45 protein-coding genes (2 of these 45 running past the window's edge) are annotated in these 57,671 nt (G+C 49.9%); 23 read left to right on the top strand and 22 right to left on the bottom strand.

The features are described 5' to 3' along the window. The 5 genes from AAC022_RS06825 to AAC022_RS06805 all read right to left on the bottom strand — a co-directional run. Nucleotides 1-1,135: the 5' portion of a PmoA family protein gene (locus tag AAC022_RS06825; RefSeq protein WP_339729356.1), read on the bottom strand. The gene continues 134 nt to the left of window position 1, outside the view; the window shows 1,135 of its 1,269 coding nt (coding positions 1-1,135); its start codon is at nucleotides 1,133-1,135; its stop codon lies beyond the left edge, outside the window. A 1-nt stretch (nucleotide 1,136) separates the two neighbouring features. Beyond that, the gene (locus AAC022_RS06820) at nucleotides 1,137-2,459 is read right to left on the bottom strand and encodes a Gfo/Idh/MocA family oxidoreductase (RefSeq protein WP_339729354.1); all 1,323 of its coding nucleotides are present in this window, start codon (nucleotides 2,457-2,459) and stop codon (nucleotides 1,137-1,139) included. Between the two features lie 204 nt (nucleotides 2,460-2,663). Continuing rightward, nucleotides 2,664-3,152 carry a hypothetical protein gene (locus AAC022_RS06815; RefSeq protein WP_339729352.1) on the bottom strand — a complete coding sequence of 163 codons (489 nt, stop codon included), beginning with the start codon at nucleotides 3,150-3,152 and terminating at the stop codon, nucleotides 2,664-2,666. Between the two features lie 502 nt (nucleotides 3,153-3,654). Further along, nucleotides 3,655-4,914 carry a sulfate adenylyltransferase gene (locus AAC022_RS06810; protein WP_339729350.1) on the bottom strand — a complete coding sequence of 420 codons (1,260 nt, stop codon included), beginning with the start codon at nucleotides 4,912-4,914 and terminating at the stop codon, nucleotides 3,655-3,657. A gap of 162 nt (nucleotides 4,915-5,076) precedes the next feature. After that, the gene (locus AAC022_RS06805; protein ID WP_339729349.1) at nucleotides 5,077-5,898 is read right to left on the bottom strand and encodes a sugar phosphate isomerase/epimerase; all 822 of its coding nucleotides are present in this window, start codon (nucleotides 5,896-5,898) and stop codon (nucleotides 5,077-5,079) included. Nucleotides 5,899-6,044: 146 nt separating this feature from the next. Between AAC022_RS06805 and AAC022_RS06800 the strand changes: the two genes are divergently transcribed. Then, a complete protein-coding gene (locus tag AAC022_RS06800) occupies nucleotides 6,045-6,854 on the top strand; it encodes an SDR family oxidoreductase (RefSeq protein WP_339729346.1) in 810 nt (269 codons plus the stop codon). Between the two features lie 97 nt (nucleotides 6,855-6,951). On the opposite strand, the gene rpsT is transcribed toward AAC022_RS06800, so the two are convergent. Next, the gene (rpsT, locus tag AAC022_RS06795; RefSeq protein ID WP_339729344.1) at nucleotides 6,952-7,221 is read right to left on the bottom strand and encodes a 30S ribosomal protein S20; all 270 of its coding nucleotides are present in this window, start codon (nucleotides 7,219-7,221) and stop codon (nucleotides 6,952-6,954) included. 199 nt (nucleotides 7,222-7,420) lie between these two features. After that, on the bottom strand, nucleotides 7,421-8,818 hold the full coding sequence (locus AAC022_RS06790) for a tetratricopeptide repeat protein (RefSeq protein WP_339729342.1): 1,398 nt from the start codon (nucleotides 8,816-8,818) through the stop codon (nucleotides 7,421-7,423). A 350-nt stretch (nucleotides 8,819-9,168) separates the two neighbouring features. On the opposite strand from AAC022_RS06790, the gene AAC022_RS06785 reads away from it, so the two are divergent. The 5 genes from AAC022_RS06785 (at nucleotide 9,169) to AAC022_RS06765 (ending at nucleotide 12,978) form a co-directional block, all read left to right on the top strand. Then, the gene (locus tag AAC022_RS06785) at nucleotides 9,169-10,179 is read left to right on the top strand and encodes a DUF1080 domain-containing protein (protein ID WP_339729338.1); all 1,011 of its coding nucleotides are present in this window, start codon (nucleotides 9,169-9,171) and stop codon (nucleotides 10,177-10,179) included. 55 nt (nucleotides 10,180-10,234) lie between these two features. Further along, on the top strand, nucleotides 10,235-11,629 hold the full coding sequence (locus AAC022_RS06780) for an MFS transporter (RefSeq protein WP_339729335.1): 1,395 nt from the start codon (nucleotides 10,235-10,237) through the stop codon (nucleotides 11,627-11,629). Further along, nucleotides 11,630-11,863, top strand: coding sequence for a hypothetical protein (locus AAC022_RS06775; protein ID WP_339729332.1), 234 nt, complete (start codon nucleotides 11,630-11,632; stop codon nucleotides 11,861-11,863). A 265-nt stretch (nucleotides 11,864-12,128) separates the two neighbouring features. After that, nucleotides 12,129-12,584, top strand: coding sequence for an Hsp20/alpha crystallin family protein (locus tag AAC022_RS06770; RefSeq protein WP_339729329.1), 456 nt, complete (start codon nucleotides 12,129-12,131; stop codon nucleotides 12,582-12,584). 10 nt (nucleotides 12,585-12,594) lie between these two features. Then, nucleotides 12,595-12,978: an Hsp20/alpha crystallin family protein gene (locus AAC022_RS06765; RefSeq protein ID WP_339729328.1), complete on the top strand. Its 384-nt coding sequence runs from the start codon at nucleotides 12,595-12,597 to the stop codon at nucleotides 12,976-12,978. 21 nt (nucleotides 12,979-12,999) lie between these two features. On the opposite strand, the gene AAC022_RS06760 is transcribed toward AAC022_RS06765, so the two are convergent. Genes AAC022_RS06760 through AAC022_RS06750 form a run of 3 tightly spaced genes read right to left on the bottom strand, consistent with a single transcriptional unit; the run spans nucleotide 13,000 to nucleotide 16,665 of the window. Beyond that, nucleotides 13,000-14,133 (bottom strand): tetratricopeptide repeat protein, encoded by a 1,134-nt coding sequence (locus tag AAC022_RS06760; RefSeq protein ID WP_339729325.1) that lies wholly within the window; start codon nucleotides 14,131-14,133, stop codon nucleotides 13,000-13,002. 2 nt (nucleotides 14,134-14,135) lie between these two features. Then, nucleotides 14,136-15,854, bottom strand: a complete 1,719-nt coding sequence (locus AAC022_RS06755; RefSeq protein ID WP_339729323.1) for a CRTAC1 family protein — start codon at nucleotides 15,852-15,854, stop codon at nucleotides 14,136-14,138. 7 nt (nucleotides 15,855-15,861) lie between these two features. Further along, complete coding sequence (locus AAC022_RS06750; RefSeq protein ID WP_339729320.1) at nucleotides 15,862-16,665, bottom strand: creatininase family protein; 804 nt, start codon at nucleotides 16,663-16,665, stop codon at nucleotides 15,862-15,864. A gap of 203 nt (nucleotides 16,666-16,868) precedes the next feature. Here AAC022_RS06750 and AAC022_RS06745 point away from each other — a divergent pair, with 203 nt between their 5' ends. The 4 genes from AAC022_RS06745 to AAC022_RS06730 all read left to right on the top strand — a co-directional run bounded on the left by AAC022_RS06745 (nucleotide 16,869) and on the right by AAC022_RS06730 (nucleotide 20,602). Beyond that, nucleotides 16,869-17,819: a DUF1559 domain-containing protein gene (locus tag AAC022_RS06745; RefSeq protein ID WP_339729318.1), complete on the top strand. Its 951-nt coding sequence runs from the start codon at nucleotides 16,869-16,871 to the stop codon at nucleotides 17,817-17,819. Nucleotides 17,820-17,887: 68 nt separating this feature from the next. After that, complete coding sequence (locus AAC022_RS06740; RefSeq protein WP_339729317.1) at nucleotides 17,888-18,838, top strand: DUF1559 domain-containing protein; 951 nt, start codon at nucleotides 17,888-17,890, stop codon at nucleotides 18,836-18,838. Between the two features lie 37 nt (nucleotides 18,839-18,875). After that, nucleotides 18,876-19,811, top strand: a complete 936-nt coding sequence (locus AAC022_RS06735) for a DUF1559 domain-containing protein (RefSeq protein ID WP_339729314.1) — start codon at nucleotides 18,876-18,878, stop codon at nucleotides 19,809-19,811. Between the two features lie 59 nt (nucleotides 19,812-19,870). After that, nucleotides 19,871-20,602 carry a DUF1559 domain-containing protein gene (locus AAC022_RS06730; protein ID WP_339729312.1) on the top strand — a complete coding sequence of 244 codons (732 nt, stop codon included), beginning with the start codon at nucleotides 19,871-19,873 and terminating at the stop codon, nucleotides 20,600-20,602. Between the two features lie 90 nt (nucleotides 20,603-20,692). On the opposite strand, the gene AAC022_RS06725 is transcribed toward AAC022_RS06730, so the two are convergent. After that, nucleotides 20,693-21,451 carry a 5'-methylthioadenosine nucleosidase gene (locus tag AAC022_RS06725; protein ID WP_339729310.1) on the bottom strand — a complete coding sequence of 253 codons (759 nt, stop codon included), beginning with the start codon at nucleotides 21,449-21,451 and terminating at the stop codon, nucleotides 20,693-20,695. Beyond that, the gene (gene serC, locus AAC022_RS06720) at nucleotides 21,448-22,533 is read right to left on the bottom strand and encodes a 3-phosphoserine/phosphohydroxythreonine transaminase (protein ID WP_339729308.1); all 1,086 of its coding nucleotides are present in this window, start codon (nucleotides 22,531-22,533) and stop codon (nucleotides 21,448-21,450) included. Before serC ends, AAC022_RS06725 begins: the two co-directional genes overlap by 4 nt. Nucleotides 22,534-22,797: 264 nt before the next feature. Here serC and AAC022_RS06715 point away from each other — a divergent pair, with 264 nt between their 5' ends. The 4 genes from AAC022_RS06715 to AAC022_RS06700 all read left to right on the top strand — a co-directional run bounded on the left by AAC022_RS06715 (nucleotide 22,798) and on the right by AAC022_RS06700 (nucleotide 29,170). Next, entirely contained in the window at nucleotides 22,798-23,814 is a 1,017-nt protein-coding gene (locus tag AAC022_RS06715; protein WP_339729306.1) for a ribose-phosphate pyrophosphokinase, read from the top strand. Between the two features lie 73 nt (nucleotides 23,815-23,887). Continuing rightward, nucleotides 23,888-26,488 carry a DNA mismatch repair protein MutS gene (mutS, locus tag AAC022_RS06710; RefSeq protein ID WP_339729304.1) on the top strand — a complete coding sequence of 867 codons (2,601 nt, stop codon included), beginning with the start codon at nucleotides 23,888-23,890 and terminating at the stop codon, nucleotides 26,486-26,488. A gap of 130 nt (nucleotides 26,489-26,618) precedes the next feature. Continuing rightward, the gene (locus AAC022_RS06705) at nucleotides 26,619-27,017 is read left to right on the top strand and encodes a hypothetical protein (RefSeq protein WP_339729302.1); all 399 of its coding nucleotides are present in this window, start codon (nucleotides 26,619-26,621) and stop codon (nucleotides 27,015-27,017) included. 176 nt (nucleotides 27,018-27,193) lie between these two features. Then, entirely contained in the window at nucleotides 27,194-29,170 is a 1,977-nt protein-coding gene (locus AAC022_RS06700; RefSeq protein ID WP_339729301.1) for a glycosyltransferase family 39 protein, read from the top strand. 5 nt (nucleotides 29,171-29,175) lie between these two features. On the opposite strand, the gene AAC022_RS06695 is transcribed toward AAC022_RS06700, so the two are convergent. After that, on the bottom strand, nucleotides 29,176-35,391 hold the full coding sequence (locus AAC022_RS06695) for an alpha-2-macroglobulin family protein (protein WP_339729299.1): 6,216 nt from the start codon (nucleotides 35,389-35,391) through the stop codon (nucleotides 29,176-29,178). Nucleotides 35,392-35,618: 227 nt separating this feature from the next. Between AAC022_RS06695 and cls the strand changes: the two genes are divergently transcribed. Beyond that, entirely contained in the window at nucleotides 35,619-37,049 is a 1,431-nt protein-coding gene (gene cls / locus AAC022_RS06690) for a cardiolipin synthase (RefSeq protein WP_339729298.1), read from the top strand. A 26-nt stretch (nucleotides 37,050-37,075) separates the two neighbouring features. Here cls and AAC022_RS06685 read toward each other — a convergent pair whose 3' ends face one another. Further along, nucleotides 37,076-38,314, bottom strand: coding sequence for a hypothetical protein (locus AAC022_RS06685; RefSeq protein ID WP_339729297.1), 1,239 nt, complete (start codon nucleotides 38,312-38,314; stop codon nucleotides 37,076-37,078). 318 nt (nucleotides 38,315-38,632) lie between these two features. Here AAC022_RS06685 and AAC022_RS06680 point away from each other — a divergent pair, with 318 nt between their 5' ends. The 3 genes from AAC022_RS06680 to AAC022_RS06670 all read left to right on the top strand — a co-directional run bounded on the left by AAC022_RS06680 (nucleotide 38,633) and on the right by AAC022_RS06670 (nucleotide 41,209). Beyond that, the gene (locus AAC022_RS06680; protein WP_339729295.1) at nucleotides 38,633-39,271 is read left to right on the top strand and encodes a redoxin family protein; all 639 of its coding nucleotides are present in this window, start codon (nucleotides 38,633-38,635) and stop codon (nucleotides 39,269-39,271) included. Nucleotides 39,272-39,298: 27 nt separating this feature from the next. Next, nucleotides 39,299-40,339 carry a hypothetical protein gene (locus AAC022_RS06675; protein WP_339729293.1) on the top strand — a complete coding sequence of 347 codons (1,041 nt, stop codon included), beginning with the start codon at nucleotides 39,299-39,301 and terminating at the stop codon, nucleotides 40,337-40,339. Between the two features lie 339 nt (nucleotides 40,340-40,678). Beyond that, nucleotides 40,679-41,209: a CBS domain-containing protein gene (locus AAC022_RS06670; RefSeq protein WP_339729291.1), complete on the top strand. Its 531-nt coding sequence runs from the start codon at nucleotides 40,679-40,681 to the stop codon at nucleotides 41,207-41,209. A gap of 17 nt (nucleotides 41,210-41,226) precedes the next feature. Here AAC022_RS06670 and AAC022_RS06665 read toward each other — a convergent pair whose 3' ends face one another. Next, nucleotides 41,227-42,135, bottom strand: coding sequence for a uracil-DNA glycosylase (locus AAC022_RS06665; RefSeq protein ID WP_339729289.1), 909 nt, complete (start codon nucleotides 42,133-42,135; stop codon nucleotides 41,227-41,229). Between the two features lie 17 nt (nucleotides 42,136-42,152). After that, nucleotides 42,153-43,481 (bottom strand): hypothetical protein, encoded by a 1,329-nt coding sequence (locus tag AAC022_RS06660; RefSeq protein ID WP_339729287.1) that lies wholly within the window; start codon nucleotides 43,479-43,481, stop codon nucleotides 42,153-42,155. A gap of 342 nt (nucleotides 43,482-43,823) precedes the next feature. On the opposite strand from AAC022_RS06660, the gene AAC022_RS06655 reads away from it, so the two are divergent. The 4 genes from AAC022_RS06655 (at nucleotide 43,824) to AAC022_RS06640 (ending at nucleotide 50,146) form a co-directional block, all read left to right on the top strand. Next, nucleotides 43,824-47,786 (top strand): PQQ-binding-like beta-propeller repeat protein, encoded by a 3,963-nt coding sequence (locus AAC022_RS06655; protein ID WP_339729284.1) that lies wholly within the window; start codon nucleotides 43,824-43,826, stop codon nucleotides 47,784-47,786. A gap of 53 nt (nucleotides 47,787-47,839) precedes the next feature. Next, nucleotides 47,840-48,637 carry a TPM domain-containing protein gene (locus AAC022_RS06650; RefSeq protein ID WP_339729281.1) on the top strand — a complete coding sequence of 266 codons (798 nt, stop codon included), beginning with the start codon at nucleotides 47,840-47,842 and terminating at the stop codon, nucleotides 48,635-48,637. A 39-nt stretch (nucleotides 48,638-48,676) separates the two neighbouring features. Continuing rightward, nucleotides 48,677-49,354: a hypothetical protein gene (locus tag AAC022_RS06645; RefSeq protein ID WP_339729278.1), complete on the top strand. Its 678-nt coding sequence runs from the start codon at nucleotides 48,677-48,679 to the stop codon at nucleotides 49,352-49,354. Nucleotides 49,355-49,885: 531 nt separating this feature from the next. Continuing rightward, nucleotides 49,886-50,146, top strand: a complete 261-nt coding sequence (locus AAC022_RS06640) for a hypothetical protein (RefSeq protein ID WP_339729275.1) — start codon at nucleotides 49,886-49,888, stop codon at nucleotides 50,144-50,146. Between the two features lie 17 nt (nucleotides 50,147-50,163). On the opposite strand, the gene AAC022_RS06635 is transcribed toward AAC022_RS06640, so the two are convergent. From AAC022_RS06635 to AAC022_RS06610, 6 genes are all read right to left on the bottom strand, one after another. Next, nucleotides 50,164-51,963 (bottom strand): sulfatase-like hydrolase/transferase, encoded by a 1,800-nt coding sequence (locus AAC022_RS06635; protein ID WP_339729273.1) that lies wholly within the window; start codon nucleotides 51,961-51,963, stop codon nucleotides 50,164-50,166. A 49-nt stretch (nucleotides 51,964-52,012) separates the two neighbouring features. Continuing rightward, a complete protein-coding gene (locus AAC022_RS06630; protein ID WP_339729270.1) occupies nucleotides 52,013-52,954 on the bottom strand; it encodes a sugar phosphate isomerase/epimerase in 942 nt (313 codons plus the stop codon). A gap of 39 nt (nucleotides 52,955-52,993) precedes the next feature. Then, nucleotides 52,994-53,752: a phytanoyl-CoA dioxygenase family protein gene (locus AAC022_RS06625; RefSeq protein ID WP_339729267.1), complete on the bottom strand. Its 759-nt coding sequence runs from the start codon at nucleotides 53,750-53,752 to the stop codon at nucleotides 52,994-52,996. Nucleotides 53,753-53,816: 64 nt separating this feature from the next. Then, nucleotides 53,817-55,145 carry a Gfo/Idh/MocA family oxidoreductase gene (locus AAC022_RS06620; protein ID WP_339729265.1) on the bottom strand — a complete coding sequence of 443 codons (1,329 nt, stop codon included), beginning with the start codon at nucleotides 55,143-55,145 and terminating at the stop codon, nucleotides 53,817-53,819. A gap of 42 nt (nucleotides 55,146-55,187) precedes the next feature. Next, the gene (locus AAC022_RS06615) at nucleotides 55,188-55,751 is read right to left on the bottom strand and encodes a DJ-1/PfpI family protein (RefSeq protein ID WP_339729262.1); all 564 of its coding nucleotides are present in this window, start codon (nucleotides 55,749-55,751) and stop codon (nucleotides 55,188-55,190) included. Between the two features lie 169 nt (nucleotides 55,752-55,920). Further along, nucleotides 55,921-57,144 carry a DNA-binding transcriptional regulator gene (locus tag AAC022_RS06610; RefSeq protein WP_339729259.1) on the bottom strand — a complete coding sequence of 408 codons (1,224 nt, stop codon included), beginning with the start codon at nucleotides 57,142-57,144 and terminating at the stop codon, nucleotides 55,921-55,923. A 127-nt stretch (nucleotides 57,145-57,271) separates the two neighbouring features. Between AAC022_RS06610 and AAC022_RS06605 the strand changes: the two genes are divergently transcribed. Then, nucleotides 57,272-57,671, top strand: partial view of an N-acetyltransferase gene (locus tag AAC022_RS06605; RefSeq protein ID WP_339729257.1) — the 5' portion only. The gene runs 62 nt beyond the window's last position; the window shows 400 of its 462 coding nt (coding positions 1-400); it begins with the start codon at nucleotides 57,272-57,274; the stop codon falls past the right edge of the window.

Below are 57,671 nucleotides of genomic sequence, written 5' to 3'. Positions count from 1 at the left end.
TCTGAAATGCATCTACGGCAGCGACTGCAAAACAGAAATAAGGCATTTTAGGATGCAGTCTGACCGGTTGGGGAAACCGATAATTCCCCGGATGACTCAAAATTGTGACGCCAGCTGTTTCACCTGCTAACGGACCATACAGTTCCACCCACTGGGGACGTGACTGGTTCCCGTTTTCTTTGTTTTTCCCTTCACTGGTGAGATAATCATAAGCATGATCGTCGTGCCAGTCGGCATGGCCACGAATGGTCATCCCGCCATAATGAATTTTATCAATTGTGACCGGCTCTTTCGTGGCGCAGTTTTGTGTCGATTTGATATCAAAAAGAAATTGATCATCCAATGCGTACACTCGTACCTGCCAGAGTTCTTTCAGCATCGTAACCGGACCGGATTTATTGGTCAGATCAACATGATCAATGGTTGTCGTAAATGAACCAAAAACAGGGCCACTGGTAAATGAATCGACCTTATTATGCGCGACCTTACCGAGTTGTGACTTCTGGTCCCAGCCATTATTCGCTCTGCCTTCGAAGATCACCTTTCGCCAGGAAAGCATGATTCCATGCTGATGTGCATGATTCGGATTGAAGTCGTCCGTAATCACCTTACCGGATGGAGTATACAACGGGTGAATGTATCCGCTTTTATCATAATACGCTTCATCTCGTCGGGGCGCTTTGACTACGGCATGATTATAAGTCAGCACTGGTTTGCCATCGACTTTGATATTCAAATGCGTTCCATCATCTGCCACAGTGACATGATCAGGTTGTTCCTCAATACTCTTCCTGGCAAAGAGACGGTATTGTCGTGTCCCACCTTCCGGTAAGGGTTTGTGAAGAATCCAGACGACCTTCTGTTGACCTTCTGATAGATCAATTTGAATCGGAATTTCGGCCCCGTCCTCAATCCGAACCAGACTTAAACCCTGCCGTTCCAGCTGTTGGGGTACAGGTAGGGAAACAACACAATTCTGCCGTGTCTGCTTCCCCGCTGAGACTTCAAGTAACACGGCGGAGCCCGCAAGTGAGACTGAGAGCATGCTTGTCAGCATCGCACTCAGAACAACACAACAGGAAATCATCCCTTGTCGGATATGCGGAAATGTTTTTTGCTTGGTTTGTCTTCTCATTTTAGAGTGTCCACCCCTTACGGTATTCGCGTTGAATGTATTGTGCTGCTGCGGTTGTGTTTGACGCTTTCATTTTTTCTGCGTTCCACTCGATCTTTTCCCCGACACGAAACGCCAGATTTCCCAATAGAATTGTTTCCGTCAAAGGAGCGGCATAATCAAAGTGGCATTGTGATTCCCCGTTCCCCTTACAGGCTTCAACCCATTCCATTCGATGGTTGCCAATCGCATCCGGGATCGTTCTCTCCGGTGGTTTGAATCCGTTGAATTTCTCTTCTGGTAACAGGACCCGTTTATTGTAATCGGCGGCCAGCATCCCCTGCTCGCCTACAAATAATATCCCGGCTGCCCACTTGGGTCCTCCCAGATCCAGCACCCGTTGCGGTGTATCCCGTCCGTGATACCAGACGACTTCTACCGGTGGTTGAGATTCCCGCGCGGGAAACTGCCAATGACAGTCGAGCCAGAACGGCGTTGAATCTGGATGCAATTCTGGCCCTTTTGTTTCTACCATCTCTGGATATTTCAATTTCAAGGACCAGAAAATCAGATCCATATAATGACAGCCCATATTTCCGAGCGTGCCATTTCCAAAATCCCACCAGTAATGCCAGTCATGTGGGTGATAGCAGGGATGAAAATTCTGCATCGGCGCGGGACCTACCCATAAATCCCAATTGAGTGTCTTCGGAATCGGCTGTGGTTGCTTCGGACGATCCACTACACGCTGAAAACGTCGCCAGCCTCCAGGACGTCCAAACCAGACGTGAACCTGCTTGACGCCACCGATGGCCCCTGATTGAATCAGTTCCACTGTCCGACGATAATTATCGCCAGCATGATTCTGGGTCCCCATTTGAGTGACCACATTTTGTTCCCGGGCAACCCGCTGCATCTCGCGGACTTCATGAATCGAATGTGCGAGCGGCTTTTCACAGTAGCAATGCTTCCCGCGTTTCATCGCATCAATGGCAATCGTCGCATGCGTATGATTGGGAGTCGTAATCACCACGGCATCGATGTCCTGATCCATCTGATCCAACATCACACGAAAATCAGCAAACGTTTTCGCTTGGGGATAAAGGGCCTGATATTTGTCAGTCCGGGCGCTGTCAACATCACACAGTGCCACGATATTCTGACTGGAAACCAATCCCAGATTCGCATTCCCCTGATTGCCCAGTCCGATACAGGCAATATTCAGTTTTTCGTTCGGCGAACGACTCTCTGCCAACGCAGAACGCCCGCCTAACCAAAGTCCTGCACCACGTAACACCGAATTTTTGAGCATGCCTCTGCGTGTCATGTTGAATGACGAACTCATCGTTTCAAATCCTCTCACTTGTTGAAACAGCTTAATATGGCAACTCTCATCTCTGGAAACCGCCTTAAATGATCTTACAATAAAACACGATCGGGTTGATCAGCCCTGTGTCAAATTTCTGATTCTAAGCCCCAGCTGTCTGCAAGTATGGTCGAACCTGACACGCTGCTCTGACTCCTCAAGTTCACCTGACCAGATTGAGTGTTAACTGAAAATAACCCCCTTGACGCCAACCCGACGTTCGCCATGATTCCCCCCGTTGTGTGTCGCGCGCGTGAGCACTACAGGTTCAGCTGAAGAACCGGAACCGCTGAAAAAACCAGCACTACAAAAACCGCTTGTTTTAGCCACATTTGACATAAACAAGCCTCGAAAAGTGATGCGGGTCGACACACACTGCCACACAACCGCCCCCCTTCCAACCAGGCCCAGCACAACACCAACACACATCTGCACTCCCTCGCCAACCAAATCGTTTTGCTTTCCCTTGACCGCCCCACGCACATCCCGAAAATAGTCCATCATTTCATACCAGAAAATAGTAGGGTGCGGACCTATGTGTCCGCCCGCCTGACGATGTCCCCTCCAAAATAAGAATCGGAAGGGAACAATATCAAACAAAACATGCACCCCAATCATGACTGGCCGAGCATAGTAAGCAGGAAGTCTCAGTGAAAACAAATAAACCAGCATCACATCATCCCTGACAAAAAATTTTGGTGTAGCACTGTTGGCTGGCCAACAGTGAGCGAGTTATCGAAAGCCCACCCACCATGAGCGGATCGGCCCTAGCCGCCGTTTTCACCCACCAGGAATAAACAGACTCCCACGCGAAAGAAATCCTACCAGATACCACCGCCCCCACGCAGATAAACATCCCGCACTGAAATCCACAATCTTAAGTGATGAAGATGGACCATTTAGAGGTTTGATTGCTTTTATGATCCAAACGCTGCCCCTGCGGGCTGACACATGGGTCAGCCCCTACCGCAACGCGCGCCCCGCGTTCATTGATCTCATACATTCACCGTTGGCCAGCCAACGGTGCCACCCGATAGTATGAAGAGTCACGTCCCGACTCGCGTTCACAGACCAGATGACAACGTCAGATTCAGTTCTTGACGCACCACGAAAAAAGGCAGACAAGAATGAACTTGTCTGCCTTTTGTTTTTCTTCAGTCTTCCTGAATCGGAATCAGGAAACTTTCATTGCTTCCGCAAGAATCTTGGAAGTACTTTCCCGCATGATACGCGGATCGACCAATTCGCCTTCCTGCAGTGTGGCGCGAACCTGTTTTCCAGAGATGAAAACTGGTTTTTCTTCTGAGTGGTTTTCCATCAGATCAACACGGCCCAGTGATTCATAATAGGCGGCGAAGCCTACATTAACCGGCTCGATCAACAGTTCGCCGGCCAGGTTATTGAAAATTTCCTGAGCATCGAAGTCACCCCAGATGGCAGTTCCATCAGCGTAAGGAGCATCAGCGTGTTTACGACCGATAACGATGTTGGTGTAACCCATATTCTGACGGTAGATCCCGTGCATGACTGCTTCTTTGGGTCCGCCGTAGAACATTTTGATATCCAGACCGAGCAATGCGACACGATCAGGAGGCGTGTCGTCCCGTGGTCCCCACAGTTCGGGATCACTGTCACCATCGCCGAGTTCGCGGTTCTCGATCAATTTTTCATATGTCTGCATTCGGATTTCCGCACTGACGTCATCGCTCTTGGTTTCGCCGATCAGCGGATTCAAGACAGCACCTGCGTTTTTGCCTGCTCGCAGTAATGTTTCGAGTCCGTAGACCAGAGCGTATTCGTGAGCACGGTGCAGCGGGTTACGAGTCTGAAATGCAACAACAGCATCCCAGCCTTTATCCGCGATCAGAGCACGTACTTCGCGCGGTGTGAGCACATACTTGCCGAACTCGCTATTTTTTGGTTGAGGTAAAACACGGATTTCTCCACCCAGCAGGTGAGAGTTGTCGGCATCACCTTCCAGAACCATCGCGGCTCCTGGATGATCAGTGCGTTCGGTCTGATAGACACTCTTGATATACTTGGGTTTATCCCATTCGAAGACATCTTTAATATCCAGAGTTGCAACGATGTCGCCAGCAGGATTGGTGAGCGCAACTTTTTGACCGCTGGACAATGTGGCTGCCAATTCTGAAGTCACAGGCAGAGACAGAGGAATGGTCCAGGCATACTGCTTGCCATCCACTTCAATGCAGGCTTCATCCAGGACACGATTGAAAACGTCTCCCGTCATTGGCCCTGTCAGTGGGCTGAGTGTGCCATCTCCCAGACGGTATACGGTTGATAAATCTGCTGCAGAAACAGGAACTTGGGGAAGTGTTGCTGCTTCGGCTTTGAAGCTTTCAATTTCCGCCGCAGGAACTGTACAACAGACAGGTTCGCTCAAACCTCCATGAGGGGCAATTAGGTCAGCCATCGTTTGAATTCTCAATATTGACAAAAGGGTGTTAGATCTAACGCCAACCTTATGGCGTCTCTATTAGCGAAATTAGGGAAACCCATGGAAAACTTCAAGCAACAGACGGGGGGATTCGCCGAATTCAAAAAACTCTCCCATTTCAGATCGATTTCAGCCGTGTCAACCTCTCAAACCCGCCTTTTGCATCAGAGAATTCGTCGATTCGTAAGCATCCCGGACCCATTCCTCTATTTTGTCTGGCTCGGGTGAATATTCCAATTCCAGGGAAATCGCTCCCGGGATGTTCAATTTTTTGATCTCGTGCAAATACGGTTCAAAATCAACGACTCCCCTGCCCGGAGGCAAATCGCCGTGCACTTTGCCATCACAGTCAGAAATGTGCACGTGAATCGCTTTGCCTGCCAATTTGCTGAGTTCTTCTGCCTTCACATCCGCTAACAGTAAATGAGACACATCGATATTCGCTTTCAAGGCAGGATGATTCACTTCATCCACAAACCGAACCATTGAATCGACACTATTTAACAACGAAAGCGGAAACGGTTCGAGCTCCAGGGCAATTTCCAGCCCCAGTGACTCTGCATAGCTGGCGAGGACCTGACATTGCTTGACTCCCAGTTCCCATTGTTCTTCCGGCGGGATCACTTCCCGGTTCCAGATATATTCGCCGAGTACCAGCAACAGATTTTGAGCCTCGTATTCATAACACAGATCCAAATATTCCTTCACCCGTTGCAGATGAAAACGTTGCACACTCGGATTGAAATCAATCAAGCCCACTGCAACACAGCAGACAGAGACAATCGGAAGATCCAGACGATCGCAGGTATCCTTCACCAGTTTTCGTTCGCGAATATCTGCATCGAGCGGATCAATAAAAATATCGACGCAATCAAAGCCGATCTCTTTTGTCTTCTCTAAACCCCAGGCAGTATCTCGGCCCGATTGCGACCAGGCTGAGTTAATCATTCCGAGTTTCATTGTATACCTCTCCCGTCTGCGACTGATCTGCTTCTTTTTCCTTTTATATAAAGATACCAACCCGCTTGCAGAGGGAAAAGCCATTGATCAGAATGAAAGCTCTCTGAATTCAAGCGATCCCATTTTAAAGCAGGATAAATCAAGTCATGGACCTCAATTTAGCAGGCGCTTCTGTTGTGATTACAGGCGGAGCGAGTGGCATTGGCCTCGTGACAGCGAGAACATTTGCAGAAGAAGGCGCCCAGCCCATCCTCTGGGACCAGACCGATCAGGTACAGCAAATTGCCGCGCAGTTGACCAAAGAAACCGGACAGACGGCCCTCGGGTTTCAGGTTGATATTACCGATTTCTCAGCGGTTCAAGAAACGACACAACAAACTCTCAATCAGGTTTCTGGTATCGATCACTTGGTCCATGCAGCTGCAATTGGTTCGGGAAAGTTTGGCTTTCCGTTTACGAACCTCACTCCTGCCGACTGGCCTCGGGTGTTTGCTGTGAACATGCAGGGCATGGTCCATGTCGCCCATGCTGTGGCACCGGTGATGCAACAGGCAGAAGCGGGCAGCATGACATTCATCAGTTCGATTGCCGGACAAATCGGCTCACAGACCGACCCGCCTTACAGTGCATCTAAAGCAGCGAACATCAACTTCGCGCAATGTATGGCGAAGGATTTAGCGGCTCAAGGAATTCGCGTCAATTCGGTCTGCCCGGGAATGGTTCAGACCCCTTTGAATCAATCGGTCTGGCAGGCGTGGAATGAGCGCCAGCCAAAAGAAAACCAGAAAACCTATGAGCAATGGGCGGGAGAAAAGATCAAACAACTGGTCCCGCTACAACGCTGGCAGACTCCCGAAGACATCGCCAATATGATTGTATTTCTCAGCTCAGACCGCGCTGCGCAAGTGACGGGACAAACCATCAATGTGGATGGCGGGTTCGTGATGCATTGGTAAAAGCTGGCTGCTATAAAAAAATCAAGCCCCGTGTAAATCACTCTGTGAAAACAGAATCCATTACGAGGGGCTGTTATTTTTGCCTGAGAGTTATCGACTACTCAGCAGTTGCTTTATTCGCAGATTTTGCCAGTCGAGACTTGGTCCGAGCGGCGGCTTTCTTATGAATGATGCCTTTCGAAGCGGCCTGATCGATTTTCTTCGCAGCGGCCTGCAGTGCTTTGGCAGCAGCCTGAGCATCCTCGCCGGTGATGGCAACACGCGCAGTTTTAATGGTATTTCTTAATTCCGAACGGGTGGAACGATTACGAAGACGGCGAACCTCACTTTTTCGTAACGCTGTTTTGGCACTTTTTGAATTTGGCATTTTTCGACTTAAGTATTTTCTGAGTAACTGTTTACAATATAACACGACATCTGCCTACTAAGACAGTCGCCACTATAAAATCTCAGGCAGAAAGGAAGCTTAACAACCTCGAACCCGTTATTCCAGCCATTCTGAGTTGCTAAAAGCAGCTTTTTTCCGGAATTATTGGAAACTGCCGCATAATTAGCTATTGTCTGATTTAAAGTGCTTCTAAGCGTTCACGCGCATCCCGATAATCATAATCGACCGCTAGAATTTCGCTGTAATGATCTTCAGCTTTCTCCTTCTCCTTCGATTCCTCATATAATCGGGCAAGCAGATAGTGGGCTTCTTTATAAATTTCCGGTTTGTCATCGGGCGAAAGACTCGGAAGCGCTTTCTCAAATTGCCGTTTCGCGAGCTCTTTCTTGCTTTCGGCATAGAAGCACTTGCCTAAAGCGACTAACGCATCCGAACTGATACGCGTATCTTTCACTGATTGCTGCAATAATGAGATCGCTGATCCCCATTTTTTCAATCGAATAAATCGTTGTGCCAACTCATACTTGATCCGCATGTCAGCGGGATAGCGTTCCACTCGCCTGGTGAAAATATCAATTTCACGTTTAATCAAAGCTTTGCTGATTAAGGTAACCCGCTTCTTTGCTTCTTCGTTTTGGCGATCACGGTTAAACTCCTCTTTGGCGACGGTCAGTTTTTCTTTTAACTGTTCCAGCTCGATATCTTCAACCTGCTCTCCGATGTTGAAATCTTTCCCGGAGAGTTCGTAGGCTTTCTCGTAGTGTTCCCTGGCTTCAACCAGCTTCCCTTCGCGACGATAAAAGTCACCCAGTTTCAGATAATGATCCTTATTTTCAGGTTCTTTTCGAATAGAACGCTGGAGGTCGGCTTCCACCGATTGTCCGGGACCATCGGGGGCATTTCCCTTTTGAGCTTGGTGCCGTTGTTCGCGTGTCGCGCGACCTTCATCATAGGCAGATTGCTTCTTGACGCCACTCGAGTTCTCGGCTCCTTCATAGCCACCTCGAACACGGGTCTCAGTTGCCATCAATGCGGTTACTTTGGAACGCGCTTCGCCATCCATGGAATCGAGTTTGAATACCATCTCCCAGCATTCTCTCGCATGTTTGAACTCCCCTTTTTCTTCCAGTAACAGCCCCAAATTCCTGTAATAGCCTTTATTGACCTTGTCATTTTCAATGGCCATTTTGAAACCAAAAATAGCCGGATCATCATAACCCAGATTTTGACAGGCTTCCGCCATATCTGCATTCAAACCGGAGTCCCAGGGATTGATCGTTAACCCCTCTTCAGCATACTGATCCACGGAGGCCCAATCCTTTTTGCGGCGGGAATTTTTGATTTTCGTTTTCACCCCCGCTAATTTGAGTACTCCCATTTTCGAGCCGGAATTGTTATCGCCATATTTTTTTCGCTCAGCCCCCCGTTTTGTCTGGCGGTAGAGCAGCGCTTCAGGATCTAGCTTGACAGCAGTGGTAAACATCTCAATGGAATAATCCCAGTTCTCTTTGGACAAGGCTTCGTTTCCTCGTCGCCAGCAATCTGCCGCAATCTTTTTGTTTCTGTCAGATGTCATAAAGCTCTTCCGATGTTATCCAATGCTCAAAATCAATTGTTGAATGGGCCTACTACTTGAGAGTCCGCCAATAGAGCAGGCTCATATCCCTTGCCTGCACCTGCGATCTTCATTCTTTCATACGCTCCAGTTTTATATCTTACAAAATTTATTAACACCCTACCATCACAAGTTTTAGTTAATTCCAATATACACAAGTACCGCAACATTCAGAAACCTTTGCTGCTGTGCTTGCATCTCTGATCGACGATTCCCACAATGAGAATAAAGTTCGGACGTCCTATGAGCTTCGAACAACGTCAATTACTGATCTACAATTTTACACTCAAACATCTCTTGGGAGAACCAAAATGAAGCAGTTCCTGATGTGCGCTCTGTTAAGCTGCTATGCACTTTTCGCTCTTACCCCATGCAGTTATGCAGACTCGAAATCACCCAAATGGGCTGCAACAAGTGTCGAGGAAGCGGGCCCCGATTTCCAGATCCAGGGAGAATATTCCGGAATTTTAGGTGAGGGTAGTAACGATCCGCTTAAGTACGGAGCGCAAGTCATCGCATTAGGAGACGAGACGTTTCGAGCGGTCGGTTACCCCGGAGGTTTGCCCGGCGATGGTTGGAATCAGGAAAAGAAAACCACAACGGAAGGAAAAAAATCTGGAAATGTCATCAGCTTTGAATCTGAAGACGGCCGTGGTGATCTCGAAGACGGAAAAATCACAATCTTTGATGCTGAAGGCAACAAAGTCGGCGTCCTCAAAAAAGTGACACGAAAAAGCCCGACGCTCGGCAAAAAAGCCCCCAAAGGTGCCACCGTCCTGTTCGACTCAAATCAGGCCAAGCAGACCGTCAAGAACTTCAAAAACGGTCGCATCACCGAAGACGGACTCTTAAAAGAAGGAGTCACCAGCAATAAAACATTCAAAGACGGACACTTACACCTGGAATTCCAACTCCCCTTCATGCCACAGGCACGCGGACAGGGAAGAAGCAATAGTGGCTGCTATGTACTGGGACGCTATGAAGTACAGATCCTGGACTCCTTCGGACTGGAAGGCAAAGACAACGAATGCGGCGGCATCTACAAACTAGGCGCCCCTGACGTGAATATGTGCTTGCCCCCCCTGGCATGGCAGACCTACGACATCGACTTCCAATCTGCCAAGTACGACAAATCCGGAAACAAAACCGCCAAGGCGCGAATCACTGTCAAACATAACGGTGTCACCGTTCATAATAATCGTGAAATTAACGAGCCAACTCCGGGCGGAACAAATAAAGACGAAGCGATCGCAGGTCCTCTGTTCCTGCAGGACCACTCAAATCCTGTTCGCTTTAGAAATATCTGGGTACTTGAAAAATAATCAACCAGTGAAACTCTAATCAGTCCCGATATTCCATGCTGAAGGCCCGACTCTGATGACGGATGCAGACAGTCTGAGTGCAGACAGTACAGAGAAGTCTCTCAAATTGAGACTCTACCTGATGATGTTTCTCCAGTACTTTGTGCAGGGGTGTTATTTACCCATCATCACTCTGTATCTATTTGATGCACTCGGCTTCTCTGCGTTGCAGGTCGGCGTGTTTGGTGCGGCACTGGCCGTAGGACCTTTACTGGCCCCTTTTGTATTTGGACAGATTGTCGACCGTCACTATGCGACAGAACGCGTACTCTCGTTCTGTCATTTTTCAGGCGGCGTGATCATGCTGGCCCTCTTTTTTCAAAACAGTTTCTGGCCAGTGGTCATCCTGGGCGTGCTCTATTCCGTTCTGTATGTCCCCACCATGATGCTCACCAACTCCTTAACCTTTCAACATTTGAAAGACAGTGACAAAGAGTTTCCCTTGATTCGTTTATGGGGAACGATTGGCTTTGTGGTTCCCGCCTGGGTGGCAGAAGGCCTGTTTCTCGCGCATCTGAAAGGGGATGAGTTAAATACCGGACGTGGTATTGTCCTGGCAATGGCAGGCGTCGCAGGATTACTCATGGCCGCCTATTGTTTAACACTACCCCACACCCCTCCGGTGAAGAGTGACAAAAAAGACCTGGCTCCCGGCAAAGTATTGAAGATGCTCAAATACCGGCACTTTTTGATTCTGGTTTTGGTCGCCTTTATCATCTCGATTGTCCACAAATTTTACTTTCAGTGGAACAGTCCTTTTATCAGTGCGATTCTCAAACAGGGAAATGTGACCGGCGCCTGGGAACAGCGTATCAGTTCGATCGGACAGGTTTTCGAAGTCATCGTAATGGCGGTCCTCGGATTCGGCATCAAAAAATACGGTTTTAAAACAGTCATGCTGGTCGGCTTATTATCATATTTCGTCCGCAGCCTGGTCTTTGCCTACGCATCGACCATTGGTGACGTATTCTCCGTGTCTTTGCTGCTGACCTGTTTCGGGCAGGCGATGCATGGGCTCTGCTTTGGTTGCTTTCTGGCGGCCGCTTATATCTATGTCGATAAGGTCGCGCCCCTTGATGTGCGTGGGACAATGCAAACATTTTTCGGGACCTTCGTATTCGGCCTGGGAATGTTTGCCGGAGGATTCATTAGTGGCAGTATCGGCGACTTTTTCACCTCGAAAGGAACAGACGCCTTGCAGCGTGCGCAATGGAACGTTCAATCACAGATAGGCGTTCTGGAATTCACCCAGAAAAACCTTGATGGGGAAACGCTGACTTTATTGCGCGACTGGCCTGGTATCTGGTTAAGCAGCGCCGCGATTGCGCTGTTTGCGACGTTTTTATTCTGGTCACTATTCCCAAAATTCGATACCTCACAGCGTCTCCCTCACTCTGAAGAAACAACATAAATGCCCTTTCATCTCTCAGAAAATGAACTCATCGGCGGTTCCGTTCTGATCCTCTCTCTTTTGGGATTGTGGAAAGATCAATGGTTTCTGGCGAATACGAAAAAAGGACAACGCCTGACGAAGTGGTTCGGGCCCGTCCGCGCAATCTGGGTTCTCCGCATCATTTTTCTCGTTGGTATGATTTTTGGTGCACTCCTGGCATCCGACATCATTCAGCCAATCCAATGGGAATAAACGTTCTTGCCTCAGTGTTGTCCCAACATTCAGGCTGCCAGAATGGCACGATCACCCCCTCATATTTAGGCCCGATTCTCATGCCAGATTGACATCCCCATCGATCTCCTTACTGACTCTACCTCAGCCAAGCCAATATAAGGTCTATAATCTCAGACACTTACAGCACACTTCATTGATTTTATCGAAGTCACTCTCAATGGTATGGCCTTTGCATATTCAATCATTCACAATCTTTGGTTTTAAAGTGTGAGGTAAATGGAAAATGCCGATTTTTCGCTGGGAACAATCATGGAATCCGCTCAGGGATTTGGAACGTGAAGTCGACCGTCTAATTCAAGGCGTCGAATTCTCGGTACAGGGCATTCGTATGCCCCGCCAGTACCCAGCCGTCAATATCTTTGAACTGGAGCATGAGTTTCTGATTACGGCAGAACTTCCAGGGATGCAGGTTCAGGATCTGGAATTGACCATCGCCAATAGTGTGCTCACCCTGAAAGGCCACCGAAATCCTCCCGTGATTGAGGATGGCGAAATCCCCGAAGAACGCTTCCGCCGCCAGGAAAGGCCGTTCGGAGAATGGCAGCGATCGATTAGTATTCCAGATCGTATTTCTGAAGAATATCTTTCAGCGGAGTTCAACGAAGGTGTGTTAAAGATACACCTTCCCAAGTTGGAAGAAGAACTTCCCCGTCAGATCCCAGTCAGTTCGGGGGAATAGGATACCAGATATGAATAGACCGCATAATGACGAAGAACCGCGTGAAATTGCTCATCCCGAGCAATATGTGTTTACGCCACCAATTGATATCTACGAGACCGAGCAGGGTCTGGTACTCTATGCAGATCTTCCAGGTGTTTCCGTCAATTTACTTGAATTGCAGGTACAGGATAACAAACTGACGTTGCTAGGCCGGGTCGAACCCCAAATTCCCGAAGGAGCTAGTCCGCTGCACAAAGAATATGAAGTGGGCAATTTTCTGCGTTCCTTCATCTTAAGCGGTGAGATCATACATAGCGAAATTGAAGCCAAGTTGGCCAACGGCGTGCTGCGAATCTTTCTTCCCAAAGCCCCCAAAGCGGAACCTCGCAGAATCCAGGTCAACACTGGCTGAGCCCGGCCTGTCTCGATTCGGTTAACGTTCCAGTTTGGATTGCGTTTTTTCAACAGACTCGCTCTGTAATGAGGATGGCTTTAAGTCTTCTTCTTTGATCAGCGACTGATTTTCTCTTTGTAACTGTAGTGCTTCCTCTCGCTTCCCGATCAAACCGGCGGCACGCGCTAATGCGGAAATGTAGCGGCGGTCAGTTTGATGTTCTGCATAAAGTGGTTTCAGCAAATCATACGCCTGTTGACCTGCGCGCTGATAGATGAGCAGGTCTGACTTTAGCAGCAGGCTTTCGAAATCCTGTGGATCAACCTGCAATGCATGTTCGACATGCGAACCTGCTTCTTCTATATTCCCTTGATTGCGATCGATTAATGCCAAATAACGCAACGCAATACTTGAAACCGGCCGCTGTTCCAGACACCAGTTCGCTTCCCGTTCCGCAGTTTTCAAATCCCCCGAATAAAGCGCAGCAAATGCCAGGTTCAAATGTGCCTCATACAATCCTGGCTCTAAATAGAGTGTCTGCTTGAGCGGCCCCACCATTTCACTCGTTCTTCCTGCTTGCCGCAGAATGTCAGCAACCAACAGATAATCCGCAGCCTGATTCGCTCCCAGCTCAATGCTGCGTTTGGCATATTTGAGTGCACGGTCATATTTACCAGCACTGAAAAACAGTCGCGCTAACTGCTTTTGAAAGCGACTCTCTTCAGGATACTCCCGAATCAGAAGCATTAATGCCGGCTTTGCTTTGTCAGGCAAGTCTTGCTCTAGCGCAATATCGGCGACGGCTTCAATCGCTTCATAATATCTCGGGTGGCGGTCGGTCACATGCGAATAATTTTCCAGCGCCTGAAACGGAGCACGATTCCGGATCAGTTGCCCCAATTGAAAATGCGCAAATTCATCGTCCGGATGCTGCTGCAGATAGGCAATTAACTCTTTCCGTCTCGCTTTCTCCGCCTGCTCTTCCGATCTTTGATTCTCCTTCGCCTGTTCCGATATCTTCTCTGTCGATTCGTCACGACCACTCGAGAAATAATAGAGCAGCAATGCCAGCAGCCCCACTCCTGCCACGATCAGACTGCTCGAAAATGAAATGCCGTTTTCCGGTTTGGGAAACGGCTTGGTCAGATTGTCAGGTTCCGGCTGGCTATTCATATTCATCGCTTGTTGGGAAACAGTTTTTGGGAAGCACTTGTTCCTTCTATCAATGTATAATGACTCCCCGGTCGTAATCCAGACCAGATTTCGGTTTTCCCTGCTGGCCATCTGACTTTGACTGCTACCGGTGTCGACATGTTTCCTAAACCTACTAAAACCTGACCTTCGTCCGTCGAAAGATAGCTGCTGCTTCCCCGTCGATATCGTGTCAACTTTTGGGAATCGGTAATAATCTCAACCAAGGCACCGATGGCACTGCGATTGGAACTCGTGCCAATTAACTCCAGAGAAAGACTCTGGTTAGGCGTCACGCTCCGATTCTCCAACAGCACCAGTTTCGCATTCAGATGGGAAACGGCGAGATCAGCCAATCCATCCCGATTAAAATCGGCAACAGCAGAACCTCGTCCTACTTTTTTCGTCTGAAAGAATGAGCCAGCCCGCGCTGAAATATCGCGAAACCGAGTACCATCCTGATTTAAGAACACCTGCGGTTCCTGCTCGTAAGGCTCATTTTTCCCCAACTGTGACAACCGATCATGCACATGACCATTGGTCACAAACAGGTCTTCCCAGCCATCATTGTCACCATCCAGAAAAGAAGCTCCAAAACCGAGTCGCACCCGACTGGCTGTCGCGAGACCTGTCTCATCTGTGACATCCAGAAAAAAAAGAGAACCCTCATTGCGATATAACGTATTTGTTTCACCAAAGTAGTTCGTCACAAACAAATCCAGCAGGCCATCGCCGTTATAGTCTGCTCCCGCCAGCCCCATCCCTGCCTCGCGGTCTCCGGAACGATTGAAAGCGACACCAGCAATCAATGCTTGATCTGTGAAAACACCCTGACCATTATTCACCCATAACTGGTTGGCCACAGAATCGTTGGCGACATAAATATCCATGTCCCCGTCATGGTCATAATCAGCAGCAAATACGCCTAACCCCTGCCTGGCGGGCTCGCTGTGAAGCCCCGCTTTTTGTGACATATTCAGAAAGTTACCATTTCCCAAATTCCGATACACCACGTCATATCCCCCGTTCACATAGCGGGGATGACAGATAAAATAAACGCGCGCCCCATCGACCTTGCGGCTGCAAATCGGATAGTCTTTCCGGTCAATTGCCAGATAGTTCACCACATACAGATCAAGCAATCCATCACCATTCAGGTCAGCCCAGGTACAACTGGCCCCATAGCCCGGATCATCCACGTGTGCTGATTGTGACTTATTTGAAAACGTGCCATCTCCATTATTACAGTACAACTGATTCCGGCCGAATTCGCTGACATACAGGTCATCAAATCCATCGTGATTATAATCTCCGACGGCAATTCCCATCGAGTAACCAAAGTCAACTAATCCCGCCTGCCTTGTCACATCCTCAAATTGACTGCGCCCCCGGTTCTGAAACAAACGGTTCGATAATGCCACATCGGTAACGTCCGCTTGCTTTCTCTTTGCGCTGCGCCACTCTTCCCCCTGTGCACAATACAAATCGGGAAAGCCGTCGTGGTCATAATCAATCCAGCCGACCCCCGATCCCATCATCAAATGCAAGTGATGCTTGACCGTCAAAGGAGACCGATGCTCAAACTGAAGTTGTGAGGCGGTCGTGATATCCTGAAACAATATCGCAGGCTGCTGTGCCTCGGCATCATAGACGGAGTCACAAAAGCATATTGCCAGTATGGTGATGCAGAATCTGTACTTCATGATTCTATTAGAAAGGAAATTGATCATCCAATTTCGCCTCAGAGAGTTCAACCAGAAATTGTGACAACCGCTCGACGAGAATCTGCATCAGCTTCTCCCCCTTCTCGGCAGTTGCCTGATGCGGATTTCCCGATCCCGAATTGGTCGTCAACAAATGCCATGGACGAGTAATACTGACCCAACCTTCATTTACCCCGGAGAACCGCGTTGAGTTCGTCGCGCCCTCGTCGGCGTTCAAGGCGCCTGTTTCTGGATTTCGGTTCACCAGATGGGGAAAATATGCCAGTGCGAGTGATGTTTCCATCTCGCCTGCATGGTCATCCGGGTTTTCAAAGATCTCTGCTTTGACATCAGCCGAGGTACCTCGAAACCAGTCCGCTAGAAAGATTTGCACCGGTGTCGAGCCATGCAATTCCCGCAACAACGGTTTAAAATCGTTGCCGCCATGGCTGTTCAGAATCAGCAGTTTATGCACCCCATGATTGGCCAGAGAATCAACAAGGTCCGCGATAATCTGGCCCAGTGTGGAAGGATTCACATTCATGGACAGGGGAAAGGCACTCTGGTTGGTTTCCGTCCCATACGGAATCGGCGGGAGCATGACCACTTTCGCCCCCCGCTGATGAGCGGCTTCACAAACGCGTGAACTGATCGCGTCTGCCTCATAGGTGTCTGTTCCGTAAGGCAGATGTAAATTATGTGGCTCCGTGGCCCCCATCGGCAACACGGCCACTTGATACGGATTCTCTTTCACATAGGCATAATTCGTTTCGGATAAAATCCAGGGACGCATCGCAGGTTCAGACGTCACTCACTCATCTCCTTACCCAGTAGATTGTATTAAACAAATTTGCAGAACTCGGCTTTCATTCTAACAGGTTCGTGTCCATAGCTCATTCGATGATTAACGGATATTTAAATTATATACATTCTTATCCTGTGTTACTCTGTATTCCAGTAAATCCGCGCGGTATGCTGATTGGTGGAATCCCTGGTCCAAACAAGGAGCGCCTCATGGCAAACTGGTATGTAAAACGCGGTAGTCAAACGGCAGGCCCCTTGACGCAGGAACGTTTAAAAGAGCTTGCCATTCAAGGCAATGTTCAGGAGTCCGACCTTGTCAAAAAAGGTGAAAATGGAAATTTTATACCAGCAGGCCAGATCCCCGGCCTACTCCCTGATTCCGACGACGGGGACGAATTCGAAACGAACACGCAATCACAATCTGAATCAGCAGCTCCGAAAAAAAACAATACGGTTCTGATTGTTGTGCTCGCGATAGTGGGAGGGGGAGGAGGTCTCCTGCTAATCCTGCTCCTGGTGGCATTACTCTTGCCTGCCATCCAAGGGGCGCGTAACGCAGCACGTTACTCTCAATCAAAAAACAACATGAAACTGATTGGCCTTGCACTATATAACTATCATGACTCATATAGCATGTTTCCTCCCGGCGGAACCACCACGACCGAGGGGAAACCTTACCATAGCTGGCAGGCATCGATTCTTCCTTTTATCGATCAGGCTCCGCTTTACAATGAGATTGATTTTGATAAACCCTGGGATGATCCCGTCAATCAATTCGTGTTTCAGCAGATAATCCCCCCCTATCTAAACCCGGCAATTGAAGACAAAGTTTCCCCTGACGGATACGGCCTCTCGCATTATGTCGGCAATCAACGGGTGATGAAAAAGAATATCGGAATTCGTTTTCGGGATATCACGGATGGCACGTCAAACACAATCCTGGCAGTTGAAACCGGTCAAAACTTCAAACCCTGGGGAGATCCGACCAGCATCGCAGATCCAAGCACGATCATGGGCCGTGACAAGAAAACGGCCTACAGAGGTGGAAACCATGTCTTGCTGGGTGACGGCAGCGTGCGGTTCATTTCTAAAAACGTTGACCCAAAAACATTAAAACAATTGAGTATCCCCGATGACGGGCAGATCGTTGGAGAGTTTTAAACAACACGAGATCCAGATCAATTTTGAATCAGCTCTCAAAGTAAGTACAAACAGGAAAAGAGAATCACATGGCCCATTGGTATGTAAAACGCGGCGATCAGACAGCAGGCCCCTTGACACAGGAACGATTAAAAGAACTGGCGACTCAAGGCAAAGTCCAAAAGTCCGATCTTGTCAGAAAAGGTGAGGATGGCAATTTTGTACCAGCAGGTCGGATTCCCGGCCTGATTCCCGATACGGATTCAGATGTCTGGGAAGAAGACTTTCAAGAGACAGCCTCTTCGCAATCGAAACCTGCCAAGAAAAGCAATTCCACTCTGATTATTGTACTTGCCGTTTTGGGAGGCGGGGGAGTTTTTGTGGTTGTGATCCTGCTGGCATTACTCTTGCCCGCCATTCAGCAGGCCCGCGAAGCAGCGCGCCGCTCTCAATCAAAAAATAATTTGAAGCAGATCGGCCTGGCGCTGCATAACTATCATGAGACACATCGCGTCTTTCCTCCAGGGGGAACTGAGACAACTGATGGCGAACCCTATCATAGTTGGCAGACTTACATCCTGCCCTTTATGGATCATGCCAGCCTCTATAATCAGATCGATTTTCAACAACCATGGTCTGTCCCGGAGAATCAACCGTTGTTCACTCAAGAAATCCCCGCCTACTTACACCCCTCGATTGAAGAAAAGGTTTCCCCTGAGGGACTCGGCCTGTCTCACTATGTTGGAAATAAACTCTTTATGAAGACCAATGGTAACATCAGAATGCGCAACATCACGGATGGCACATCAAATACCATCATGGCAATTGAAACTGGTGAGAACTTCAAACCCTGGGGCGACCCAACCAATATCGCAGACCCCGTCAACATCATGGGAGCCGGCAAAAAATCGTCTATGCTCGGCGGGAATCACGTTCTGATGGGAGATGGCGCCATACGCTTCGTCTCAGAAAATATTGATCCCGCGGTATTAAAAGCATTAAGTACTCCTAACGGTGGAGAAGTCATTGGTGAATTCTAAATCTGCCCTCTTCGTTTAGAGATGCAAGGAATGTTGCATGCGAAACTGGTATCTCAAACAGGAAAATGAAATCACAGGCCCCTTTACCGATCAACAACTCAAAAAATTAGTCGCCCGAAAGAAAATCGCTGTAACGGACCTGGTAAGAGAAGGCGAAGCCGGAAAATGGAGTCCCTTACAGGATGTTCCCAACCTGCTGACTGAACCATCACGATCTATGCATCCCCTCCTCTTCTGGACGATTTTCTTTGTCGGTTTTTCAATCGTCTTCGCTCTCTTAATACCATTTCAGATATTATCACTATTTATGCCAGTCGCCAGTCGGGAAGCAGCAAGACGCTCCACATCCAAAAACAACCTGCTACAGATCGCCCTGGCCCTCCACAGCTACCATGAGACGAATGACTTCTTCCCTCCAGGCGGCACCACAACCACCGAGGGAAAACCTGACCATAATTGGCAGACATCGATTCTGCCTTATCTGGATCAGAGACCACTATTCAATCAGGTCAATTTTGAGCAGCCTTGGAATGCAACGGAGAATCAACCGGCTTTTCACACCGTAATCCCTACGTATCTGAACCCGGTCATCGGCGTTCTCCACCCGGAGCAGGATAAAACCACGTCGTCTGAAGGCTATGGACTGTCCCATTATGCAGGCAATGAACTCGTGCTGAAACAGAATCAGGGATCTCAAATTCGTGACATCAAAGATGGCATGTCCCTGACCATCTTTGCCATGGAAATCGGCGAGGACTTCAAACCCTGGGGCGATCCGTCCTCATCTGTCAAACCGTTCCAGGTTTTGGGCTCCGGCAAAAAGACTTCACAAAAGGGAGGTAACTATATTCTCATGGGAGATGGTGCAGTTCGATTTATTGCAAAAGATGTCGATCCTGCGATTTTGAAAGCGCTTAGTACCCCCAGCAGTGGTGAAGAAGTAAGAGAATTTTTAAAACATTCCAGCAGGTAAGACTGAAAGCACTCAGCATCAAAAGACGATCCAGGACGCGAGCTAAGGAGAATTCTGAATTGGAAAGTAAGCGACCTGAAACGAGATCCCGTAGATCTCTCGGCCTATTGCTGTCAGTTCTCGGTTCTTTAATACTGGTGGGCGTTGGATTACCAATCTATCACGAAGCCCGCTTTCGCTTTCAAGACCGAAGTCGCTCTCTCACCAAAAATAACATGAAACAGATCGGTCTGGCACTGCATAATTACCACGAGACGTATCAGACACTCCCTCGGGGCAAAATTCTCAGCGAGAGTGGGCGCCCCGAGCATTGTTGGCAGACATTGATTCTTCCCTTTCTAGATCAGCAATTTCTCTTCAGACAGATTGATTTCACAACCCCCTGGGATGCCTCTGCCAATCAGGAAGCGTTCCAGCAGGAAGTCCCCGTCTATCTCAACCCAAAATCGAAATCGAAAACTTCTCCTGATGGTTATGCACTCTCCCATTTTGTCGGGAACAAGCTGGTTCTGAAATCAGGTACCGACATCAGTTTCAAAGAAATGCACGACGGCACATCCAATACCATCATGGCCATGGAAATCGGCGAGCACTTCAAACCGTGGGGCGATCCGACATCATTGACTGAACCAGTCAACGTCATCGGCCCTGATAAGAAAACGCTCTCTGAAGGCAGAAGCTTCATCTTAATGGGAGATGGGAGAGTTCGATTTATCAATAAAAATATTGCCCCAGCGATCTTAAAAGCACTCAGCACACCTGCGGGAGGCGAAGAAGTCGGCGAGTATTAGGTCACATCCCATTTAATCATAGCAGCTCTCATTAGATGAGATTCGGTCCAATTGGTGCTGGAGAGACGCTACAGTAAACCTGGATACAGGTTAGTGCCGGGCTTCGTAAAGCTGGACAACCACCCCGTCCAGAAAACTGCCCAGTCTCGTAGCCGCCCGTGAGGCATCGCCGCGCATCTTCCACATTTCCTTGATGCTTTCGGGGCGTTTGAAAACAGCTCCCAGAGCGGCCCCTGCCCGGACGGCACCGGTTTCACCCAAAATGGACATCACCTCTGAGGGTAGATCCGCCGAGCAATCATCGCTGATCACTCGAATCGCCATGAAACCTTTGTTAGCAGCCTGGCAGACTTGCGCCACCGCCAGACTTTCCAGATCCACGGCCAGCGCATCATACTTTTCAGCCAGTTGCAACTTTTCCTCTACCGTGCGGACAATTTCATCCGTGTTCAGAATCCGCCCTACATGCAGCCCGTTTTCTGGATCTTCGGGAAAATGCACATCGTTCTTCAACTCCTGACCATGCAGGTCACACACCGAAGTCGCGACGACAATATCGCCCACTTTCATCTTGGGTTTTAACGCACCCGAAAACCCAACCGAAAGCACCCACGGCGGGGAATGAGCATCGACCAACGCCTGTGTTGCTGCACGGGCGCGGGCAAAACCCACTCCCGTTTGCACAACCGCGACTTTGATCTGCCCCAGAAATCCCCCCCGAAACACATACGAACCGCCGGTATATTTCTTGACGTGCTCACAGCGATCCAAAAATGGCTGGATCTCCATCGGCAGAGCACAAACCAGCCCTATATCCGCATGCGCTTTATCGGGTTCGGGTGGATTCAAGAGGCATGGTCCTTTTCGAACTGAGTCATCATTTCAATTAACTTATCAACGCCCGCTTCCGGAAACGCATTATAAATGCTGGCACGCATGCCACCAACACTGCGGTGACCTTTCAGGCCATCCAGTCCGGCAGCAGTCGCCTGTGCGATAAACTTCGCATCCAGATCGGCATCGCCAGTCACAAAAGTGACATTCATCTGCGAACGGTCCTGCTTCGCAGCCGTCGGCTTGAACAGCGAACTCTGATCCAGATAATCATACAGCTTACCCGCTTTGGCCTGATTTTTCTGCTGAATGCCTTCAAGTCCGCCTTGACCTTTCAACCATTGCAAAACTTGTCCCAGCACATAGATCCCGAACGTAGGCGGCGTATTAAACATCGACCCCGCTTCAGAATGCGTCCGGTACTGCAGCATCGTGGGAACGTCGGTCGGTCCCTGCTCGATCAGATCATCGCGGATAATCACCAGAGTGACACCGCTCGGTCCCAGATTCTTCTGGGCACCGGCATAGACAATGCCATATTTGGAAATGTCGATGGGTCGGGAGAAAATATCGCTACTGGCGTCACAAATCAGCGGAACACCGGCTGGTACAGCTGGTTCTGAAGTGAATTCAGTTCCGTAAATTGTATTATTCGAGGTATAATGCACATACGCCGGTTTCTCACTCAGAGAAACTTCTTCGGGAATATAAGAAAAATTCTTGTCTTCACTGCTGCAGGCAACATTCACGTTCCCGAATAATTTCGCCTCTTTGACGGCTTTTTTAGACCAGGAACCAGTGACCAGATAGTCGGCCGTCTGATCCTTTGAAAGCAGGTTCATCGGAATCATGCTAAATTGTGTTGAAGCCCCCCCCTGCAGGAACAGGACTTTATAATTATCGGGAATTCCAGCCAGTTCCCGGCACAAAGCTTGAGCTGCTTCATAAACGGCGATGAAAGCTTTACTACGATGCGAGTGCTCCATAACGCCGATTCCAGTGTCGCCCAGTGAAATCAGATCTTTCTGTGCCTGTTCCAGAACGGGTAAGGGAAGTGCCGCGGGGCCTGCTGAAAAGTTGTAAATTCTTTCTGTCATTTTAGATATCTCAACATCTTTTGCAGGCTGAGAAATAGATTCAGCCCTGAGTAACCTGTTTGGTGTCAATAATACGGACGTGATCGAAGCTCTTAGAAACATCCTTGAGGATATTGGTAAGCGTTCGCTTGTTTTGCTATACAGCATCGATATTATGGAGTCTGCTTTTCTTCATAAATGGAGTAGAGCGAAATTATCCAGAATTCCCAAGAATAGTAATGTTTTCCGGCAAGTAATTGCCCCCTTTGATTGATCTGTTAATTAATGCCTAGTTCTCCAAATCCGCTTTCCAGAGGACCCCGCGTCCAGTCCTTTCAACCGCCTCAAGGCGACCTGACCATCATGGCAGGTTCAGGAAATCCATTGCTGGCGCAAGCCATCGCAGATGAGCTGGGCATCCGTTTGACACCGTGTGAAGCGCACCAGTTCAGCGAAGGCAATATTTTTGTTCGAATTCTGGAAAATGTGCGAGGCCGCGATGTCTATCTGATTCAAGGCGTCCATTCTCCTGTGAATGACAATTTTGTTGAACTTTTGTTCTGGATCGACGCGCTCAAACGGGCCAGTGCCCAGCAGGTCACCGCAGTCATCCCGTTTTTCAGTTACGCCAAGGGGGATAAAAAAGACGAACCCCGTGTCTCAATCCGGGCACGCGTCTGTGCCGATGCAATCGAAGTCGCCGGTGCAAATCGCGTCTTGACGATGGACCTGCACAGCCCCCAGATCCAGGGATTCTTCAGCGTCCCCGTCGATCACCTTTACGGACGGCATGTCATTAGTGACCATATCCGAAAAATGAATATCGAGAATCTGGTCGTTTGCAGTCCGGACGTTGGTTTTGCTAAAGAAGCTTCCGACTTTGCCAAGCTGTTAGGCACGCCTGTCGTCATCGGCAATAAAATGCGCAAGGACCATTCCGAAACGGTGGAAGTTCTGGAAGTGATTGGTGAAGTCAAAGGCAAAAACGTGATCCTTGTTGACGACTTTACCATTACAGGACGCACCTTGATCAGCATGGCCGAAGTTCTGAAAAAGAAGGGGGCTAATGACATCTATGCCGCCGTAACACACGGCGTGTTGTCAAAAGGAGCAGCCGAACGGATCGGCAACAGCCCTTTGAAAAAAATGTTTATGACCGATACGATCGAAACGCAGATTGATCCTCTGCCGGATAATATCGAAGTCATTTCGGTTGCACACTCCTTTGCTGCCGCCATCCGGTCCATTCATGACCGTACCAGTGTCAGCACACTGTTTCCGGAAAAGAGACCGAAGAAGTAATCACTTTTTTACCATTTGCTTTATGCCAAAATAAAACGCCAAAATAAAACAACGCAGAGAAATATCAGGACGCATGACAAAGACCGGCAAGAAGCTGACCCCGATGATGGAGCGGTATCTGGAAGTCAAAAGCCAGAATCCGGGAACACTGTTATTATTTCGCATGGGCGATTTCTACGAGCTGTTTCACGAAGACGCCGAAATTGCAGCCCGTGTTCTGGGAATCACTCTCACCAGTCGCGATAAGACTTCCAGCAATCCCGTCCCGATGGCCGGCTTCCCACATCATTCGCTGGACAGTTATCTTTATAAACTGATTCACGCCGGCTATCGCGCCTCAATCTGTGATCAGGTCGAAGACCCCAAAAAAGCCAAGGGAATGGTCAAACGCGAAGTCACCCGCGTGGTGACTCCCGGCACACTGACCGATGACGCCCTGCTTGATCCGCATGAAAATAATTTCCTGGCCAGTATCTATTTCGGCAAATCCAATATCGGGCTGGCCTGGCTGGAACTTTCAACAGGCCGGTTTCTGACCTCAAATACAACCGCCGAACATCTGGTCGACGAACTGGCTCGTATTCACCCGGCCGAATGTATTTTCGCGGAAGGCAACACCGCGCTCCAGAACGCCATCGGTCATCTGGATACCATGCTGACAGAACGGCCTTCCTGGTCCTTCGCACAGGACGAATGCGAAAGCCTTCTGCTAGAACATTTCGGCACCAAAACACTGGAAGGATTCAACCTGGAACGGGGAACGCCATCCATTACCGCCGCTGGTGCCCTGCTGGAATACATCCAGGACACCCAGAAGAGTTCGATTCCACATATCAATCATATTGAACCGTATGAACGCGGCGATCGACTGCTCATCGACGAAGCCACCCGCCGCAGTCTGGAGTTGACGCGTACCATTCGCGAAGGCAAACGCGAGGGCAGCCTGATTTCCGTCCTCGATGAAACCGTGACTTCGATGGGCGCCCGCCTGCTGACAGACTGGATTGCCAATCCACTCACAAGTTTACCTGAAATTCAGCGGCGGCACGATTCGGTTGAAGAGCTTTCTCAAAATCCGGTCCTCTGTTCCGAAGTCCGTGAGCAACTGGCAAAAACCTACGACCTGCAGCGGCTCACCGCACGCATCGCAACCGGCAGAGCCAGCGCCCGTGACCTGAGTTTCCTTGCCCAGACTCTGACACTGCTTCCCATGCTGAAAGCCAAACTCTCGGGGCGTAAATCGGCTCTGCTCCAGCAACTGGAAGCCGACATCGATCTCTGTGCCGAGGTTCGCTCGGATATCGAAAGCATGATCATTGAAGATCCGCCACTGACGCTGAATGAAGGAGGCGTGATTCGCCCCGGATTCAGTGAAGAGCTGGACGAAATGCGGCTACTTTCCAAGGGGGGCAAAGAATGGATCGCCGGGTACCGCAATGAAGAAGCGGAACGGACCGGCATCCCCCATCTGAAAGTCGGCTATAACAGAGTCTTCGGCTATTATCTCGAAGTATCAGCCGCTCATGCTGCGAAAGTTCCCGAACACTATATCCGTAAACAGACGCTGAAAAATCAGGAACGGTACATTACCCCGGAACTGAAAGAGTACGAAGAAAAAGTCCTCAAAGCAGAAGAACGGGCCGTTGAACTGGAACAGACCATGTTCAATGATCTGCGAGAACGCGTTGCCAAAGAGGCTCCACGCACTCAAAAAACAGCGGAAATCCTGGCACAAATCGATGTCCTCTTCGGTCTGGCACATCTCGCCATGCATGCAGGTTATACCCGACCGGAGATGACGGAAGATCCCGTGCTCGATATCAGAGAGAGCCGGCATCCCGTGCTCGACCGCCTGCAGCCTACAGGCGAATTTGTACCCAATGATGTCTTGCTCGGCGATCCTTACGGACGCGTGCAAATCATCACCGGCCCCAACATGGCGGGAAAGAGTACTTACATCCGCCAGGCAGCACTGTTGACTCTGATGGCACAGATCGGCTCCTTTATTCCCGCGAGCGAAGCACGGATCGGAATTGCCGATCGGATCTTTGCCCGCGTCGGAGCCAGTGACGAATTGAGTAAAGGTCAGAGTACCTTCATGGTCGAAATGACCGAAGCCGCCCGTATTCTGAACTCGGCTTCAGAACGCAGCCTGGTGATTCTGGATGAAATTGGCCGCGGCACCAGCACATATGATGGCATCTCCCTTGCCTGGTCAATGACGGAATTCCTGCATGATCAGATTAAAGCCCGGACCCTGTTCGCCACCCATTACCATGAACTCACCGAGCTGACACAAACCCTCAAGCAGGCCAGCAACTGGAATGTCGCCGTGCATGAGCAGGACGGCGAGATTGTATTCCTGCATAAAATTGTGGAAGGCTCCGCGAATAAGAGCTACGGCATCCATGTCGCCCGACTCGCTGGCATTCCCGATCAGGTGATTCAAAGAGCCAATCAAATTCTTTCCACTCTGGAAAAAGACCACATCGACGATAGCGGTCAAACCACGATCCCGCCGCGACCACAAAAAAAATCATCGCACCAGCAACTCTCCCTGTTTGGCGCTACCTCGCATCCAGTATTGGATGAAATCCGAGATTTGAATGTCGATGAAATGACACCTCTGGCGGCTCTGGAAGAACTTTATCGAATCCGAGAACAACTGAACTAATTGACATATTTCTCAAATTTACACTCCCATACAGTTGAAACCTAAAATACCGCCCGTACACAATAATATACAAGTGTGGCAAATCGGTGCCATAGTTTGTTCCAGGTTTATTTATTGTACAGGAGATACCATGTTTCAACAGAAAGCTATGAGATTTTTTGTCGTGTTGTTCACAGGGATCGCACTCACCGTTTGTACCGTCGATTCATTACCCGCCCAGAAGAAAGAAGCAAGTCCTGCCAAAACGAATGCAAAAGAGACCAAAACGACGAGTAAGAAATCAAAGGGACGCGTTCCTCCTCACTATGGCAAGCTGGATCTGACTCAAGAACAAAAAGACAAAATTTACTCCATCAAGGCCAACTACAAATCTCAGATCGACAGTCTGAAAAAACAACTGGCAGAATTGAACAAAAAACAGAAAACAGAATGTGAAACCGTGCTGACCTCCGAACAAAAAACGAAGCTGGCAAAAATCCTGACGGATGTAGCCAACAAGAGAACAGCCCAAAAAACAGCCAAAAAGTAAGACTGGCTTACCAGTTTCTGTTTGAATGGAAAACATCTGAAAGGGCGTGGTTGACTATTGAACCACGCCCTTTCTTTTCCTTGATCACCCCCGTTATACTTTTTAAAAAGACTGGAATCAAAATCAGTCGTTGAAAGTACCTCTGGTCCCAGACATTCAGAAATCACAATCACCTCATGGATTCGGAAAACCAATCTTCGCCACGGCCAGCTACCGATTTGCCGCCGAATCGATCCAGGAACTCCCGCTGGATTCCACTGATCCATCTGTTGTTCATCCTCGCGCTGCTCGCAATTCTTACTCCCTATGAATGGGATCGGGTGCAATCTGAAAATCAGCAACTCCCCTGGCTGACGCGTTTCTTGCTCCATGTGAATGTCGATACGACCCCGTATTTGATCTTGTTACTACTCAGTCCCCTCTGCTGGTTCTTACGCCCTCCGATTCATTCTCAATTTTTCTCAAATGTGATTCGTCCCAGACTCACTGCAAAATGGGTCCGCGAAAAACAAGCCTCAAAACAACGAGATCATTTCGCATGCGTGTTGAGCATACTCATTGCCGTCAGTTCATTCCTGATGAGCGTCTGGACTGCTTCCCACATTGTCAATGAAGAACACAACATTGCACTGGGGGACATCCCCCCTGCCTATCACGATGAATATAGCTACCTGTTTCAGGCCAATACCTTTCTGGGCGGGCAGACTTCGTTTCCCAGCCATCCCGCTGCGCCTGAAATTTTCGATCAGGTTCATGTACTGAATGAAGGCAAGCTCGCCAGCCGCTATTTTCCGGGAACCGGTCTCTGGCTGGCCCCCTTTGTCTCCTGGGGGCACCCGTATTGGGGATATTGGCTCGCCGGTGCAATCACTGCGTTTTTCATCTTCTGGTCCGGTCGAGAACTGGCGGGCAATGGTGTCGGACTCCTGGCCGGTCTGATTGTCGCCCTCTCTCCAGGCATGGCAATCTTCAGCAATCTGCTATTAGCGCATCACCCCACACTCGTTGGACTCTCCTTCTTCCTTTGGGCCTTTTTGCGGATGCAGCGCACACGCTCATTCCGCGATGCAATCTTGGCAGGATTGGGACTCTCGTTTGCTATGCTCTGTCGCCCGATGACCGCCGCCGGCTTTGCACTCCCCTTTGGTATTTGGCTGGCAATCGAATTCGTCCGCTACTATGTCGCGCGAAAGTCAGAAAAAACGGCTTCCGGCGAACCTGTCATATCTGTATTCCCTCTGGTCGCAGGTCTGGCAATTCCCCTTGGTTGCGGTTTGATCGGTCTCTTTTGTTATAACCAGTCCATCACCGGCAGCGGCTGGAAAATGCCTTACCAACTCTACACCGACATCTACACACCGCGCCACGTCTATGGCTTCAACAATGTGATTCGGGGAGAACAGAAACTCGGTCCAAAAGTATTAGACAATTATGACAAATGGGCTAAAAACCTGACGCCGGCCCTCGCAGCCCGCAACGTGCAGAACCGCATTCTGGCCAGTCTGCAGTGGACGCTGGGGATCATCCCACTGGGACTCGCCGGACTGATTTTTCTGATCACCGAATTCAAAAGGTGGAGCCGCTGGTGGCTCGTCTTTGCTTCCATCATCTCACTGCATGTCGCCCATATCCCTTACTGGTACGATGGCATCATGCATTGGCATTATGTGTTTGAGACCGGGCCACTCTGGGCTCTGATTTTTGCCCGAGTAACACAAAGCCTGTTTCGAATCTGGCACAACATTGACCGGCCATTAATGAGCTGGCTCTGGGCCTGCCTGACTCTGGTCGCGGTGCTCACCAATCTGACAGCGATCCCCCCCTTCTGGTCGGTCTCTAAACTGGAAATCGTCGTCAATAATGTTGCCTTTTCCAAATTCAAACACTATCAGTTTCAACAAATGATCCACCAGCATCCGCAGATTAAACAGCCGGCGTTGGTTCTGGTAAAACACGATCCCGCGGATCGGCACATCGATTATATCATCAATGCCCCTCAGTTAGACCAGGCAGTACTGACTGGCAGAGATCGCCCTGACCTCTACCCACCGGCAGAGCTGCAAACCATCTTTCCAGAGCGGAATCTGTATCTGTTTGATGCGGCACAGAATCGGCTCAGCAGATGGAACGGTTCCTTCTGGGAGCCGATCTGATTTGATCAATCGCTGATCTTCACTTTGATTTCATCAGAGTTGGCTTTGAGTTCTGGTGCATACATGCCGTAACCTTTCGTCGGTAATCCGCTGAAATGTCCTGGAATTTCCGCACGCATGCGATACTTCAGATTGTGTTTTCCACGCGGCAACTGCCGAATATAAAACACCGCCCGATCATCGCGGAATTCCTGATAAGCGCCCAATCCGTCCCAGCTATAGCCGCTGCGCAAATCAACCACTTCCATGCCGGCTGCTCGAAAATCTTCAAAGACCAGATATTCGTAATCATTCTTACTATCGAATACGAGCTCGACTTCCACCAGATCACCACTTTTGAGAATGGTATCTGACAGAATCTCCTGACGCTGATACTTTTCAACTCGCTGTTCAACGGCCTGACCGCGCGAACCGGCTGCTTTGACTGAAGCCTCTTCCGGAATGAGCTGATAGTACTTCCGTTGAACTTTGATCTCGAGACCTGCTGCAGTGATGAAATTCTCTTTGGTGAAGTAAGTCACGTAAGCATTATAATACATAGGTCCCTCGCCCTGCTTGCGAATTTCCAGTCGATGGGCGCCCGACGTTAAAGCGTCGCCTTCCAGCACGAACTTGTTATCAAAGGTAAACAGGTTCTCGGCCGTAATCTTGACCTCTTTCTGTTTTTGCCCGTCGAGAATAATCTCTAACGTCAGGTCAGGTTGATCTTCGCCGCTTGCCGACCAGTATTCGGCCAGTGCTTCGACAGCGATCGCGGTATCCGATACTGAATTCCAGTACGTTGCATGCTTGCGATTATTGAGCAGATACTTCACCAGCTGCGCCGCTTTGGGATTTTTGGGATCGGCCTTTGAGAGTAGTTTCAGATAATAGGCATTCGCTTCGACCTCGCTGCCGTACCAGTGCCACCACCAGTTTCCTTCCGGCAGATTCAGATACGCAGTCTGATTTTCAGGATCTTGAACCAGATACTGATCCATATTGGTCATGATCATCGCCAGTCGATCCTGTCGCTGTATCTCATGCGAAGCCAGCCCCAGCATTCCCAGAGCATAAACCGACAGTTTCGTTCGATCCCGATAGAGGAAATCGTACATTTTTTCGTCGACGACCTTCTGATTCACCAGCACCATAAACACATAGGCATCCAGATTGGAAGCCCTCTCTTTATAAGGCTTCTTCTTACCGGGGGCATTCAACAGTTTTTGCAGTTCCTGCTGCTGGTAGTTCTTGAGCCATTCCACACCCCGCTCCAATGTGCCGGGTACCAGCGCGACGCCATTCTGTTTCGCCAGACTCAATCCCTGCACAATCCGCGCGGTAAAATAAGGAGAAGATCGTTCCTGCCAGCCGGAGAACCAGCCCCAGCCTCCGTCCGACAGCTGCATGCTAGTCAAATCAGCCACGCCCTGCTTCACAATTTGATCGACTTTCGATTGACTGAAGACCGGGTTTTGACCGTAGCGTTTCCACTGCTCTGCTCGTTCCTTGTCGTCTCCGATTTCCTGTGCATTCAGATTCGTCCGCTTCTGTTCAATCTCCTTCAGATTCAGTCCCATTCGTTTCAGAATGTTCTGCGTCATCACGGTTGGCAGAAAACGATTTAGCGTGCCGTCGGTCGTTTTATGTGGTGAATAAACCAGATACGGCAGTGCATCGACCATCGCTCCTGCAAGTGAAGGCGAATAACGCAGTTCCAGACGACTCTCTTCGGTCTTCCGTTGATTGGGAATCTGGAAACTTATTTGCGCCCCATTACCGCTGGAGGGAATCATTCCCGTATAGGACTCGGTTTTCAAAATACCATGCACCTTGACCGGAAAGGTCATCTGCATCGCGTCCGACTCTTCATCCGTGAGCGCTTTCATACGAATCACAGCGAATCCAGCACGCACCGCTTTGACCCGCCAGTCGATGCGTTGTTCGCCGTTCGCGGCGATTTCAACGGTCTGTGTCAGCTCATCTAAAGGCTGTAAGGTATCGCCGTCCAGTTCCAGAACGACCTTTACCTTTTTGGATGTCTTCAGGTAATTATGCACGTTCGCACTCAGCACCACTTCATCGGTTTCGACAAAGAACCGTGGCGCCTGCAGACGGATGATCAAATTCTTTCGGGTCACAACTTCTTGCTCTCCCTCGCCAACACGAGTTCCCTGTCCCATGGCCCAGCTGCGAATCTTCCAACTCGTCAGGTTTTCTGGCATCTTAAACGACACTTCTGCTCGGCCTTCCGCATCGGTCAAGATCGCGGCGTTCCAGTAAGCAGTATCAGCAAACTTCTGCCTGACCACCGGTTCCACAACGGCAGACGAACCACCGGGCGCACTTGCTGCATCTGCTACCATTGATCGAGCCGCTGGTCCTATCGGCGTTCCCGTGACAGCACCTGCGGCCATGGGCATGGCCATTCCCCGTCGTTTAGTGGAATTCACCGCTCTCCCCCCAAACGCTCCGCCTCCCATCTCCATACTTGATGCTTCCACCATCAAATGCCCAAACGTTCCAATCGCACGCATGGCCGTTTCTTTAGGCCGTAATAGAATATTAAACGTTCTGCTGAGATTGTCAGACGTTGCAGGATGATGCGAACGTTTCCACTTCCAGAAAAAGTCTTTGATATCACGTACATTCGAACCGCCACTGATGTACTCCACGCTTTTGTCATACACACTGACCACCAGAGAACCCTCGATCGGCTCTCCTGCTGCATCAGTTGCTTTCAGTTTGACGGTCGCCTCCTCTCCGGGCAGATATTCCGTTTCTGATGGTTCCACTTCAAGATTGACCACTCGTTGTTCCGGCGGCACCGCAATTTCACGGGCGACCGTATGCACTTTGCCCTGATGAACCGTCACTGCCTCGACAAACAGGTTCGGCAGATCTTTGCGGGTCAGGTCCAGTTCATAAACGGTGCTCTTACCCGCCAGATTCAGCACATGCGGTGCAGAATAAATCCCGTTGACCGGTCTGACAAACAGCAGCACCGTACTTCCCGGCTGATTCGTATTGATCAACAGACGCACTTTTTCATTTGGCTGATAATGCTTCTTCTCAACAACGATTTCCAGATCGTTAAAGCGATACTCTTTCCCGTCAAAACCTTCGCCACGAATCGAAAACAGGTAGCCTCCTTCGATCTGCTTTCCTTTTTGATCAGTCACTGTGTAGGCAACGCGATACTGTCCTGCCTGCGTTGCTGCCATCTTTTGGGATGCTGTACCGTCTTCTCCCGGGTTGAGATCCCATTCCTGGACGGCAGTCTCGTTTCGTTCGCCCTGTTGATCGTAAGTCACGCGATACAGCGTCAGCTTCCCTGTTCCCGTCACCGGCTTGGAATCCAGTGTCTGAGCTTTGAATGATGCGGTCATCGTATCGCCAACCTGATAGTAACCCCGATTCATCCACGCAAAGACCTTGAACGGCTTGCGCGCCACCAGGACCGAACCCTTGCCAATAATCGTGCGGCGGGATTCATCAACAACTTCCGCTGTAATCTCATACTTATGATCCTGATCGCCGTGAATGGCTTTGGCCAGCGCTGTATCAATTTTGATTTCCACTTCACCATCAGAGCCGATATCGACAGTATTGGAAAGTACGACTTCCGGCGGGCCGGGCCGGGAATGAATCCACCAGGGACCGGGAGCGATGCAGCCCCATTTTCCCCAGCCGGGATACCAATTGTAATCGCCGACAAACCACCAGTAGCCCGAGCCATAGAGCCAGTCCCAACGATCGGCGGGATACCAGCGCTGATTGTAGGAAGTCCGGGTGACTGTATATTTCACCTGCCCCTTCGTTACTGGGCTGCCAAAATAATACTTGGCTTTGATCTTTGCCGTGATCGTATCGCCGAGCGCCACCGGCTCATCTGGTGCCTGGACCAGTACCTCGAATTCCGGCTTTTTATATTCTTCAACACGAAATGAGATCAAATGTGAGACAGTTTTTGCATTTTTACTTGGAAGTCGACGATCAGGATACTCGACTGTCACGCGGAACTGATACGTGCCCAGGTCTGCTCCTTCGGGTATTTCCCAGACTCCATTGCCACCACCATATTCATCTGTGGTGATTGATTTCTCAAAGATGACTTTACCATCTTTTCCAACGAGCGTGAGATTCACATCATGATTGGCAAACTGAGACTCTTGTTCTTTCGTTAAGTCATACCCTACATTCCGCACCCAGAACTTATAATCCACTTTTTGTCCGGGACGATACACGGGGCGATCGGTGATACCATAGATTTTGTGTGCATGATACGTATCGGACTGTGACCGGGAATACCAGAAGCGATCAAAACCAGTATAAGCAAAGCGGCCCTCTTTGGTGCGGGCAATCGTAATCCATTGATACCGCTGTTTTAATAATTGATCGTCCGGAAATGCCTGGCCATTTTCGTCAGTCTGTTCGGCGAAATTCTCTGTCATAATTTGATACTGATTGCGATCAATGCGTTTTTGATCATACCCAAAGAATTCCAAGTTGGCCCCGGCAACAGGCTTTCCGGTGCGGGCATCTGCCACAAAATAATATGTTTTGTCAGCCATTCGCTTATGAATAATCGCTGTGTCATCCAGCCAGACAATAATTCGACTGGTATTTCCGTTTTTCATCTTGGCGATGAGCAAATAAGCGCCCGCATTCTGTAACGGCGTCGTCACTGTAATTTGCCGATCACGATGACCGTCGAGTGGTTTCAGATCCAGGTTCCAACGCGAAACTAGCTTGCCCTGATATTTTTTCTGCTGTTCATGAACCAGCCGATACCCGATATTGGAGATGTTAACCTTGTTCCAATCCAGTTTCTCCGGATGCGACTTCAAATAAGTTTTCACGTCGTCCAGCAATTGATCGACATGAACTTCGTATGCTTCAAACTCCACATGATTACCGTTTCGAAAACGGTAATCGACTTTCGCACCCTGACCGGCAACCTGAGTATGATTCGGCTCAAACTGCCCCCAGTCACCAATGATCTGATTCAATTGTTCTTTCTTATTTTGGTGAGAATCTCCATACGTTTGAATGCTCTGTTGTAAATACTTCGCTGCTTCAGGGTACTGTCGACGATTCTCAAACAGACTGGTAAGTTGCGCTAATGCCGTTTCGGCAACCGCACTTTTCTTCAACTCGACAATTTTCTGATACAGGCGAATATAATTCACATCGTCCGGCAGGTTAAACCGCTTGATCCCCGTCGCCAGCCGCGCCATTGTCTCGGTCTGTTTTAGACTTTCCAGTGAAAATGGATTGACCTGTTCTTCTTCCTGATCTCCCTGAACCACTCTCCGCCTTGAAAAATAAGGCATATAATTCTGCAGTGTCTGCACACCAAATTGACTCCGGTTAAATTCGGCCACTTCCAGAATGACGTCCTGCTGCCGTTTTGAATTGAGTTGTGCAGACTCTTCCAGCATCCACCGCCAGCGCTGACCATCATCGGCGGCTGTTTCATACGATTGCGGAACACGGTAATATATCGGATCGCCCGCTTCATCAACGGGCGCCCCTTCAGGCCCCTCAACCGGTGCCCCATACATTCTGCTTCCAAAGCCATGTCCAAATCCGCCACCCGACGTCCCCTGAAGGTTTTCGTAATCGGGAACCTGATTCAAATCAGTCAACACCTGTAGCTTCCAGGCATTCCTGTCCTCGCGGCCGTTCATCAAATACGCGGCATAATCATAAGAGACACTGGAAGCCAGCCCTGTATCATCGCGGTCCTTCAACAGGGCCACAGCCTGATTCATCAACCGCAGGGCACTCAGGCGATCCAGTTCCTGAGTATTCACATAGCGGCCGACTCCTCTGTGATTTCCCCGTATAAATTTTCCATCAAGGATATAACCATAATGTGGCCCCTGAATATAACTTTCCGCCATCTTCCATAACACACGTGGTTGAGTGGCATGAACTTTCAATACGGATTCGCGGAAGGCATCGATCTCGTTCACACGATTGAGCTGTTGCAGGCATTGAATGCCCTCCTGAACATCGTGTACGACCTCCTGACCGCTATTATTTTTCTGCAGCGCCAATTTCTGATAGAGCTGCCAGGCATCCCGATAATTGCCCTCTTTCTGATACTTTTGGGCAACAGCCCGTTCCTCAGACAGACTTTTCTCAGCGGCAAAGAGATAGACTCCCACGAACGCAAAGGAAACCAGAACGAACAACCATTGCGCATTTTTCTTCATGCTGAAGTGCAACATCATAGAACCTGTATTACTTAAGAAGGGACTGGTATTTCAAATTTCAGACGGGATCATACTGCTTTACGCCTGTTTGACGAAATGAATTTGCCTTCTGTTCCCGGAATTCCCGGATTTTTCACGATCTCGATAAATCAAGGTAGGAGAACCGCGCTAATTCCGGCATAATCGGAATTCTTTTATCACTTACTGAATTTTATCACACCGATTATAGATAAAGAGACGCTTCTATGGATTGGCTGACAGCAGCTTTAACGCTCTGTGGTTACCTGATAACTCTAGCCCTGATTCCCACGATCCTGCTGCAAAAGAAACGCCACCCGGTTTCAACGGTCTCCTGGATTTTGAGTATTATGCTGTTACCCGGTCTGGGAGGCATCATCTATCTGTTCTTCGGGATTAACCGTGTTCAGAGACGTTCGCTTTCCAAAGAAAAAGCCAACCAGTCGCTCGCGCCCAAGCTTCCGCAGGTCATACAAAATCAGCTGCTCTCTCGGGAAAACTATCTGCCCATCAACCAGAATCTGATGCGGCTAGCCCAGAACATCGCGCATACAGTGCCCACTTTTGGAAACCAGATAGAACTCTTAAATGATACGAATCGCACACTGGGGCTGATCAAACAGGCGATTATGAACGCCGAACAATCTCTGCACCTGGAGTACTATATCTGGCAGCCGGATCGCTCCGGAACGATGGTGCGTGACTTGCTCATTGAAAAAGCAAAAGCAGGAGTCGAAGTGCGATTTCTGTATGACGGCTTTGGTTCATTGAATTTGCGAAATCGTTTTTTCAAACCGATGCTGGCGGCGGGAATTCAAGTGGCCCCGTTTCTTCCCGGTGCCAGCTTTCGCGAAAGATGGTCATTCAACTTACGGAATCACCGAAAACTTGTCATCGTTGATGGAAAGATCGCCTTTACCGGCGGCATGAATATCGGTGATGAATACCTGGGACAGGATGCCCAGCTGGGCTTTTGGCGGGATACGCATCTCAAAATCGAAGGCCCCGAGGCGCTACAGTTACAACAGGTATTTGCCGAAGACTGGTTTTTTGCAACGGGCGAAGCGTTAACTCAGCCACAGTACTTTCCTCATCCCCCAACAACAGGCAACCTTACCGCGCAAACGCTCTCTTCGGGTCCCGAAAAAAATGCTGACGTCTTTTTGACACTGTTCTTCGCCGCGATTAATGAAGCACGTGAAAGCATCCTGCTCGCAACTTCGTATTTTGTTCCGCCGGAATCCCTGACAACAGCTCTGGAATCAGCTGCCCAACGGGGAGTGCGGGTCAAGCTGCTAGTGGCTGGTAAATCAGCCAACCCAACAACCGTGTATGCAGGGCGTTCCTATTACGACTCACTCCTCGACGCCGGTGTGGAAATCTATGAATACAACAAAGGCATCATTCACTCAAAAACGATTACCATTGATGGCTGCTGGTCGCTGGTTGGCACCGCTAACTTTGACTTCCGGAGCTTAATCCTCAACTTTGAGGTCGGTCTGGCGGTCTATGATCGGAAATTCGCGGGTCGACTGAAAGAATCAATTGAGAACGATCTCCTGAGTGCCGTCAAAATCACGGAAGAAGATTGGGACAAACGCAGTAAACTGGTCATTTTGAGACAGAATCTGTGTCGGCTGTTTGCTCCAGTCATGTAGCACCACACACATGCTGTCAGCTGCAATTAACGAGTGGTATGCCGATAGACCTCTGAAGCGCCCTCTGGTAAGGTCGTCAAATATCCGAATAACTGGATCGCCTCTTCTTTGGTCAACAGATTCAACAGTCCTTCTGGCATCGAGGATTTCTTGACGGGAATGATCTCTTCCACGTCTTTTTTATTAATCAGCTGTTTGGTCCCTTCGCTCGTTAGCAGCATAATCTGATCCGGACCAGCCGCCCCCATCATGCCCGTCAATGCTTTTCCAGCCTCGGTAATAATGGTGAACGTCGGATACTCTTCAGCTACAAAATGCGAGGGAAAGATCGTGGCTTGCATAATTTCCTTCTGCTGTAACCTGCGACTGACGTGCGTCAGATCCGGGCCTACTTTTTCTCCCTGCTTTCCATAACGATGACACTTGATGCACGTCGCTTTTACAAACGCTTTCTCTCCCAATTTCAAATCAAACGTCTTTTTTGATCGCTTCCGCAAATCGTTCTGTAAATCCTGATATTTCCAGCGGCTGTCGGCTGCTTCGACCGGCAGAACGGCAGGCAGTTCGTCCGGGTATTTTTCCGCAAACCATTTCTGCCAGGCTAATATCGGAGCTTGCTTTTCAGCAGTCAGTTGTTTTAATTTCTTTCCCGTCCAATGTTCTAACAGATCTGAAGCAATCTGCTGCCCTTCGGCATCCTGTTCCAGCCCGACCAGAATCGCTTGACGAATCCATTGTCCCTTATTGGAACGACGATGAAACTTCGTCAGCATTCTCATCACCGCTTTCGCCTGCTCGCCTTCCACTACATTCAGAGAGCGAACCATGATTCGCCAGTCGGCATCCCGTCGTTGATTTTCCCTGGCATACCAACTGATTGCTTCGGCAACATCGTTCCGACGCTCCGGATAGGACTCGTACAATTCATGCAGATAGATCAGCGTTGGTTCGTCGGCGCTTCGTGCCATCGCGATCAACAAGGCGTTGATCGTGCGGTCTGATCGTTTTTCACGAATATTTTTGTTCTGTAATTTGATTTCCATATTGCGTAATGCAGGAAATTCAGCCCCCGTTATTCGATCCAGCGGTTGACCTTCGATAAGAATGTAATAATCACCCGGAGCCACTTCTTCCAGAACGGCGTTTTCCAAGCCCTCAATCGGCAGCGGTAGAGCAGACTCCTTCGCCACCACCTGCGACAGAAGGCTAACAAACAGCGATAAAACCACCGCTCTGACGATGTTGAATCTGTTCCCGGTGATCATACTTCAAATCCTGTCTATGCCAGCGCCCCGGCGTTCTCATGAGGAAACTAAACCTGATTACTAATCTTACTGAAGATAGCACGTCGCACACTATGTTCATTTCCCGTTTTTGTTTAATATTTAGTCAGGTATACTCGAAAGAGAACGATCGTCGAGTGACTGGATCACAACCAAACTGAGCGGTACGGCGCTAGCCGCCGTTTTCGTATTCCCTAACGGTGGCTAGCGCCATTCCGCTCAGAAGTGATCCATCACGAAAGTCTTTCTCCACAGAGCAACTCCGGTGTTTAATTTACTTCAAAACTTCAGGGACGAAACATGATCTCAACACATTCCACCTGCAGAAACGGTTTCCAGGTCTCACTCGTATTATCGCTGCTCTTGCTGTCTGTCAGTTGTTCCTCAAACGAGGAATCAAAACCAGCCAGCACAAAAACAGAGGAACCGAGTCAGATCGCAGCAGTTGCCCCTGCTGAAGAAATCAAACCGGAAAAAACCACCGAGATCACACTGATCCTGTCCGATGCCAAAGGATTTCAGGATATCCTGGAGCAACAAAAAGGCAAAGTCGTGCTGGTCGATTTCTGGGCCACCTGGTGCGTTCCTTGTGTGAAGAATTTTCATCACAGTGTAGAGTGGAACAAAAAGTTCGCCGACCAGGGTTTGACGGTTATTTCTGTCAGCATGGATGAATCAGACGAAGAAACCCAAAAAGCGGTCTTAAAATTTCTGGAATCACAGCATGCTCAATTCATCAACATCCTGGCGACCGCGGCCAACGATCAGGACCCGATGGAAACATATGGCATCGATGGCGGAGCTCTGCCGCATTATCGCATTTACGACCGCGCAGGGAAACTGGCCAACAAGTTTTCCTTCGCTGACCCGAACAAATCGTTCACACAGGCAGATATCGAAACGGCTTTAGAGACAACTCTAAAACAGAAATCAGAATAAGCGGACACCTCGCTGAAGAATTAAAATATGATTCGTAAACTCTGGTCGACTTGCGTGGATGAGGTTCTAGGATTTTATCTCCTGCATCGGTTTTTCTATTACAGGAAACAACCACTGATTGTTTCTAACGCAGGAGAATCATCGCCCGAACTACATAGCGGCGATCTGGCCACATTCTTTTCACCAGTTCCACTAGCGGCTCAACTCAAATACCAACCCCGCTTAAGGCCTGCATCAAAGATTACATTTGAAGCGGCCGAGGTTGAGGATTTTTCCTTTCGCAGTTCGATTCAAACCACGTTTCCAGAAAATGATCTGGCGAAAGGCCGGCATTGGAAATCGACGGCCACTTCTCGCAAAACGGGGTCATCACCCCGATACACTGTAATCGCCATCGATGGAATCGTACAAATGGGCGTACGCAGTTTTAATCTATTAGCGCAGCGTCTCACTCCCTGTGGAGTCGACGTCGTCATGCTGGACAGCCCGTTTAATTATCGACGTACACCAGCCGGATATCGCCCCGGACAACTGATTGCCGGCGGAAATCTGGATCATCAGTTAACCGTTGCGCGGCAAGGCATCCTGGATCTCTGGAGCCTGATCCTTACCTTGCAGAACCAGGGACATCAAATCGGTCTGATGGGGATCAGCCACGGCGCCTGGATGACCCTGACTGCTGCGTTGCTGATCGACCAGCTTGAATTCGTCATGGCGATCACTCCGCCGGTCGACCTGTTTCACATTCTGGAAGAAGGGGGAACAGTTGTAAACGCAATTCGTCGCGGCATCGAGCATGATCCCACAGACCTGGAACATCTGGAGCAACTGACTCGCCCCCTGGTGGTCGCAAACTGGAAGCCGCGGCTTAACACTGCTTCCATCCACCTGCACGTCGCCGACTTTGATCGGTTTGTCCCTTCATTTCGTATTGATTCGCTGGCAGAACAATGGCAGGCAAAATCCTCCCATCATCGACTAGGCCACATCGAAGCCACCACAGGCCCGAAAGTTGTCACTCAAGTCGCGGAGGACATCCTCTATTTCTGGAACCTGAAATCACATTAACATTATCTCAGCGCTCAAAATACAACTGCCACCAGCCATAAATCACATCGCGGTCATCCACTCAAAAACCAACCGTCATAATCTGTATGACTAGTACCGATTCACTAACGTTTCTATTTTTCTATCCAGATTTTGTTGATTAAATGCATCATGTTGTCGCTTTGCAACTTATTCTTTGAGCATAGCCTCAATCGCAGAATTCTTTGTTTGTCTTCTGCTCTGTTGAAGCTTTCAGCGGGCCCGCTTTTTTATCTACCTGTTAGATAAAAGAATTAACTTCGTCTTTATAGTAAACCTTTTTGATTGAGTTCAAAAACGGAAGCTGCCAAGGAAGCAACTATGCAGGTACGAGTTCGCGATTTAATGACAGTAAACCCGGTCAGTGTACTGACGGGAACAAGTCTCCAGGAAGCGGCGACGCAAATGATCCTGGCAGAGTCTGCTGAGATCTATGTGATCAATCAGCGAATGAGGCTCATCGGGATCGTACCCGATTATGAAATCCTCAAGCACAAACTGATGCATCAGCATCTGGACGATCCGATCGACTCGATTATGCATGTGCAGCTCGAGTCGCTCTCCCCCGAAGATGACGCACTGCAACTCGCTCATCTCTTTCGGGATCGTCGCAATAGCTGTATGGCTGTTACGGAACACGGGCAGCTTGTAGGCAAACTGAGCTGCAGAGACCTGTTCCGAACCATCTTGACGCTGGAATCGATTGAATCCACAGAAGAACAGGCCGCGGAACCAGACTCACAAGTCGCAGCAGAAACGAATTCAGCCGTTTCTTCAATCAATCCGCCTCACCTCAGCAGATATAACCTGAGGAAAGAAATGCTCCAGCTAAACGGTCCTAAGAGCGAATAATCACGGCCCCTGACCTATCAGCTCATCGCCTTTAAATTAATCCCCATGTCTTCAAACAGGTAAATCATGTCTTCCCAGACATTCTTCTTTGCGGAGGGGTTTCTCAGCAAATAGGAGGGGTGATAGGTGCAAACGACTCGCGCCCGGCCGTACTCATAAAACTGTCCCCGCATTTTCCCAATCGGCAACGCTGAATGCAGTAGATTCTTCGCTGCCACCGAGCCCCAGCAGACGATGTAATCGGGATCGACGATCTCAATTTGGGCATCCAGAAATCCACGACAGTTCGACGCTTCTTCATCCGTCGGGTTCCGGTTTCCCGGCGGCCGACAACGGAGTATATTCGCGATGTAAATATCGCTGCGTTTTATCTGGCAGGCTTCGATAATCTTATCCATCAACTTACCTGCCCGACCAACGAACGGCTCCCCCTGCTTATCTTCGTCTGCACCGGGTGCTTCGCCGATAAACATGATTTTCGCACGGGGATTCCCCACACCAAACACCGTTTGTGTTCGCGTCGAAGCCAACTCAGGGCATTTTTGACATTTGGCAACCTTACCGGCAATGATCTCCAACTCCGCCTGCCGATCGGCCTTTGTCAATTTCGATTTTGTTGTTCGAGCCACACTCATTTCCTTTCGAGGGGTTTCGGTCTCGTTTACGACCTCACTGGGAGGAATCTCGGCCGGCGCCAACGGCATCGGTAATTCCGCATTCACCGCCGGCTGCGTTTCTACCCGAACCGGAGAGGGCGCAGGTGGAACGGGATCAACAGGCGCGGGTGTCTGAATCACCGGAGCTGCTTCTGCCGGTGGCAGGTCAACCGGAACTACACGCTTCAAATGCGTGACCCCCGCACGTTGCCAGCTTTCGATTAATTGGCGGGCAGCCCGCTGCGAACGTCGATTCGCGTTATCTTCCATCACGCCAGAACCTGCATCTATCGCTTCACCTTACAGCCCGGTACCGCGGCTTTAAACTTTTCGACTCCCTCATCAGTCACTTGAGAGAAGCTGAGCTGAAGTTCTTTGAGGTTTTTCAAAGCAGTCAGCTTTTCCAGCCCTTCATCACCGATTTCCGTTTTACTCAAGTTCAAATATTCGAGTTCTTTGAGAGGCAATAGAGACTCCAGACCACCATTCGTGATCTGTGTCCCTTCCAGATTGAGACGGTTCAGCTCGGTGAAACCGGAAACCACTTTTAAGCCTTCATCTGTGGTTTCTGTTCCCCACAACCCCAGACGCGTCAGGTTTTTCAAATCTTTGATCTGTTCCAGCCCTTGATCGCCGATCATCGATTCATCCAGATCGAGATACGTCAGACCCGTTAAGCCGGACAAATACTTCATCCCCTCATCAGTCACCACAGTATCGCGTAAATGCAGAGTCTGGAGTTTTTTCATGTCCTTGATATTCTCAATCCCAGGATTGCCCACAAAGTCACGCCGCAAATGCAGCGACTCCATGTTGGTCATTCCTTTGAGATGTTTCATGCCCTCATCGGAAATCTCAGTATCATCCAGTTCCAGAGAAACCAGGTTTTTATCCTTAAGTAGCGCCAGCGTCTTATCTGATATATTACGTCCCCAGGTATTCAGTCGCTGCAGGTTGGGAAGTTCCGCGATGTCTTTCATGCCTTTATCGGTTACCTGAGTCGCCTGCACTTTGAGTACTTTCAGGTTCTTCATCCCTTTAATCAACGGCATGCCTTCATCGTTGATTTCTTTATTGAACCGTAAATCGAGATCTTTCATCTTCGGAAACGCGGCGACTACTTTGAGAGCATCATTCGTAATATTCGTAGCCCGCAGTGAGAGCACTTGCAGGTCTTGCAAATCAGCAAGATTTTTGACTCCAGCATCACCGATGGCCGTCGCTTCCAGGTTTAAGAACCACAGTTTTTTCTTCTTGCTGATCTCTTCAGTGGCGACATCAGTGAAGCCTGGCCCCCAGATCGTCAATCGCTCCAGCGAAGGCAGACCAGCCAGATGCTTCAGGTCCTCATCTTTGGCGTTCGTGCCTTTCAAATCCAGAATCAGCACGCGACCATCATCCGACAGGACCATCTTGGCGTCCAAATCTTTAAATGCTTGAACGGCTTCAGGAGAATCGGGTTCGACTGCCGGTTTCTGCTTTGTATCTTTCGCCTGTTCACCCGCTCCGCTTGAAGTCGAATTTTCCTGAGAGGCAGGCGTCGGGGGCGCGCTCGAACTGGGACACCCCGTTAACAGACATAATCCTACCAGAGAAAGAATCGCTTTCATTTTCATACTAACATCCCTTGTTGTGCTCGATTCGGCTCGTTAATTCAGACATCAACTCATGATGAGAGAGCATACCTGATTCTTAATTGTTTTTCAGCTTCCAGCCGGAAAGCCGACCAACATCAAAGTTTCATAGAACCCTCTTACTATACTAACAATGATCCCCAAAATAGACCGCTTGAAGAAACATTGCAATTCAAAGCATCCCTTTTCTGCAACTACTTGCGATTCCACACCCAAACTGAGTATACTCAATATGCATAAATGCCCCCCTATACATCAGCTTGGACACAGACCTGTTTACCAGCCCGGATTTCATTCCGACGCCAATGAATAAAGGATCTACAAGTGAAACATTACCTCTCCCTCTCCCCCCTACGGTTATTGAGCCTGAGCTTAATCCTCTGTCTGTTCTGTCAGCAGGTTCCCGCAAAGGATTGGCCCACCTATCTGGTCGACAAAGAACGTACCGGTGCCACTTCAGATACCTTCCAGGTTCCGTTAACACCAGCCTGGAAATACGCTGCCCCTGCTGCTCCGAAAAAAAGTCAGACCGATCCAGGTGATCGCGTCATGGAAGGACACGATCTCGAATCACGCGTTGATTTTGACGATGCCTTCCACGTCGCACTGGCACAAGGCAAGGCCTACTTCGGTACGTCCGTCGATCATCAGATGCGTTGTGTCGACTTGAAATCCGGCAAGGTGCTCTGGCGGTTCTTTACGGGAGGTCCGATCCGCCTGGCCCCCACATATTACAACTCCAAAATTTACTTCGGTTCGGACGATGGTTTTGCGTATTGCCTGGATGCCGCAACCGGTAAAGTCGTTTGGAAATTACGAGCCGGGCTCAACGAAGAAATGATCATCGCCCGGGGAGAAATGGTTTCACGCTGGCCCGTCAGAACGAGTATTCTGATTGATGATGGCATCGCCTACTTTGGAGCCGGCATCTTCCCCCATGAAAATATTTACCTTTACGCCGTCAATGCCGACTCCGGCAAAGTCGTCTGGAAAATCGACAATCTCAGCCAGACCAGTGCCGGCCGTAATGAACTATCACCACAGGGTTACCTGCTCGCAAACAAAGAATTTCTGTTCATTCCCTCCGGTCGCTCTCTGCCAGCTGCCTTTAATAAGAAAACAGGAGAGCAGGAACACAAGCGTTCTTTCAGCTGGAGAAGCACTGCCGGCGGTGTGGTCGGCGGCACGCAGGCATTACTTGCTGACGGTCAGATCTATTCTATGGGAGCACACCACATCCTGGCATTAACCCAGGATGAAGGAGACGTCGGTTTTGCCTGGCTCAACGGTCAGCAAATGGCCGTCCAGGGAGACTTCGCCTATCTCGCTACCGGGAGTGAAGTCCTCAAAGTCAATCGGAACGAACATGCGGTTGGCTCACAGAAATCACACAAAAACGACATGGCCATCAAAAAACTGTTTTCCAAACTGCGAAGCCTCAAAGGCGAAAAGGCCAAAGCGGCCCGCGCGGAAATCAAAACCCTACAGGAAGAAAACAAAAAATACGCCAAAGCAGGTTTGATCTGGGAACAGGCAACACCCGCTCGCGATGCACTGATTGTCGCCGGTGACAAAGTCGTCGTCGGTGGTCAGGACCAGGTCGTCATTCTCGATGACAAATCAGGCAAGGTCATCGAAACACTGAAAGTCAAAGGACAAGCACGCGGCCTGGCGGTCTCAGACGGTCAACTTGTCGTCAGCACATCAGCCGGAGAGATTATCGCCTTTCATACCGCGACGAATTCAAAATCTGCCGAACAGCAAATCGACGCTGTCACTCTCAAAACGCCCTACCCCGAAGACGAATTCACATCCCTGTATGAACAAGCTGCCAAAGATATTTTGGCCCACACCAATGTGAAAGATGGCTTCTGTCTGGTACTTGGAAATGAAGATGGCAGACTCGCCTATGAATTGGCGCGTAACAGTGACCTGAAATTTTACTGTATCGACGCCGACAGTAACAAAGTCGCAGCCGCTCGTCAGAAACTGAGCCAGGCCGGTTATTACGGACACCGGATTACAGTCCACCAGACGGAGCTGTCACCGCTCCCCTATTCGCGCTACTTCGCAAACCTAATCGTTTCCGACACCTTACTTAGAACCGGTCAGATTCCGGGAATTCCCAAAGATATCGCCACGCACGTCAAACCACTCGGCGGAATCATTTGTCTGGGTGCACCTGCGAATCCCAAGTCAAAAACAGCCGCTTCTTCTAAATTGACTGATTGGCTCAAGCAGACCAAGCTCGGTGAGACATCCCAAATTAAGGATCTGGGTAACTATGCCCTGCTCACGCGGGGTGGATTACCGGGAGCCGGAAGCTGGTCCCATCAATATGGAGACCCGGGCAATACCGCCAGCAGTAAAGATCAGTTGGTTCGAGGCGGACTCGGTGTGCTCTGGTTTGGTGATCCCGGTGAAAAGAAAATGGTCAACCGCCATGAAGGAGCCGTCGGCCCCCTCGCGATTAACGGCCGCCTGTTCATTCAAGGCGAAAGTACCATCATGGCGTTCGACGCCTATAACGGCCTGTTCCTCTGGGAACGCGAAAATCCCCAAGCCATTCGAACCGGCGTATTTCAGAATCAGAACCCCGGAAACCTGGTCGCCAGCGACGATAGCCTGTTCTTCATGATGAAAGAAAGCTGTTACCAGTTGGATGCAGCGACCGGCAAAACAGTCGCCAAAATCGCACTTCCAGAAAAACTCAATGACGGAAAGCACGAGTGGGGTTATCTCGCGTATCAGGATGGTCTGATTTTTGGAACCGCCACCACGCGAAATGAACTCGAAGCCCGTCTCAAGCGACGTGGACGTAAAACCGATGATTCCACCGACGCCCTGTTTGCCATCGATGTCAAAACCGGTAAGCCGGTCTGGAGCTACCAGGGAAAAAACATCGCCCATCATACCATCGCCATCGGCCCCGAAGCCGCTTATTTCATCGACAGCTCCATCACCAGTGAGCAACGTGCTGATATCCTGCGCCAGGATAAATCACACCTCAAAGAGCTGACCGGCAAAGAACGTGAAATCGCCGAAGATCGCCTGAAAAAACAGGACCTGCGACTCGCCGTTGCACTCGACATCAAAACCGGAAAGAAACTCTGGTCGACCCCCGTGGATGTCACAGACTGCAGTGAAATTGGCATCGGGGGCGGTAAATTATCCCTGCTCTATCAAAACAATGTATTGATTATCTGTGGTGCCAATGCGAACGGGCACTATTGGAAACAGTTCATCGCCGGCGATTTCTCCCGCCGCCGTCTGGTGGCGCTCAATGCCGCCGATGGTGCCAAACTCTGGAAGAAAGACGCCAACTATCGGCACCGTCCCATTATTGTCGGTGATAAAATCATCGCTGAGCCCTGGTCCTACGACCTTTATACCGGAATTCAGCATACACGCAAACATCCCCTGACCGGGCAGCAGGTTCCCTGGAGTATCATGCGAGAAGGTCATCACTGCGGAATGCTGGCGGCATCGGAAAACTTGTTGATGTTCCGTTCCGGCTTCACCGGATTTTATGACCTTGAAAAAGATGGGGGCACGCGGCACTTCGCCGGTCATCGTACCGGATGCTGGATCAACGCCATTCCCGCCAACGGTCTGGTGATGATTCCTGAATCCAGTGCGGGCTGTGTTTGCCTGTTTTCGATTTCCTCAACGATTGTGCTGGAGCCACGCGAAGAACGAACTCACTGGACCATCTTCAGTTCAGTGGGACCGAAAACGCCCGTGCAACATATGGCACTCAACATGGGAGCCCCCGGCGACCGACGCGATGCCCATGGTACCGTCTGGATGGCATATCCCCGTCCACGTCCCAGTCGGGAAACAGGCCTCGACTTCAAGTTTGATATTAAACCCAAATTCGCTGCGGGGGGTGGATACAACAGTCTCAATGAAATCACACACCCCGTCAAAGAAGCAGAACCTCCCTGGGTTTATACTTCCTGGGCACGCGGTTTGAAAGAATGCACCATCCCACTCTTAGGAAAGAACGATGCTCCCGCGACTTATACAGTGGAACTTTCATTCTCAGATCTGGAACCGGTCGCTTTGAAAGATCAACAGGAACCACCTCTGTTTGAGATCAAACTGCAGGGAAAAGTGGTCCAAAAAGATTTCAATCCTCACGCGGCAAAATCAATTCAGATACAAAAGTTTGAAGGCGTCTCTGTGAAAGACAATCTGCAACTGGAGTTCGTTCCACAAAATGAAAGCGCAAAACAAATGCCGCCTGCACTCAGTGGAATTGAAATTATCCGCTCAGATTCATAGACTGGCACACAGATTCCGATCTAGTACCAGTTCTCTCTTTCAAGCGAGATAATGTGAATTATTCTCTTAATTGCAAACGAGCCTGTCTCTGCCTGACTTTTATTTTGTTCAGTTTCAGCGGGTTGGCTTCAGCCCATGCGCTGGAGCTGACGCTCGAGCCACCTGGAGATCGTGAATTCGTTCGCGATCTCGCAGGCATGCTGGACGAAAATACCACCAAGCAGATCAAAGAACTCTGTGACAAACTGCTCACCGATAAAGCCACGCCGATCATTGTCGTCACCATCGACTCGATGGCCCAATACGGCGGGGCCGACATGCGAATTGAAACCTTCGCGACGATTCTATTCAATCAATGGCAAATCGGTCATGCCAAACTGGGAGATCAGGATTGGAACACGGGAATCCTGCTGCTGGTTTCCAAAGATGACCGCAAAGCCAGAATCGAACTCGGTGCGGGCTGGGGACATCGCGAGGATAAGCTGTGTCAGGAAATCATGGACGATTATATCATCCCTAACTTCAAACAGGGAAAGTTCGATGCAGGCATCCTGGCGGGTGTTGAAGCGCTCGACAAAATGGCGCGGAAGCTGGAACTGCCTACGAAACCGGTTTCGCCGTGGACTTATGTCATTATCGCGGTCGCCATCGGTCTGGTCATTTTCACTGTCGTCTCACTCATCCGTCGCGGCTCCAGTGGTTGGGCCTGGTTAATGTGGGGCGTCGTCTTTGCCGTCATTGGCACGATCCTGTATCAGATGTTAAATAATCGAGGTGGCGGGGGAGGCTTTGGCGGCGGCTCATTTGGAGGTGGCTTCTCTGGAGGCGGCGGGGCATCTGGTTCCTGGTAACGACTGTCCGCTCTCACACAATATTGAAAGTATCAACTCATGCAGAGTGCATTTAACTATTTAACCGAAGCGCAACAGAAACAGGTCGAACAGGCAGTCGTCGAGGCAGAAAAACAGACGTCCTGTGAAATTGTCCCTGTTCTGGCGACTTCCTCGGGCCGCTATGACCGACCCGAAGATATCGTCGGACTCTGGCTGACAGTCATTACCGCACTCACTCTCTGGTTCTTATTTCCCAGAACTGCTGGACAGACGGGAGACTGGGGAGGCATGCCCGTTTTCATCGAACTGATCCTGGCGGCACTCTTATTGATCCTTGCATTCATCATCGGCGCCGTCGCCGGCAGCAGGATTGGCTGGCTCAGACGCCTCTTCACGCCTCGCCAGCAGATGCAGGATGAAGTCGCCGCCCGGGCACGCGAGATCTTTTTCGACAAACGCGTGCACCATACCGAAGGGGGAACCGGCATCCTGATCTACATCTCCCTGTTTGAACACACAGCGGTGGCACTTGCCGACCAGACGGTCATCGATAAACTCGGACAATCCTTCCTGGATCAAGTCTGTCAGAAACTAACGGAAGGACTGCATTCAGGCGATGAAACGACCGCAATTTGTAATGTCATTCAGGAGATCGGCGAACAGGCATCCACACCACTGCCCCGCGCAGAAGATGATCAGAATGAACTACACGATGTGCTGGTATTAATCGACTGAGCTCTCTCAAACGGGAGCGAGTCGGATTCAAACGATTTCTGAATTTCTGCGACTCGCTTCTTTATATTTGCACATGCGGTAAAATGCGTTTTCAACCCATCTCCGCATTAAAAAAACAACACAGAACGCTCCCTCTGCTCACGCAACCCACCTGTCTTTACGCAAAACCGTGCCGAATCTTCACTAAATAAACACAATTTTGTGCCAAAACGCGTCCTATCAACGACCATTCACACCACAATCAAGCACGATCGCAACCGGTTCACACCTCTTCACGCTGCCTTCGCTCGCGTTCACACATAGGAAACATTCGGCACTCATTCCCTCTTCACAGTCGCATTCATTCACGCATGTCACAGTTTCAGCACAGTTTTGTGCCGCATAAAACTGTTTGGTTTCAGATTCTCACTACTGTCGACTTTCTCAGTCGTTTGGTATAATGAACACATTGACGAACTGTCGATCTCAGCACTGAAATCACTCAGCTGAATAAAGCGAACTTATTCCCCTCTTTAAATAAAGGAAGACATCATGACCAACCGCAACCGGCTGGACGAACTGATCAGCGCACTGGAACAACAGCGCGATGAACTCGCATTAAAAATTCACCTCGGCAAACAGGAAGCCAAAGACGAATGGGAGCAAGTCACAAAAAAACTGGACGCGCTCCAGGACGACTACAAGCCCGTCAAAGACGCTGTCAAAGATTCTGCATCCGGCGTGATTGATGCTCTGAGTCTGGTCGCCGGCGAAATTCAAGAAGGCTTTCACCGTATTCGAAAGTCACTCTGACCATCGATCCGTCTGACTTATTTTGTCGGCAGCGCTTTCAGCCAGATTGAGTTCAATCGCAGTCCCTTGATACCACCTGCGTTGGCTGCTTGAATAGTGAGTGTCTGCTGGCCCGCTTTGAGGTCCAGTGTACCCGCTGATTGTTTGACGAACACATTTTGACTCGGACTCATCGGCAAGTCGCAGGTAAGTTTCGTGTCGCTCACCGAAACTTCAAGCGGCCCCGCGGCAGGCGATGCATCGCGATAGCCATAACTTAATTCCACCGTATACCGGCCTGGCTGCAGTACATCCAACTGCCAGGTCGCGGTGCCTGTGTTTGATTTCCAGCCATCAATCGTATCCCAGTCATATCCGTCAAACGAATATTCCAGTCCGTCCCCTTTAAGAATCGCCCAGCTCGGTTGCAGTTCAACATCAGGTTCCTGAGGATCACCAATCGGGATCGCCGCCGGCGCATAGACCTGCCCCTCAGTCACATCATCAAACCAGCGCAGGAATTCATTCCTCAGACGCGACGCTACTTCAGGATATTTTCGCGAGACATCTTTCGTCTCTCCCGGATCCGCCTGCAGATCATACAACTGCCCCGCCGGCTCCTGCTGTTTCTTTCTCCCTTGAGGATCATGGCCCACCAGCTTAAACCGCTCGCCGTGAATCGACCAGCGATGCCACGGGTTCGGCGTATAACGGTCCCATGTGTGGTACAAATACTCATGCGGCGATTTTCCGACCCCCTGTTCCATCAGCGGAAGAATCGATTTCCCATCCAGCTTGATTCCTTCGGGAACCTTCACCCCCGCCAGTTGACAGAACGTCGGAAACAGATCCGTTTGTGCCACCATCGCATCGGTGGATTTGCCTGCGGGAAAATGGCCCGGCAAACGTACCACAAACGGCACGCGCGTCCCGCCTTCATAAGCACTCGCTTTACTTCCCTTTAAACCAGCTTTATACGCGCGGCTCACCCCGCCATTGTCGCTGGTAAATATCACAACCGTCTCCTGATCCAGTCCCAGCTTCTTGACCGACTGTAATAAACGGTTCAGATTCTGATCGATCCGTTCGACCATCGCATAGATCCGCGCTTCGCGTAACGGCAACCCTTTCGCCAGATATTTTTCAATCAGCTTATCCCCTTCCGGCTGACCGAAATGCGACGTATCCAGCAAAAATGGCGAATGCGGTGCGTTATAGGCAACGTAACAAAAGAATGGCTGTGCTTTGTAACGCGTCATGAAATCAATGGCTGCATCCGTAAACAGATCGGTTACATAACCTCGCGTTTCGACCGGCGTGCCATTCACGACCACCTGATCCGGGTTCGTATAACGTTCAATGTGCCCGTGATAATGACCGAAGAAATGATCAAAGCCCCGCCGGTGCGGCTGATACTGTGCGTAGCGGCCCAGATGCCATTTGCCAAACAACCCCGTCTTGTAACCAGCCGACTGCAAGACCTGCGCAATCGTCGTCTCTTGCTGTCCCAGCGTATCGCCGCCAAACCGCGTGTTGTACAAGCCGGTTCGCAGATAATGCCGTCCCGTCATCAGCCCGGCCCGCGTCGGCGCACAAACCATATTCGCATAGAATCGAGTAAACGTGACACCTTCCGCCGCCATCCGATCAAGGGTCGGCGTTTCAATCAGAGTGTTCCCCGAAATACCGGTATCCCAATAGCCCTGATCGTCGGTCATCACGAGAATGATATTCGGCTGCCGTGATTTTTCCTTCGCTTGCAGAGACTGCCCGCGATCGCAAATCAGGCTGCAGGCAAATAATACGATAACAGTCAGAATCTTACTGCGCGCGTTCATGATCTGCTTCACCTCAACTCATTGAGAAAAGACGGGAGTCTGCCTACGATCAAGCCTGCTTCAGGCAGTTTTCCAGATACGCACGCGACCGATTAATCTCCGCAGTCACCTGATCGGCGGTCGGTAATATCGGAATGCCGCGTGGCACCGGATGCATGAATATTTCCGTCCGCCCTTGATAGTTGATCTTCTTCAGTGCCGCTAAGATCGGCACGAAATTCAAATCGCCGCGGCCCGGCAGTTGTAACAGTTCCTGTTCCTTGGGCAGTTTCTTGGTGCAGCCCATGCCATGCTGCCAGCCTTGAAAATGCACGAGCCGCTCATCCAGATCCGTAATCAGTTGCCCAATCATCTCCGGGTCTTGCTCCAGGTGATAGGGTGCCAGCGCGATTCCGAAATTCTTTGCTGGCAGTGCATCCATCAGCCACCGCTGTGTATCCGGATCATTGATCAGACCGCCGCCATGATTTTCCAGACCAACGATCACGCCCTTCTCGGCAGCAGTATCAACGTGCGGCTTCAGTTTTTCAGCAAACTTCTTAATCGCTGCCTTCAGTTCGGCCCCTTTCAGTCCCTTCGGGCCACCACTGTTGCAGATCACCATGTCACCGCCCAGCTGCTGAACCAGATCCATCTCCCCACGCATGTTAAACAGGCCATACTTGAAACAGGTGAAGCTGCCCAGCTTGACATTGTGCTTGTCAAACAGCTGCTTTGTTTTTTCGACACCCAAGGTTTCAATCTGCTCGCGCTGATTGCCGTGCCGCTCTGCCCAGACCTCCAGATACGCGGCCCCCGTTTTAGGGACTTCCTGCAGAATCGTCTCCAGCGGCAGCTTCCCATACATACAGGACGCGACAATGTAATTCAGCTGAAACGGTTTCGGAGTACTTTCCGTACCCGCGGCCAATACATTCCCGAGTAGCCCCACAGAGCACGCGCTCCCCAGAAGCTGTTTATTGAAATCACGACGATTGAGCTGTTCGAACATGCGACTGTCTCTTTCTAAAGTAGTCTGTCTGATCTCGAATTAAGAAACGACCTTTTCCCCATCCTTCAAGAACGGAACCACCAGATGTTTTGGCTGCCCGGTTTCAGGGTCAATGATTGGTGCGGGAGAATACTGTGTGACATAAGCCCGCCGCATCTTGTCCGTCGTATTGGCACCGCTGCGATGAAAGGTCAGCGAACTGAAAACTGCCAGACTACCGGCGGGAACGACAGCAGTCACCCCCGGTTCCTTGCCAAAGTAACCGGTCTTGTCTCCCGTCTCCGGGTCCTGAATGTGTTCCACCAGCGATTTCACACCGATGGTCGAATAAGGCAGCACATCCACCGTGCCATTCTCAACCGTCATATCATCGACGGCCGCCCAGCAGGTGACATACGGGCGATGCCGAAACCCGAGATAACCCGAATCCTGATGCCAGGAAAACTTAATCCCCTTCTCCGCTGCCTTGACGACATACTGATCGTAAAACAGATACGCGGTCTCACCAATGGTTGCTTTACAGATTTCCGCCATCAGATCGCCTAACACATACTCTTCCAGGCGGGGCGCCTGATCGTATTTCTTGGCGATGTGATACCGTTTGCCACGGTGACTGATATGAATGTGATCGGTCCCGAGACGATCCATTTCCTGATGCATCAAATCAATCAGATGCGCACACGAATCGCGGATGATCTGCAGGTGTTCGTCCGAAATCACCTTTTCCAGAATGAAATAACCTTCTTCCTGAAACTGCTTTTTATGAGCTTCGGTAATGATCCCCGTCGAGACAGTCATCGTTTCTCCTGACAGCAAAAGAAAGTAGCAAAGCAATAAAGATCAACTGAAATCAAATATTCGCTTACGAATCTTTGATCTCATAACCGGCCCGCTGTTCGCGTTTGAGCCAGGTATTCGCTTCGGCGTCGCCGACAAACTGTTCCTGCTCCGGATCCCAGGTCAGTTTGCGACCCAGACGTTGCGAGATATTACCGATATGACACACACTCACCGAACGGTGCTGGTTCTCGACGCTGGAGATGGGCGTTTCCCGTGTTTCTATACAGTCGAAGAAGTTCCCCATATGATTCACAATCGCATCCAGCTTGCCCATGCGAGGCGGACGCGAAAGATTGTCATGGCCATACACATTGAACGATTCACGCGACAATGGTTTTTTCGCGAGGTCTTCGACTGGTTTGCCGGCGATTGTTCCCCGGTTGACAAACAGCCGGCCCTGATCTCCCTCAAACATCAAACCGGTGCGCCCGGTGTCGTTGACTTCCAGAATCACGCCGTTCGCGTAACGGGCCTTCAAGTGATAATCGAGGGCCACATTATAGCCGTTTTCGACGTTCGGAAACGTTGCCGTGCCTTCGAACTCGACCGGACCGGAATCCTGCATGCCGGCCCCCCATTGTGCGATATCAATATGATGCGCACCCCAGTCGGTCATCTGACCGCCCGAATATTCATACCACCAGCGGAACGTATAGTGACTGCGTTCTTTGATGTAAGGCACCTCGGGAGTCTGTCCCTGCCACATGTCCCAGTTCAAAACCGAAGGCACAGGCTCTGGTTTAAACGAACCGCTGGTTTTGTTTTTACTCAGCGTGACGGTCACTTTTTTCAAGTTCCCAATGCGACCATCGTGTACCATTTCGACTGCCTGACGAAAACGGTGATCGCTTCGCTGCCAGGTTCCAACCTGCACGACGGCTTTCGTATCCTTAACAACCTTGTTGAGAATTTTGCCTTCGTCGACCGTCAGCGTGAGCGGCTTCTCGCAGTACACATCCTTGCCGGCGCGACAGGCATCGATCAGCATTTTAGTATGCCAGTGATCGGGAGCACCAATCGTCACCACATCAATATCCGCCTGCTCCAGCATTTCACGATAGTCTTCGAACAGCGTCGCTTTCCCGCCAAACTGCTTGCGAGCTTTCTCCGCGATTTCCCGATCCACATCCGCAATGGCCACAATGTCGCCATACTCTTGCGATTTGTCGGCGATGACCGACCCCTGATACCGCATGCCGATCGAACCAATTTTCAATCGTTCATTTGCGTTACGAGGCTTGGCCGCGCCACGCGCGGTATTCACGAAAACCCCTGGTGCAATACACGCCAATGGAAGTCCGGCCATTGCTGTTTTGACAAAGGTCCGGCGAGATAGTTTCTGTGAAGTCATCGCTCTCTCCTGTTTATGTGAAATAGTATCAAAGGCTACTTTTTAATATTGCTCTCGTGCTTCATCCAGCAGCTTCATCCACGGGCCGATATATTGGCCATGATCATGATAGGTACGACCGCTGACCATGTTCCCATCAATCACGCACGGTGCATTGACAAAGATCCCGCCGCAGACTTCCAGGTCAAACTGGCATTTCGGCACGGTCGCCATCCGGCGGCCCTTCACGCAATCCGCGCGGGCTGGAATTTCTACGCCGTGACAGACTGAGGCTATGGGTTTATTTTTTTCGAAGAAATGCTGCGTAATCCGAATCAAGTCTTCATCGTCACGAATATATTCTGGTGCACGGCCGCCGCTGAAGAAGATTCCCAGGTATTCTTCCTCGTTGATATCCTTAAACGCGATATCTGCCTGAATCGTGTACCCTTCCCACTCTTTGGTGATTGTCCAACCCGGTTTCACTTCATGCAGTACCATCTGATACAGTCGCTTCTCCGGAGCCGCCACAACCGGTTCGTAGCCCCCTTCAATCAATCGATAATAGGGGTAAAGTGTGTCTACGGTTTCAGTTGCATCGCCAACGATGATTAACACCTTGTTCATTCAAACCATTCCTTCTACGTAAAATTCAGCATTACATTGGATTCCATTCTACAATCGAATCCAGACCAGTCATTACGGATTTCCATAAAGATTATCATGTTTTGCGTACATTTTCAGCGTCGATCGTACGCAATACCACTGTTTTCGCACTTTTAAGACAAGCCTGCGACTAATGCATTTTCGCCCGAAACTCGCCCGGCGTTTCACCGATTTTTCCTTTGAACATCGTACTGAAATGTTGCGCGTGGCGAAAACCAATTTTCTGCGTAATCTGTGCCAGGGACAGATCCGTCGACGCGAGCAACTCCTTGGCCCGCTCCAACTGGGTTCTGATAATTTCCGATTTGGGAGAACGCCCGATGGCTGCTTTCATCTGTCGTTCCAGTGCCGTTCGCGACAGTGGAACCGATTTCAGAATATCCGTCACCTGAATTCCCTTGCAGGCATTTTCCCGAATAAACCGCAGGGCGAGCGCCAATTCAGGATTATCAACGGCCATCACATCCGAGGACTGTCGCGTGACAATCCCCAGTGGATTAATCAGATACGGCTCTTTAGGAATCGGCTCCCCTTTCATTAACCGACTCAACAGCGCCGCCGCCTCGTAGCCAATGCGTGTTGAGTTAAACGCCACACTTGATAATGGCGGTCGCGCCATCATGCACAGGATCTCATCATTCTCCACTCCGACCACGGCCACTTCATCAGGCACCGAAATCCCCGCCCGTTCGCAGGCATCCAACAGCCAGAATCCCAACTGATCCGTACACGCCATGACCCCCACCGGCTTAGGTAATCCCCGCAGCCAGTTTGCCATCTGCTCCTGATGTTTTTCCCATTCGCGAGGCGTTTCGGAATCTTCAGAAGCCGAAAGCACACTGACTTCGTAGCCAGCATTCTGGATCGTTTGCACGTAATTATCGCGCCGCTCTTCAAAATAGACTTCGATCCCGATTTCATACACGCCAAAGTGACGTATTCCACGTTCCAGAAAATGCTCCGCCACCAACTGCCCCATGGCCCGGTTATCAATCCCCAGAAACGGAAACTCATGTTTGAGCTTCGTCGACCGCAATTCGACCGTAGGAATTCCAGAGGCAGTAATCGCATCAGCCATTTCCTGGCTAATTGTACGGCTCAGAATGCCGTCCCCTTTCCAGCGCGAAATCCATTCGGGCACCTGTGAGTCCAGTGATCGTGGCATCATGAATACAGACCATTCCTCATTCTCAGCAATGAACTGCCGAATGCCGTTCAGTAAACCCCGCCCGTGGGAACGAGACGTTTCAATCAATAAGGCAACGTGGGGAATCGACGAGCGGGTCATGGAGGGAACCAATGCGAATTCAGCAACAGAGTAGCAAAGCGAGGCGGGAGCTTCCGCAGTTTTCAATTATTCTTTTACCGCAAGTTCGTTTTCTGTTCAATCATGATCGAAACCGATCTCATGAGTTCGTACAATACAAGTCAACACTCTGCCTCTGGCTATCTATGATAAGAATTGACTATGAAAGGCTTTCGTGGATTACTTGATCAAACAGGCTTTACCCGAAGATTTTCTGGCAATCGCGGCGCTGGATCGCATGGCCTGGCCTGAAGAACCAGACACCTTTATCCCCGATGGCGAACACGCCTGGCGGCTCTGGTGTGAATACGCCACCGTATTAATCGCTGTTGCAAACAATGAAAAGCAAGGACAGACAGTCGCGGGAGCACTGCTGATGTTTCCCACAAATACGAGTGAAACATTCCTGCATAAAATTATGGTGCACTCCGATTTTCGGGGACAGGGAATCGGATCAGCCTTGATGAAACAGGCTTTGCAGACCGCAAATCAGGTTGTATTACTCACGGTCAACCCGGACAATACACCGGCCGTCCGACTCTATGAAAGTTTTGGATTTCAGACCAGAACCCGAA

Origin of the sequence: uncultured Gimesia sp. (assembly GCF_963976445.1) — a bacterium.
In the GTDB taxonomy this organism is placed as follows: domain Bacteria; phylum Planctomycetota; class Planctomycetia; order Planctomycetales; family Planctomycetaceae; genus Gimesia.
This window is presented reverse-complemented; position numbering and strand designations above follow the sequence as displayed.

What these genes read in the sequence shown, in the direction of transcription:
- serC (WP_339729308.1), bottom strand. Translation starts at nt 22,533, where the DNA reads ATGACAGAAAGAATTTACAACTTTTCAGCAGGCCCCGCGGCACTTCCC.
- AAC022_RS06765 (WP_339729328.1), top strand. Translation starts at nt 12,595, where the DNA reads ATGAATAGACCGCATAATGACGAAGAACCGCGTGAAATTGCTCATCCC.
- rpsT (WP_339729344.1), bottom strand. Translation starts at nt 7,221, where the DNA reads ATGCCAAATTCAAAAAGTGCCAAAACAGCGTTACGAAAAAGTGAGGTT.
- AAC022_RS06665 (WP_339729289.1), bottom strand. Translation starts at nt 42,135, where the DNA reads ATGGAAGATAACGCGAATCGACGTTCGCAGCGGGCTGCCCGCCAATTA.
- AAC022_RS06705 (WP_339729302.1), top strand. Translation starts at nt 26,619, where the DNA reads ATGTTTCAACAGAAAGCTATGAGATTTTTTGTCGTGTTGTTCACAGGG.
- AAC022_RS06775 (WP_339729332.1), top strand. Translation starts at nt 11,630, where the DNA reads ATGCCCTTTCATCTCTCAGAAAATGAACTCATCGGCGGTTCCGTTCTG.
- AAC022_RS06810 (WP_339729350.1), bottom strand. Translation starts at nt 4,914, where the DNA reads ATGGCTGACCTAATTGCCCCTCATGGAGGTTTGAGCGAACCTGTCTGT.
- AAC022_RS06695 (WP_339729299.1), bottom strand. Translation starts at nt 35,391, where the DNA reads ATGATGTTGCACTTCAGCATGAAGAAAAATGCGCAATGGTTGTTCGTT.
- AAC022_RS06640 (WP_339729275.1), top strand. Translation starts at nt 49,886, where the DNA reads ATGACCAACCGCAACCGGCTGGACGAACTGATCAGCGCACTGGAACAA.
- AAC022_RS06670 (WP_339729291.1), top strand. Translation starts at nt 40,679, where the DNA reads ATGCAGGTACGAGTTCGCGATTTAATGACAGTAAACCCGGTCAGTGTA.
- mutS (WP_339729304.1), top strand. Translation starts at nt 23,888, where the DNA reads ATGACAAAGACCGGCAAGAAGCTGACCCCGATGATGGAGCGGTATCTG.
- AAC022_RS06800 (WP_339729346.1), top strand. Translation starts at nt 6,045, where the DNA reads ATGGACCTCAATTTAGCAGGCGCTTCTGTTGTGATTACAGGCGGAGCG.
- AAC022_RS06760 (WP_339729325.1), bottom strand. Translation starts at nt 14,133, where the DNA reads ATGAATAGCCAGCCGGAACCTGACAATCTGACCAAGCCGTTTCCCAAA.
- AAC022_RS06755 (WP_339729323.1), bottom strand. Translation starts at nt 15,854, where the DNA reads ATGAAGTACAGATTCTGCATCACCATACTGGCAATATGCTTTTGTGAC.
- AAC022_RS06740 (WP_339729317.1), top strand. Translation starts at nt 17,888, where the DNA reads ATGGCCCATTGGTATGTAAAACGCGGCGATCAGACAGCAGGCCCCTTG.
- AAC022_RS06675 (WP_339729293.1), top strand. Translation starts at nt 39,299, where the DNA reads ATGATTCGTAAACTCTGGTCGACTTGCGTGGATGAGGTTCTAGGATTT.
- cls (WP_339729298.1), top strand. Translation starts at nt 35,619, where the DNA reads ATGGATTGGCTGACAGCAGCTTTAACGCTCTGTGGTTACCTGATAACT.
- AAC022_RS06815 (WP_339729352.1), bottom strand. Translation starts at nt 3,152, where the DNA reads ATGCTGGTTTATTTGTTTTCACTGAGACTTCCTGCTTACTATGCTCGG.
- AAC022_RS06660 (WP_339729287.1), bottom strand. Translation starts at nt 43,481, where the DNA reads ATGAAAATGAAAGCGATTCTTTCTCTGGTAGGATTATGTCTGTTAACG.
- AAC022_RS06790 (WP_339729342.1), bottom strand. Translation starts at nt 8,818, where the DNA reads ATGACATCTGACAGAAACAAAAAGATTGCGGCAGATTGCTGGCGACGA.
- AAC022_RS06620 (WP_339729265.1), bottom strand. Translation starts at nt 55,145, where the DNA reads ATGACTTCACAGAAACTATCTCGCCGGACCTTTGTCAAAACAGCAATG.
- AAC022_RS06645 (WP_339729278.1), top strand. Translation starts at nt 48,677, where the DNA reads ATGCAGAGTGCATTTAACTATTTAACCGAAGCGCAACAGAAACAGGTC.
- AAC022_RS06745 (WP_339729318.1), top strand. Translation starts at nt 16,869, where the DNA reads ATGGCAAACTGGTATGTAAAACGCGGTAGTCAAACGGCAGGCCCCTTG.
- AAC022_RS06805 (WP_339729349.1), bottom strand. Translation starts at nt 5,898, where the DNA reads ATGAAACTCGGAATGATTAACTCAGCCTGGTCGCAATCGGGCCGAGAT.
- AAC022_RS06735 (WP_339729314.1), top strand. Translation starts at nt 18,876, where the DNA reads ATGCGAAACTGGTATCTCAAACAGGAAAATGAAATCACAGGCCCCTTT.
- AAC022_RS06630 (WP_339729270.1), bottom strand. Translation starts at nt 52,954, where the DNA reads ATGTTCGAACAGCTCAATCGTCGTGATTTCAATAAACAGCTTCTGGGG.
- AAC022_RS06615 (WP_339729262.1), bottom strand. Translation starts at nt 55,751, where the DNA reads ATGAACAAGGTGTTAATCATCGTTGGCGATGCAACTGAAACCGTAGAC.
- AAC022_RS06680 (WP_339729295.1), top strand. Translation starts at nt 38,633, where the DNA reads ATGATCTCAACACATTCCACCTGCAGAAACGGTTTCCAGGTCTCACTC.
- AAC022_RS06700 (WP_339729301.1), top strand. Translation starts at nt 27,194, where the DNA reads ATGGATTCGGAAAACCAATCTTCGCCACGGCCAGCTACCGATTTGCCG.
- AAC022_RS06685 (WP_339729297.1), bottom strand. Translation starts at nt 38,314, where the DNA reads ATGATCACCGGGAACAGATTCAACATCGTCAGAGCGGTGGTTTTATCG.
- AAC022_RS06635 (WP_339729273.1), bottom strand. Translation starts at nt 51,963, where the DNA reads ATGAACGCGCGCAGTAAGATTCTGACTGTTATCGTATTATTTGCCTGC.
- AAC022_RS06625 (WP_339729267.1), bottom strand. Translation starts at nt 53,752, where the DNA reads ATGACTGTCTCGACGGGGATCATTACCGAAGCTCATAAAAAGCAGTTT.
- AAC022_RS06715 (WP_339729306.1), top strand. Translation starts at nt 22,798, where the DNA reads ATGCCTAGTTCTCCAAATCCGCTTTCCAGAGGACCCCGCGTCCAGTCC.
- AAC022_RS06785 (WP_339729338.1), top strand. Translation starts at nt 9,169, where the DNA reads ATGAAGCAGTTCCTGATGTGCGCTCTGTTAAGCTGCTATGCACTTTTC.
- AAC022_RS06770 (WP_339729329.1), top strand. Translation starts at nt 12,129, where the DNA reads ATGCCGATTTTTCGCTGGGAACAATCATGGAATCCGCTCAGGGATTTG.
- AAC022_RS06820 (WP_339729354.1), bottom strand. Translation starts at nt 2,459, where the DNA reads ATGAGTTCGTCATTCAACATGACACGCAGAGGCATGCTCAAAAATTCG.
- AAC022_RS06780 (WP_339729335.1), top strand. Translation starts at nt 10,235, where the DNA reads ATGACGGATGCAGACAGTCTGAGTGCAGACAGTACAGAGAAGTCTCTC.